Origin of the sequence: Sphingomonas sp. PP-CE-1A-559 (assembly GCF_004340965.1) — a bacterium.
Classification (GTDB): domain Bacteria; phylum Pseudomonadota; class Alphaproteobacteria; order Sphingomonadales; family Sphingomonadaceae; genus Sphingomonas.
Window position 1 is genome coordinate 454866 of record NZ_SLYA01000002.1, and the last position, 56576, is coordinate 511441.

Annotated in this window: 54 protein-coding genes and 2 tRNA genes (2 of these 56 cut by a window edge); 38 read left to right on the forward strand and 18 right to left on the reverse strand. The window is 65.3% G+C overall.

From position 1 onward, the window contains the following. On the reverse strand, window positions 1-1221 hold the 5' portion of the coding sequence (locus C8J42_RS07565; protein WP_056048458.1) for a threonine ammonia-lyase. It extends 39 nt beyond the left edge of the window; only the first 1221 of its 1260 coding nucleotides appear in the window; it begins with the start codon at window positions 1219-1221; its stop codon lies off the left edge, out of view. A 57-nt stretch (window positions 1222-1278) separates the two neighbouring features. Between C8J42_RS07565 and C8J42_RS07570 the strand changes: the two genes are divergently transcribed. Continuing rightward, window positions 1279-2133 (forward strand): NAD(P)-dependent oxidoreductase, encoded by an 855-nt coding sequence (locus tag C8J42_RS07570; RefSeq protein ID WP_133019513.1) that lies wholly within the window; start codon window positions 1279-1281, stop codon window positions 2131-2133. A 173-nt stretch (window positions 2134-2306) separates the two neighbouring features. Further along, complete coding sequence (locus C8J42_RS07575; RefSeq protein ID WP_133019514.1) at window positions 2307-3977, forward strand: amidohydrolase; 1671 nt, start codon at window positions 2307-2309, stop codon at window positions 3975-3977. Between the two features lie 9 nt (window positions 3978-3986). On the opposite strand, the gene C8J42_RS07580 is transcribed toward C8J42_RS07575, so the two are convergent. The 6 genes from C8J42_RS07580 to C8J42_RS07605 form a co-directional block, all read right to left on the reverse strand. Next, window positions 3987-4874, reverse strand: coding sequence for an acyl-CoA thioesterase II (locus C8J42_RS07580; protein ID WP_056058260.1), 888 nt, complete (start codon window positions 4872-4874; stop codon window positions 3987-3989). Window positions 4875-4947: 73 nt separating this feature from the next. Further along, window positions 4948-6075 carry an acyl-CoA dehydrogenase gene (locus tag C8J42_RS07585; RefSeq protein ID WP_133019515.1) on the reverse strand — a complete coding sequence of 376 codons (1128 nt, stop codon included), beginning with the start codon at window positions 6073-6075 and terminating at the stop codon, window positions 4948-4950. A 91-nt stretch (window positions 6076-6166) separates the two neighbouring features. After that, window positions 6167-7348 carry an acyl-CoA dehydrogenase family protein gene (locus C8J42_RS07590; protein WP_133019516.1) on the reverse strand — a complete coding sequence of 394 codons (1182 nt, stop codon included), beginning with the start codon at window positions 7346-7348 and terminating at the stop codon, window positions 6167-6169. A gap of 4 nt (window positions 7349-7352) precedes the next feature. Next, window positions 7353-8657 carry an amidase family protein gene (locus C8J42_RS07595; RefSeq protein WP_133019517.1) on the reverse strand — a complete coding sequence of 435 codons (1305 nt, stop codon included), beginning with the start codon at window positions 8655-8657 and terminating at the stop codon, window positions 7353-7355. Window positions 8658-8694: 37 nt separating this feature from the next. Continuing rightward, a complete protein-coding gene (locus C8J42_RS07600; RefSeq protein WP_133019518.1) occupies window positions 8695-10743 on the reverse strand; it encodes a 3-hydroxyacyl-CoA dehydrogenase NAD-binding domain-containing protein in 2049 nt (682 codons plus the stop codon). 93 nt (window positions 10744-10836) lie between these two features. Further along, window positions 10837-12057, reverse strand: a complete 1221-nt coding sequence (locus C8J42_RS07605; protein ID WP_133019519.1) for a serine hydrolase domain-containing protein — start codon at window positions 12055-12057, stop codon at window positions 10837-10839. Window positions 12058-12250: 193 nt separating this feature from the next. Here C8J42_RS07605 and C8J42_RS07610 point away from each other — a divergent pair, with 193 nt between their 5' ends. Beyond that, window positions 12251-13957 carry a class I adenylate-forming enzyme family protein gene (locus C8J42_RS07610; RefSeq protein ID WP_133019950.1) on the forward strand — a complete coding sequence of 569 codons (1707 nt, stop codon included), beginning with the start codon at window positions 12251-12253 and terminating at the stop codon, window positions 13955-13957. A 156-nt stretch (window positions 13958-14113) separates the two neighbouring features. Here C8J42_RS07610 and glpK read toward each other — a convergent pair whose 3' ends face one another. Further along, complete coding sequence (gene glpK / locus C8J42_RS07615; RefSeq protein WP_133019520.1) at window positions 14114-15598, reverse strand: glycerol kinase GlpK; 1485 nt, start codon at window positions 15596-15598, stop codon at window positions 14114-14116. 172 nt (window positions 15599-15770) lie between these two features. On the opposite strand from glpK, the gene C8J42_RS07620 reads away from it, so the two are divergent. The 3 genes from C8J42_RS07620 (at window position 15771) to C8J42_RS07630 (ending at window position 17212) form a co-directional block, all read left to right on the forward strand. Next, on the forward strand, window positions 15771-16919 hold the full coding sequence (locus tag C8J42_RS07620; RefSeq protein WP_133019951.1) for an AI-2E family transporter: 1149 nt from the start codon (window positions 15771-15773) through the stop codon (window positions 16917-16919). A gap of 54 nt (window positions 16920-16973) precedes the next feature. Continuing rightward, a tRNA-Asp gene (locus tag C8J42_RS07625) sits at window positions 16974-17050 on the forward strand. Between the two features lie 85 nt (window positions 17051-17135). Then, window positions 17136-17212 (forward strand) — tRNA-Asp (locus C8J42_RS07630). A gap of 148 nt (window positions 17213-17360) precedes the next feature. On the opposite strand, the gene C8J42_RS07635 is transcribed toward C8J42_RS07630, so the two are convergent. The 4 genes from C8J42_RS07635 to C8J42_RS07650 form a co-directional block, all read right to left on the reverse strand. Next, the gene (locus tag C8J42_RS07635) at window positions 17361-17561 is read right to left on the reverse strand and encodes a DUF2842 domain-containing protein (protein WP_133019521.1); all 201 of its coding nucleotides are present in this window, start codon (window positions 17559-17561) and stop codon (window positions 17361-17363) included. Further along, window positions 17558-18091 (reverse strand): 5-formyltetrahydrofolate cyclo-ligase, encoded by a 534-nt coding sequence (locus C8J42_RS07640; RefSeq protein WP_133019522.1) that lies wholly within the window; start codon window positions 18089-18091, stop codon window positions 17558-17560. The genes C8J42_RS07635 and C8J42_RS07640 overlap by 4 nt, the downstream gene beginning before the upstream one ends. A gap of 204 nt (window positions 18092-18295) precedes the next feature. Next, entirely contained in the window at window positions 18296-18619 is a 324-nt protein-coding gene (locus C8J42_RS07645; RefSeq protein WP_056058285.1) for a cell division protein ZapA, read from the reverse strand. Beyond that, window positions 18619-18840, reverse strand: a complete 222-nt coding sequence (locus tag C8J42_RS07650) for a hypothetical protein (RefSeq protein WP_133019523.1) — start codon at window positions 18838-18840, stop codon at window positions 18619-18621. The genes C8J42_RS07645 and C8J42_RS07650 overlap by 1 nt, the downstream gene beginning before the upstream one ends. Before the next feature lie 144 nt (window positions 18841-18984). On the opposite strand from C8J42_RS07650, the gene gap reads away from it, so the two are divergent. From gap to C8J42_RS07665, 3 genes are all read left to right on the forward strand, one after another. Further along, a complete protein-coding gene (gene gap, locus C8J42_RS07655) occupies window positions 18985-19995 on the forward strand; it encodes a type I glyceraldehyde-3-phosphate dehydrogenase (RefSeq protein ID WP_056048489.1) in 1011 nt (336 codons plus the stop codon). A gap of 133 nt (window positions 19996-20128) precedes the next feature. Next, a complete protein-coding gene (locus tag C8J42_RS07660; RefSeq protein WP_133019952.1) occupies window positions 20129-20590 on the forward strand; it encodes an MOSC domain-containing protein in 462 nt (153 codons plus the stop codon). Beyond that, the gene (locus tag C8J42_RS07665) at window positions 20587-21777 is read left to right on the forward strand and encodes a phosphoglycerate kinase (protein ID WP_133019524.1); all 1191 of its coding nucleotides are present in this window, start codon (window positions 20587-20589) and stop codon (window positions 21775-21777) included. The genes C8J42_RS07660 and C8J42_RS07665 overlap by 4 nt, the downstream gene beginning before the upstream one ends. Here the strand turns inward: C8J42_RS07665 and C8J42_RS07670 are convergent. Further along, the gene (locus tag C8J42_RS07670) at window positions 21774-22253 is read right to left on the reverse strand and encodes a TlpA disulfide reductase family protein (RefSeq protein ID WP_133019953.1); all 480 of its coding nucleotides are present in this window, start codon (window positions 22251-22253) and stop codon (window positions 21774-21776) included. The genes C8J42_RS07665 and C8J42_RS07670 overlap by 4 nt on opposite strands. Before the next feature lie 152 nt (window positions 22254-22405). Here C8J42_RS07670 and C8J42_RS07675 point away from each other — a divergent pair, with 152 nt between their 5' ends. The 26 genes from C8J42_RS07675 to C8J42_RS07800 all read left to right on the forward strand — a co-directional run bounded on the left by C8J42_RS07675 (window position 22406) and on the right by C8J42_RS07800 (window position 46689). After that, window positions 22406-22636, forward strand: coding sequence for a ribbon-helix-helix protein, CopG family (locus C8J42_RS07675; protein WP_056482291.1), 231 nt, complete (start codon window positions 22406-22408; stop codon window positions 22634-22636). Next, window positions 22633-22962 carry a type II toxin-antitoxin system PemK/MazF family toxin gene (locus C8J42_RS07680; protein ID WP_133019525.1) on the forward strand — a complete coding sequence of 110 codons (330 nt, stop codon included), beginning with the start codon at window positions 22633-22635 and terminating at the stop codon, window positions 22960-22962. The genes C8J42_RS07675 and C8J42_RS07680 overlap by 4 nt, the downstream gene beginning before the upstream one ends. Window positions 22963-22976: 14 nt before the next feature. Beyond that, a complete protein-coding gene (locus C8J42_RS07685; protein WP_121885202.1) occupies window positions 22977-23897 on the forward strand; it encodes a class I fructose-bisphosphate aldolase in 921 nt (306 codons plus the stop codon). A 155-nt stretch (window positions 23898-24052) separates the two neighbouring features. After that, entirely contained in the window at window positions 24053-24742 is a 690-nt protein-coding gene (thiE, locus tag C8J42_RS07690) for a thiamine phosphate synthase (RefSeq protein WP_133019526.1), read from the forward strand. Between the two features lie 65 nt (window positions 24743-24807). Then, window positions 24808-25821 (forward strand): L,D-transpeptidase family protein, encoded by a 1014-nt coding sequence (locus C8J42_RS07695; RefSeq protein ID WP_243644181.1) that lies wholly within the window; start codon window positions 24808-24810, stop codon window positions 25819-25821. 4 nt (window positions 25822-25825) lie between these two features. After that, complete coding sequence (locus tag C8J42_RS07700) at window positions 25826-26431, forward strand: M23 family metallopeptidase (protein ID WP_120300075.1); 606 nt, start codon at window positions 25826-25828, stop codon at window positions 26429-26431. An 86-nt stretch (window positions 26432-26517) separates the two neighbouring features. Next, entirely contained in the window at window positions 26518-27081 is a 564-nt protein-coding gene (gene efp, locus C8J42_RS07705) for an elongation factor P (protein WP_133019527.1), read from the forward strand. A gap of 163 nt (window positions 27082-27244) precedes the next feature. Then, on the forward strand, window positions 27245-28057 hold the full coding sequence (locus C8J42_RS07710) for an inositol monophosphatase family protein (protein ID WP_056048515.1): 813 nt from the start codon (window positions 27245-27247) through the stop codon (window positions 28055-28057). A 582-nt stretch (window positions 28058-28639) separates the two neighbouring features. After that, a complete protein-coding gene (locus C8J42_RS07715; protein ID WP_120300076.1) occupies window positions 28640-29014 on the forward strand; it encodes an NADH-quinone oxidoreductase subunit A in 375 nt (124 codons plus the stop codon). Then, window positions 29005-29553 carry an NADH-quinone oxidoreductase subunit B gene (locus C8J42_RS07720; RefSeq protein ID WP_056058310.1) on the forward strand — a complete coding sequence of 183 codons (549 nt, stop codon included), beginning with the start codon at window positions 29005-29007 and terminating at the stop codon, window positions 29551-29553. Before C8J42_RS07715 ends, C8J42_RS07720 begins: the two co-directional genes overlap by 10 nt. Continuing rightward, window positions 29550-30410 (forward strand): NADH-quinone oxidoreductase subunit C, encoded by an 861-nt coding sequence (locus C8J42_RS07725; RefSeq protein WP_120300077.1) that lies wholly within the window; start codon window positions 29550-29552, stop codon window positions 30408-30410. The genes C8J42_RS07720 and C8J42_RS07725 overlap by 4 nt, the downstream gene beginning before the upstream one ends. After that, window positions 30407-31642 (forward strand): NADH-quinone oxidoreductase subunit D, encoded by a 1236-nt coding sequence (locus tag C8J42_RS07730; RefSeq protein ID WP_107962012.1) that lies wholly within the window; start codon window positions 30407-30409, stop codon window positions 31640-31642. Before C8J42_RS07725 ends, C8J42_RS07730 begins: the two co-directional genes overlap by 4 nt. Continuing rightward, window positions 31642-32310 carry an NAD(P)H-dependent oxidoreductase subunit E gene (locus C8J42_RS07735; protein ID WP_056048529.1) on the forward strand — a complete coding sequence of 223 codons (669 nt, stop codon included), beginning with the start codon at window positions 31642-31644 and terminating at the stop codon, window positions 32308-32310. Before C8J42_RS07730 ends, C8J42_RS07735 begins: the two co-directional genes overlap by 1 nt. Further along, the gene (nuoF, locus tag C8J42_RS07740; RefSeq protein WP_056050371.1) at window positions 32310-33611 is read left to right on the forward strand and encodes an NADH-quinone oxidoreductase subunit NuoF; all 1302 of its coding nucleotides are present in this window, start codon (window positions 32310-32312) and stop codon (window positions 33609-33611) included. Before C8J42_RS07735 ends, nuoF begins: the two co-directional genes overlap by 1 nt. Beyond that, the gene (nuoG, locus tag C8J42_RS07745; protein ID WP_133019528.1) at window positions 33611-35605 is read left to right on the forward strand and encodes an NADH-quinone oxidoreductase subunit NuoG; all 1995 of its coding nucleotides are present in this window, start codon (window positions 33611-33613) and stop codon (window positions 35603-35605) included. The genes nuoF and nuoG overlap by 1 nt, the downstream gene beginning before the upstream one ends. Continuing rightward, window positions 35602-36648 carry an NADH-quinone oxidoreductase subunit NuoH gene (gene nuoH, locus C8J42_RS07750; RefSeq protein WP_056058320.1) on the forward strand — a complete coding sequence of 349 codons (1047 nt, stop codon included), beginning with the start codon at window positions 35602-35604 and terminating at the stop codon, window positions 36646-36648. The genes nuoG and nuoH overlap by 4 nt, the downstream gene beginning before the upstream one ends. After that, entirely contained in the window at window positions 36645-37130 is a 486-nt protein-coding gene (nuoI, locus tag C8J42_RS07755; RefSeq protein WP_055877898.1) for an NADH-quinone oxidoreductase subunit NuoI, read from the forward strand. The genes nuoH and nuoI overlap by 4 nt, the downstream gene beginning before the upstream one ends. A 43-nt stretch (window positions 37131-37173) precedes the next feature. Beyond that, window positions 37174-37785, forward strand: a complete 612-nt coding sequence (locus C8J42_RS07760; protein ID WP_056048540.1) for an NADH-quinone oxidoreductase subunit J — start codon at window positions 37174-37176, stop codon at window positions 37783-37785. A gap of 2 nt (window positions 37786-37787) precedes the next feature. Further along, on the forward strand, window positions 37788-38090 hold the full coding sequence (gene nuoK / locus C8J42_RS07765; RefSeq protein WP_175518104.1) for an NADH-quinone oxidoreductase subunit NuoK: 303 nt from the start codon (window positions 37788-37790) through the stop codon (window positions 38088-38090). Window positions 38091-38095: 5 nt separating this feature from the next. Beyond that, entirely contained in the window at window positions 38096-40201 is a 2106-nt protein-coding gene (gene nuoL / locus C8J42_RS07770) for an NADH-quinone oxidoreductase subunit L (protein WP_133019529.1), read from the forward strand. Continuing rightward, window positions 40201-41736, forward strand: coding sequence for an NADH-quinone oxidoreductase subunit M (locus C8J42_RS07775; protein ID WP_133019530.1), 1536 nt, complete (start codon window positions 40201-40203; stop codon window positions 41734-41736). The genes nuoL and C8J42_RS07775 overlap by 1 nt, the downstream gene beginning before the upstream one ends. Continuing rightward, window positions 41736-43181: an NADH-quinone oxidoreductase subunit NuoN gene (gene nuoN / locus C8J42_RS07780; protein WP_133019531.1), complete on the forward strand. Its 1446-nt coding sequence runs from the start codon at window positions 41736-41738 to the stop codon at window positions 43179-43181. Before C8J42_RS07775 ends, nuoN begins: the two co-directional genes overlap by 1 nt. Before the next feature lie 2 nt (window positions 43182-43183). Then, window positions 43184-43915, forward strand: coding sequence for a biotin--[acetyl-CoA-carboxylase] ligase (locus tag C8J42_RS07785; protein WP_133019955.1), 732 nt, complete (start codon window positions 43184-43186; stop codon window positions 43913-43915). A 10-nt stretch (window positions 43916-43925) separates the two neighbouring features. Further along, on the forward strand, window positions 43926-44702 hold the full coding sequence (locus C8J42_RS07790; protein ID WP_133019532.1) for a type III pantothenate kinase: 777 nt from the start codon (window positions 43926-43928) through the stop codon (window positions 44700-44702). A gap of 63 nt (window positions 44703-44765) precedes the next feature. Further along, window positions 44766-46403, forward strand: a complete 1638-nt coding sequence (locus tag C8J42_RS07795) for a ribonuclease J (RefSeq protein WP_056048555.1) — start codon at window positions 44766-44768, stop codon at window positions 46401-46403. A 4-nt stretch (window positions 46404-46407) separates the two neighbouring features. Further along, window positions 46408-46689, forward strand: a complete 282-nt coding sequence (locus C8J42_RS07800) for a DUF1467 family protein (RefSeq protein WP_133019533.1) — start codon at window positions 46408-46410, stop codon at window positions 46687-46689. A 149-nt stretch (window positions 46690-46838) separates the two neighbouring features. On the opposite strand, the gene C8J42_RS07805 is transcribed toward C8J42_RS07800, so the two are convergent. Further along, window positions 46839-47618, reverse strand: coding sequence for an SDR family oxidoreductase (locus tag C8J42_RS07805; RefSeq protein WP_120300086.1), 780 nt, complete (start codon window positions 47616-47618; stop codon window positions 46839-46841). A gap of 98 nt (window positions 47619-47716) precedes the next feature. Continuing rightward, the gene (locus C8J42_RS07810) at window positions 47717-49924 is read right to left on the reverse strand and encodes a hypothetical protein (protein WP_243644183.1); all 2208 of its coding nucleotides are present in this window, start codon (window positions 49922-49924) and stop codon (window positions 47717-47719) included. 389 nt (window positions 49925-50313) lie between these two features. Between C8J42_RS07810 and C8J42_RS07815 the strand changes: the two genes are divergently transcribed. Genes C8J42_RS07815 through C8J42_RS07825 form a run of 3 tightly spaced genes read left to right on the forward strand, consistent with a single transcriptional unit; the run spans window position 50314 to window position 53953 of the window. Then, window positions 50314-51429, forward strand: a complete 1116-nt coding sequence (locus C8J42_RS07815) for a hypothetical protein (protein WP_243644185.1) — start codon at window positions 50314-50316, stop codon at window positions 51427-51429. A 35-nt stretch (window positions 51430-51464) separates the two neighbouring features. After that, a complete protein-coding gene (locus tag C8J42_RS07820; protein WP_133019535.1) occupies window positions 51465-52562 on the forward strand; it encodes a DUF2336 domain-containing protein in 1098 nt (365 codons plus the stop codon). Then, the gene (locus C8J42_RS07825) at window positions 52559-53953 is read left to right on the forward strand and encodes a HAMP domain-containing sensor histidine kinase (protein ID WP_133019536.1); all 1395 of its coding nucleotides are present in this window, start codon (window positions 52559-52561) and stop codon (window positions 53951-53953) included. Before C8J42_RS07820 ends, C8J42_RS07825 begins: the two co-directional genes overlap by 4 nt. Here the strand turns inward: C8J42_RS07825 and C8J42_RS07830 are convergent. The 3 genes in view from C8J42_RS07830 to gltX are tightly spaced (at most 25 nt apart) and all read right to left on the reverse strand, a layout consistent with a single transcriptional unit that may run on beyond the window. Then, complete coding sequence (locus C8J42_RS07830) at window positions 53915-54118, reverse strand: hypothetical protein (RefSeq protein WP_056058354.1); 204 nt, start codon at window positions 54116-54118, stop codon at window positions 53915-53917. The genes C8J42_RS07825 and C8J42_RS07830 overlap by 39 nt on opposite strands. Then, complete coding sequence (locus C8J42_RS07835) at window positions 54118-55401, reverse strand: citrate synthase (protein WP_056048581.1); 1284 nt, start codon at window positions 55399-55401, stop codon at window positions 54118-54120. Before C8J42_RS07835 ends, C8J42_RS07830 begins: the two co-directional genes overlap by 1 nt. A 25-nt stretch (window positions 55402-55426) precedes the next feature. After that, window positions 55427-56576, reverse strand: the 3' portion of a protein-coding gene (gene gltX / locus C8J42_RS07840) for a glutamate--tRNA ligase (RefSeq protein ID WP_243644187.1). 236 nt of this gene lie beyond the right edge of the window; the window shows 1150 of its 1386 coding nt (coding positions 237-1386); the start codon falls outside the window, past its right edge; its stop codon occupies window positions 55427-55429.

Below are 56576 nucleotides of genomic sequence, written 5' to 3' on the forward strand. Positions count from 1 at the left end.
CCGCAATGCCCCCACCAGCCGATCGAGATGCGCGCGGTCGCGAAGCTCGCATTCGATGTCGGTGATGAGCCCCTTCGCCGGCAACGTCGTGAAGACGCGCTGGTGATAGATCTCGATGATGTTGACGCGTTCCTGGTCGAAGATCCGCGCGACATGGAACAGCGCACCCGGCTTGTCCTGCAACCGGATCCGCAACCGCGCCAGCCGACCCGACCGCGCCAGATCGCGCAACAGCACGTTGGCGAGCAACCGCGTATCGATATTGCCGCCGCACAGCACGATCCCGACGGTCTTCCCCGCGAACCGCTCGGGATGCGACAGCAGCGCGGCGAGCCCGGCGGCCCCCGCACCCTCGACGACCGTCTTCTCGATCTGGAGCAGCAGGCTGACGGACTCTTCGAGGCTGCGCTCGCTGACGAGAACGATGTCATCGACCAGCTCTGCGACGATCTTCGAGGTGATCGCGCCCGGCTCCTTGACCGCGATGCCCTCGGCCAGCGTGTCGCCGGCGCAGGCCATGTCGGTACCGTTGATCCGGTTATACATCGACGGGAACAGCTCAGCCTGTACGCCGACGACCTCGATCGGGTGTCCGCCCGGCGCTTCGCTCAACGCCCGCGCGACCGTCGACATGCCCGAGATCAGCCCGCCGCCGCCGATCGGAATGACCAGAGTATCGAGCTGCGGCACGTCCTCCAGCATCTCGATCGCGACGGTGCCTTGCCCTGCGATGACGCGCGGATCGTCGAACGGATGGACGAAGGTGAAGCCGCACTCCCCCTCCAGGATACGCGCGTGCGCATAGGCCGCGTCGAACGTCTCGCCGTGCAGCACGACGTTGGCGCCGTGGCCTTCGGTCTGCATGACCTTCACGGTCGGCGTGTTGGTCGGCATCACGATCGTCGTCGGAATGCCGAGCCGGTTGGCATGATAGGCAAGGCCCTGCGCATGATTGCCCGCCGACGCAGCGATGACGCCCTTCGCGCGCGCCTCCGCCGACAGCTGCAACAGCGTGTTGAGCGCCCCGCGCTCCTTGTACGCCGCGGTGAACTGGAGGTTCTCGAACTTCAGATACACCGTCGCGCCGGTCATCTTGCTCAGCGTCTTGCTGATCAGCGTCGGCGTGCGGACGATCGAGTCGCGGATCCGGTCGTGCGCGACGCGGACGTCGTCGATCGAGACGGGGAGGGTGGGTGCCGCTACGGCAGCGTGGGTAGCCATGCCCGACCCGCTAGACCATCTGGCGCGCGTGGGAAACACCGCTTATGCGCGGACGCTATGGCAAAACTGGCATTCATCGGAACCGGCGTCATGGGCGCGCCGATGGCGGGACACCTCGCCGCGGCAGGGCACGACGTCACCGTCTACAATCGGACTAAGGCCAAGGCATTGGCATGGGCCGATAAATACGGGGGTGGGATTGCAGACACGCCTGCCGCGGCGGCGAAGGATGCCGACGCAGTGTTCACGTGCGTCGGCAACGATGATGATCTCGCCTCGGTCACTCTGGGCGACGATGGCGCGTTCGCCGCGATGCGCGACGATGCGGTCTTCGTCGATCACACCACCGTCTCCGCCTCGATCGCGCGGCGATTGGCCGGCGAGCGTGCGTTGGTAGTCGACGCTCCCGTATCGGGCGGACAGGCCGGCGCGGAGAACGGCAAGCTCTCGATCATGTGCGGCGGCTCGGCCGAGGCGATGGCGAAGGCCGAGCCGTTCATGCAGGCCTATGCCGCACGCATCGTCCACGTCGGTGAGCCAGGCGCCGGCCAGACCACCAAGATGTGCAACCAGATCGCGATTGCCGGCGTGATCCAGGGCGTCGCCGAATCGCTGCGGTTCGCGCAAAACTCCGGGCTCGATCTCGACAAGGTGTTTGAGGCGATCTCGGGCGGCGCGGCGCAGAGCTGGCAGATGGTCAATCGCTGGCCGACGATGGCGAAGGACGAGTTCGACTTCGGCTTTGCGGTCGACTGGATGCGCAAGGACCTTGGCCTCGCGCTCGACGAAGCGCGACGTAACGGCGCGGTCCTGCCGGTCGCGGCGCTGGTCGATCAATTCTACGCCGATGTTCAGGCGATGGGTGGCGCGCGTCAGGATACGAGCGCGCTGGTACGGAGATTGCCGAAGTGATCAAGCGCAACACCACAGCACTGCTCCCCTTCATCGAGAATGCCTCCGTCACTGCAACACTGCTCCCCTCCCTGGAAGGGAGGGGCCGGGGGTGGGTTGGCCCGTCGTTCAGGCGGCACGTTGCCCCAACTAGCCGACCCACCCCCAACCCCTCCCTTTCAGGGAGGGGAGCAATGTTGGCGCTTTCGGCGCTACTCCTCCCGACCCCCGCGCTCGCCGACGGGATCGTCGACAACGTCAACGGTGTCACCATTACTGATGGCGGACGCGTGATCCACTTCAAGGCGATCCTGGTCGACAAGGATGGTCGCGTCACGCGTCTCGTCCCCCCCGGTGAGGAGGCCCCCAAGCTCAGCCGCAAGGAATTGAAGAAGAACGCTGGTAAGCCGCTATACGACTGGCGCGTCGACATGGGTGGCAAGACGGTGTTGCCGGGCTTCATCGACGCGCACGGCCATGTCCTCGAGATGGGCTTCGGCGCGCTGTCGCTCGACCTGTCGATGACCAAGTCGCTCGACGAGGCGAAGTCGCGGATCGCCGCCTACATCGCCGGTAATCCTGATCGCAAATGGGTCCTGGGCCGCGGCTGGAACCAGGAAGCGTGGGGGCTGGGTCGTTTCCCGACCGCCGCCGACCTGGAGTCCGTCTCCGGCGGCCACCCGATCTGGCTGTCGCGCGCGGACGGGCACGCCGGCTGGGCGAACCGCGAGGCGATGCGCGAGGCCGGGGTCACCAGCTCGACCGTATCTCCGGCGGGCGGACGGATCGAGAAGACCGGCGGCGCGCCCGCGGGCGTATTCGTAGACGGCGCGCAAGGATTGATCGAGAAGGTCGTGCCGCAACCGCTGCCCAAGGAGCGCGATGCCGCGTTCCTGACCGCGCAACGCATCCTGCTCGGCTACGGCGTCACCGCGGTCGCCGACATGGGCACGACGCTCGACGACTGGCTGACCTATCGCCGGATGGCGGACATCGGCGGGCTTCGCGTCCGCATCATGAGCTATGCGATGGGCGTCGAGACCGCCAGCCGGATCGGCGGCAAGGGGCCGACGCCGTGGCTGTACAACGACCACCTGCGGATGGGCGGCGTGAAGCTCTATGCCGACGGCGCGCTGGGGTCGCGCGGCGCATGGTTGCTGAAGCCCTATGCCGATGCGCCCGGCCAGTCGGGGCTCGGCTTCCTGACCGACGACCAGCTTCAGAACCAGATGAGCCGCGCGGCGATGGACGGGTTCCAGGTCGCGGTCCATGCGATCGGCGACAAGGCCAATCGGGAAGTGCTCGACGCGATCCAGGTCGAGAGCGAGACCTATACCGGCGATCGCCGCTGGCGGATCGAGCATGCGCAGATCGTCGATCCGACCGACCTGCCGCGCTTCGGCAAGTTCGGCACGATCGCCTCGATGCAGCCCACGCACGAAACCAGCGACCGGACGATGGCCGAGGCACGGTTAGGGCCGAACCGGTTGGCCGGCGCCTATGCGTGGAAATCGATGCTGACCAACGGCGCCAAGCTCGCCTTCGGGACCGACTTCCCGGTCGAGAAGCCCGATCCGTTCGCGACCTGGGCGGCAGCGTTCACGCGTCAGGATGCCGATGGGCAACCACAAGGTGGCTGGCAGCCGCAGGAACTCGTCACGCGCGAACAGGCGTGGTGGGCGATGACCGGCGCCGCGGCCTATGCCGGGTTCGCGGAGAAGCAGTTCGGTGCCCTCGCCCCGGGCCAGCGCGCGGACTTCATCGTCGTTGACAAGGATCCGACGCTGGCCTCGCCAACCGACCTGCGCGCGACGAAGGTCAGCGAGACGTGGATCGGCGGGGAGAAGGTCTGGGTGCGCAAGTAACCGCGCGGGTTACTGGCGCATCCGGATCAACCCCTCCTGCGCGACGCTGGCGACGAGCCGGCCGTCGCGCGAGAAGATGCGCCCGCGGTTGAACCCGCGGGCATGTCCGGACCACGGTGCGTCGCAGGCGTAGAGCAGCCAGTCGTCTGCGCGGAAATCCTCGTGCAGCCACAGCGAATGGTCGAGGCTCGCGGTCTGCAGCCCCGGCGTGATCCAGTTGACGCCGTGCGGCAGCAGCGCGGTGCCGAGCAACGCCATGTCCGACGCATAGGACAGGATCGCGCGGTGCATCGCCGGATCGTCGCCGATCGGCGCGACCAGCCGGAACCAGTTGGCATGGGCCGCGGGCTGCGGAACGGGCTCGATCCAGCTGCGCGGGTTGACCGGACGGATCTCGATCGGGCGCTGGCGCAGCATGTGCGCGCGGAACTTCTCGGGGATGCCGTCGATGCTCTCCAGCCGCAGCTCGCGATCGGAGCGCAGGTCTTCGGGCGGCGCGACATCGGGCATCGCGTCCTGATGGTGAAGTCCATCCTCGGGCGTCTGAAACGACGCCGCCATGTTGAGGATCGGCTGCCCCTTCTGCATCGCGATCACGCGCCGGGTTGCAAAACTCCGCCCCTCGAAGTCGCGGACCACGCGGTAGACGATCGGATAATCCTCGTTGCCCGGCCGCATGAAATACGCATGCAGCGAGTGCGCCGCCTTGGGGGCCTCCGTCGAGCGTTGCGCCGCCTGCAAAGCCTGCGCGATGACCTGCCCGCCGAACACGCGACCGACGCCGCCCGGCTGACGCTTCCCGACATAGAGATCGGTGTCCACCTCCTCGATCTCGAGCAGGTCGACGAGCCCCTGCGCGAGTGCTTCGGGCGACGTATCGGCAGTATCCAAGCTCATCTGACCTCCATGTTCACCCGCGAAGGCGGGTGCCCAGTCTGGGCCCCCGCCTTCGCGGGGGTACAGGTTCGGGTCAATACCCCGCCGCTACCGCCAGCCGATCCGCGTGGAAGTTCGCATCCCCGAACATCTCAGCCAGCACCCGCGCGCGCTTCATGTAGAAGCCGATGTCGTATTCGTCGGTCATGCCGATACCGCCATGCATCTGCACGCCCTCCTGCACGCTCAGCGTCGTCGCCAGCGCGGTCATCGCCTTGGCCACCGACACCGCCTCGTCCGCCCGGTCGCTGCCTTGGTCGAGCAGCTGCTGCGCCTTAAGCACGGCGGCCCGCGCCACCTCCATCTCCGAATACAGATGCGCGGCACGGTGTTGGAGCGCCTGGAAGCTGCCGATCAGCGTCCCGAACTGCTTGCGCTCCTTCATATAGCCGATGGTCATGTCCATCGCCCCACCACCGACGCCGAGCAGTTCCGCCGAAGCGCCGGTCCGGCCTGCGCGGAGCAGGCGGTCGAGAGGCGTGCGCCCCGCATCGACCTCACCGATCACCGCATCCGCATCGACCTCGACACCCTCGAACTCGAGCCGTGCGGCCAAGCTCGAATCCGCGAGGCGTTCGGCGTTCGCGGTCAGCCCGGCAGCGTCCTTCGGTACGGCGAACAGCGTGATGCCGTCCGTGTCATCGGCGCTGCCACCGGTGCGCGCGGCGACGATGATCAGGTCGGCGGTGTGGCCGTGCGTCACGAACCGTTTGGCGCCGGTCAGCTTGAAGCCGTTGCCCGAGCGTTCGGCGGTCATCGCCACGGTGTCGCGGTGCTTGGCGCCCTCGTCGATCGCGAGTGCCGCCACGGTCTCGCCGGCGATGATGCCAGGAAACCACCGCTCGGCCTGCGCCGTGCCCTTCAAGGCCTCGACCGCCGCGACCGCGGTGGACAGGAACGGGGAGGGGGACAAATTGCGCCCGATCTCCTCCAGTACCACGCCCGCCTCGACATGCCCGAGCCCGAGCCCGCCCTGGTCCTCGCCGATCAGGATGCCGGTAAAGCCCATCTCCGCAAACTGCTTCCACAGGTCGCGCGAGAAGCCGGTCTTGTCGTCGGCATCGCGCAACGCCCGCATGTGGCTCACGGGCGCATGCTCCGCGACGAAATCGCGAATGGTGTCCTGAAGGACGGTCTGGTCGTCGTCTAGATACAGTGGCATTCTGGTTCCCCCGCGGAGGCGGGGGCCCAGGAGCCCCTCGCGCAGCGTTTGTGATTTTGGGCTCCCGCTTTCGCGGGAGAACGGTCAAAGGTCAGGCCGGCAATTCCAGGATCCGCTTGGCGATGATGTTGAGCTGGATTTCGCTCGTCCCGCCCTCGATCGAATTCGCCTTCGTCCGCAGCCACGACCGCGGGATCGCACCGCCGCGCGAACGCTCGCTGTCCCATTCGAGCGCATCCGAGCCGCCCGCCGCCATCATCAATTCGTACCGACCCTTGTTCAGCTCGGTCCCGTAATATTTCATCATGCTCGGCTGGGCCGGGTGCGCCTTGCCCGCCTTCAGCTCGTCGATGAACCGCTCGGACATCGCCCCGAACGCCTTCGCCCGCACCTCGAACAACGCGATCGACGCACGCAGCAGCGGATCGGCCAGCCGCCCGTCATGCCCAAGCCCGACGGTCGCGATCGCCCCGTCGATCAGCGGATTGCCGCCGCTCGACGCGAGCCCCATTCCAGAAATCATCTCGCGCTCATGCCCGAGCAGATATTTCGCGACGTCCCAGCCCTTGTTCTCCTCGTAGACGCGGTTGACCTTGGGCACCTCGACATTGTCGAAGAACGTCTCGCAGAACGGCGAATTGCCGCTGATCAGCAGGATCGGCTTGGTCGACACGCCGGGCGAGGCCATGTCGAACAGCACGAAGCTGATCCCGCCCTGCTTCGACGTCTTGTCGGTGCGGACCAGGCAGAAAATCCAGTCCGCCTTGTCGGCGTAGGAGGTCCACACCTTCTGCCCGTTGACGAGATAATGGTCGCCCTTGTCCTCTGCCGATGTGGCGAGCCCGGCAAGGTCGGACCCCGCATTCGGCTCCGAATACCCCTGGCACCAGCGGATCTCGCCCCGCGCGATCTTGGTCAGGTGATCGAGCTTCTGCTCCTCGGTGCCGTACTTCAGCAATGCCGGCCCGAGCATCGAGATCCCGAACGAGTTGAGCGGGTTGCGAGCCTTTATTGCCGCCATCTCTTCGCGCAGGATCTTAGTCTCCGCGGGCGACAACCCGCCGCCGCCATACGCCTTGGGCCAATCCGGCACGGTCCAGCCCTTGGCGGCCATCTTGTCGAGCCAATCTTTCTGCGCCGGCGACGACGGCTTGAACTGGCGCCCGCCCCAGCAGACGTCGTCCTCCGAGCGCACCGGTTTGCGCATCTCGGGCGGGCAATTCTCCGCGAGCCACGCACGCGTTTCGGACCGGAAAGTGTCGAGGTCGGACATCGGATCAGCTCCTGCTTAGTCGATTGCACAGCGCGGCGACGGCGATCGCGTCGTGGTCGCGGTAACGGTTGGTGATGACCTGCACGCCGATCGGCAGGCCGCGCGGGTCGATCCCGACGGGCACGCTGGTCGCGGGCAGATTGGGGAAGGTGGCGAGGCCCGCCCAGGCGAACTGGACGCCGAACGGGGTATCCTCGCCGTCGATCGACAGCGTCCGCCGCGCGACGTTGCGCTCGGCGATGTGCGGGAAGGCGTTCACGCCGCTGGCCGGCGCGATCACCGCGTCGAACCGCTCGAACAGCGCACTCCAGGCGCGTTGCAACCGCGCCTGCGAATCGAGCAGGTCGAACCAGTGCGACAGCGTCGCGACCTTGCCGTCGCGCGCGGGTCCGCCACGGGTCATCGCGATGCCGAGCATCCGCATATAGTCGGCATGCTGAGCAGCGAGGTCGATCGGCGGGGGTGCGCTTGAAATGATGGCGCCGGCCGCGGCGAGGGCTTCACCAACGCGCCCGATCGCGCCGACGATCGACGAATCGACGCGTGCCGAGGGATGCGCGGTGAGCAGGAGGATGCGTGGTCGGGCTAAGTCGACGGTCGCGCGCGGCAAGGGGATGTCGGCGAGGATGTCGAGCGCAACGGCCAGATCCTCGGGATTACGCGCGAGCGGCCCGATCACGCCGAGAACCGCGCTCGCCCCATCGGTGCCGGGCACGCGATGTCCGATATCGGACAAGGCGCCATAGGTCGGCTTGTGCCCCCAGACGCCGCAGAACGCGGCCGGCACGCGGATCGAGCCGCCGATATCGGAGCCGAGTTCGAGCGGTACCATGCCCGATGCTAGCGCCGCCGCGGCACCACCCGACGATCCGCCGGGCGTCAACGTCGGGTCGAGCGGATGGTTCGTCCGGCCATGGATCGGGTTGTCCGCCTGCCAGTCGCTCAACCGCACCGGCACGTTGGTCTTGCCGAGGATCACCGCGCCCGCCGCCTTCAGCCGGGTTACGGCCACGGCATCGCGGTCGACGATGTTATCGCGGTGGATCCCGACGCCCCAACTGGTCGGCAGCCCGGCGACGTCGAAAGATTCCTTCACCGTAATCGGTACGCCGAACAGCGGCCGGTCGTCCGGACGCTCCGCATCGAGCGCCCGCGCCGCCTCCCGCGCCCGCACGAAATCGCGCACGACGACCGCATTGATCGCACCATCGCGCGCCTCGATCCGCGCAATCGCCGCGTCGCACTCGGCGACCGCGGTCGTTTCGCCCGCACGGATCGCCGCCGCCGTCTGGAGCGCGGACCGCTCCATCAGCGCGCGACTACCGGCAAGAAACGACCGCGACCGATCACTTCAGTCGACCACCCGATGCCGCGGCGTCCTTCAGCGACTTCGCCACCGGAAACCCGTATTTCTCGAGCCCCGCGACGACCTTCGCCAAGCCCTCGGACTGCGCCCAGAACATCGGCCCGCCGCGGTACACCGGCCAGCCATAGCCGTAGATCCAGACCACATCGACGTCCGACGCCCGCTGGGCCTTGCCCTCTTCGAGGATCAGCGCGCCTTCGTTGACCATCGTATAGAGCGTCCGCACGACGATCTCCTCGTCGCTGATATCGCGCGGCGTCACGCCCGACTTCTTGCGGAACTTGTCGATGATCTCGGTGACGCGCGGCGAGTTCGACGGCGTCCGCTTCTCGTCGTAATCGTAGAAGCCCGCCTTGGTCTTCTGGCCCCAGCGGTTCTCCGCCGCCAGCGCATCGCGGATGTTCTCGATCCGGCTCGGATCACGGTGCCAGCCGATGTCGACGCCCGCCAGGTCGCTCATCTGGAACGGCCCCATCGGCATCCCGAATGCGACATGGACCTTGTCGATCTGCTCCGGGCTCGCGCCTTCCAGCAGCAGCTTGGTCGCCTCGACCTGACGCGGCATCAGCATGCGGTTGCCGATGAACCCGTAGGTCACGCCGGCGACGACAGCGACCTTCTTGATCTTCTTCGCAAGCGCCATGACCGTCGCCAGCACATCGTCCGCCGTCTTGTCGCCGCGTACGACCTCCAGCAATTTCATCACGTTGGCCGGCGAGAAGAAGTGCATCCCGACCACGTCCTCGGGCCGCTTCGTGCACGACGCGATCGCATCGATGTCGAGATAAGACGTGTTCGACGCCAGGATCGCGCCCGGCTTGGCGATCGCGTCGAGCTTGGTGAAGATCTCCTTCTTCACCTCCATCGTCTCGTACACCGCCTCGATGATCAGGTCGCATTCCGCCAGATCGGCGAAGTCCAGAGTCCGCTTCAGCGCGCCCATCGCCTGCTCGACCTGCTCGGGCCTGATCCGGCCCTTCGCGGCGGTCGCCTCGTAGTTCTTGCGCACGACGCCGGTGCCGCGGTCGAGCGCATCCTGCTGCATCTCGACGATCGTGACCGGGATGCCTGCGGACAGGAAGTTCATCGAGATGCCGCCGCCCATCGTGCCCGCGCCGATCACGCCGACGCGCTTGATCTCGCGCAGCTTGGTGTCGGCGGGGACGTCGTCGATCTTGGCGGCCTGGCGTTCGGCGAAGAAGATGTGGCGCTGTGCGGCCGACTGCACGCCGGTCATCAGCTTCATGAATTCCTGGCGCTCGAAGGCGATGCCCTCTTCGAAGCTGGAGCCGTCGGTGGCCTTCTCGACGCAAGCGATGTTGGCGGCCGGCGCGTCGAAGTTCCGGAAACGGCGGGCGTTCTCCTTCTTGAACGCAGCCACGGCATCCGGATCGGCCTGCGCCGTCTTCTCGGACGCACGGGGCAGGGGGCGCTTGGTCGCGATCTCGCGCGCGAACGCGACGGCATCGGCTTCAAGTGAGTCCTCGCCGACGATCTTGTCGATCAGGCCCGCGTCGAGCGCCTTCTTCGCCGAGATTGGATCGCCCTTAGCGGTCATCTCCAGCGCGAGCTTCACGCCGGCGATCCGCGGGATACGCTGCGTGCCGCCTGCGCCGGGGAGCAGGCCAAGCTTCACCTCGGGCGTACCGATCTTCGCCGAGGGAACGGCGACGCGGTAATGACAGCCGAGCGTGACTTCGCAACCGCCGCCGAGCGCGGTGCCGTGGATCGCCGCGACGACCGGCTTCGACGACGCCTCGATCATGTCGACGACGGTGGGCAGGCCGGGCTCGACCATTTCCTTGCCGAACTCGGTGATGTCGGCGCCTGCAAAGAACGTGCGGCCGTCGCAGCGGATCACCATCGCGGTGATGCTGTCGTCGTTAACGCCGTCCTTGATCGCCGCTTCGAGACCCTGCCGGACCGCGGCGCCGAGCGCGTTGACGGGGGGATTGTTCGAGATGATGACGAGCACGTCGTCATGGCGTTCGGTGCGGATCGGGCCAGTGTTCGTCGACGGGGTCATCATATTCTCCTTGTTCTCCTGCGAAAGCAGGAGCCCAGGGCCACATCGGCAGCCCTGTGTGATACTGGACTCCTGCGTGCGCAGGAGAACGGAAACTCAGGTCATCGCCGCGTAGATCATCGTCTTCAGTTCGCGGCGGATGGGATAGAAACTGCTCGGCGAAAGCTGCGTCATGAACACCATCGACAGGCGCTCGACGGGATCGACGAAGAACGCGGTCGAGAACATCCCGCCCCAGTAGAACTCGCCCTTCGACCCCGGCACCATCGTCTTCGCGACGTCGTCGGTGATCGCGAACCCGAGCCCGAAGCCGGTGCCCGCGTTCGACGCCTCGCTGAACAGCGACTTCGACATCGCCGCGAGATCCGATTTTCCGGGCAGGTGATTCTGCGTCATCAGGTCGAGCGTCTTGCGCCCGAGAATGCGCGCGCCGTCGAGTTCGCCCCCGTTCAGCAGCATCGTATTGAACCGGTGATAATCGAGCGCGGTCGAGACGAGCCCGCCGCCGCCCGAGACGAGTTTAGGCTGCCGGCTCCACGCACTCTCAGCCCCGCGATCGTACATCACGCGGCCCTTGCCGGGCGCCAGCGTGTAGCAGTCGGTCAACCGGTCGAGCTTGTCGGCGGGGACCTGGAAGAAGGTGTCGTCCATCTTCAGCGGTGCGAAGATACGCGTCCTGAAGAACTGGTCGAGCGGCAGGCCCGACACGCGCTGCACGACCGCGCCGAGCACGTCGGTCGCGACCGAATAATTCCACGCGGTGCCTGGCGAGAATTCGAGCGGGATCTTCGCCAGCGCGCCGATGAAGCCGTCGAGGTCATAGCCGCCGTGCCAGCCCTCGATCTTGCCGTCGCGGTACGCGGCATCGACGTTCGAACGGTTCTGGAAACTATACGTCAGCCCCGAGGTATGCCGGAGCAGGTCGACCATCCGCATCGGCTCGGCCGTCGGCCTGGTCACGAACGGCACGCCGCCACCGCCGCCATCATAGACGCCGATATCCTTGAACTCGGGCAGCACGTGGTGGACCGGCGTATCGACCGCGACGAGGCCCTGCTCGACCAGCATCATGAACGCGACCGAGGTGATCGGCTTGGTCATCGATGCGATCCGGAACAGCGATCCTTCGTCAACGCTCTTGCCGCCCTCACGCGCTGCGCCCGCGTTCGAGAAATGGACGATCTCGCCGTCGCGCGCGATCAGCAGTTGCGCGTTCGGCAGCTTGCCCGAATCGATGTAGCGCGTCCGGAGCAGCGTATCGATCGCCGCCAACCGGCTCGCATCGAAGCCGTGCGCGGCAGGTTCAGCGATTTTCACGATTCGACCGTCCGTGCCATGACCCGCTCCATACCCCTAGTTCGAACTTGGTGCCTCTATTGCCTTGAGTGCGGCAGGAATCAACTATAACCTGTCTTCGAACAGGCGATAAGACAAACCCGAAATTCAACTCTGGAGTCAACCGGTCTTGGCAAGCGAACCGATCATCGCACTCGATCCCTCCTGGCCGGCGATGTCGCTCGCCGATGCCGAGCGAATGCTGACCGCGCCCGGCGCGAAGTTCGAGATGGAGATGCTGACGATCGACGGCATCGAGACGCGCATCTGGAAGAACGCGCCGCCGTCGCTGCGCTGGCTGGCCGAGGCGGCGCGCGCGCATGGCGAACGGGTGTTCACGGCGTATGAGGACGAGCGCGTCACCTACGAGGCGAACTTTCGGGCGATCGCGGTGCTGGCGCACCGGTTGCGCGAGATGGGGATAGGCCCCGGCGACCGCGCCGCGCTGGCGATGCGCAACCTCCCCGAATGGCCGGTCGCGTTCTTTGCGGGTGCGAGCATCGGTGCGATCATGGTGCCGCTCAACGCGTGGTGGACCGGCGCGGAGATGGAATACGGCCTAGCCGACTCGGGCGCGCGCGTGCTGATCACCGACGACGAGCGGCACCACCGGCTGGAGGCGGCCTACGCAACGTTGCCGGCGCTGGAGCACGTGTTCGTCGCGCGCGCCGCAGAACCGCTGACGGGGATCGTCACGCGGCTTGAGGACGTGATCGGCACCCCGCACGACTGGACTGCGCTGCCCGATGTAGGCCTCCCGGAAGCGACGATCGCGCCCGACGACGTCGCGACGATCTTCTACACCAGCGGCACCACCGGCGCGCCCAAGGGGGCACTCGGCACGCACCGCAACATGATGTCGAACATCATGTCCGGCGGTTATTCCTCCGCCCGCTCGTTTTTGCGGCGCGGCGAGGCACCGCCCGAGCCGACGCCGCGTGTGACGCTGACGGTGATCCCGCTGTTCCACGTCACCGCCTGCTCGGCGGGGATGATGGGGGTGATCGCGACCGGCAGCACGATGATCTTCATGCGCAAATGGGACACCGTGCGGGCGATGGAGATCATCGAGCGCGAGAAGGTCAACATCACCGGTGGCGTGCCGACCATCGCCTGGCAGCTTTTGGAACATCCCGATCGTGGGAAATACGACCTCTCGTCGCTCGAATCGATTGCTTACGGTGGAGCGCCCGCTGCCCCCGAACTGGTGAAGCGCATCTATGCCGAGTTCGGCGCGATGCCCGGCAATGGCTGGGGCATGACCGAGACGATGGCGACGGTCACGCATCATGGGGGAGAGGACTATCTCAACCGCCCGACCAGCGCGGGGCCTCCGGTTGCGGCTGCCGACTTGAAGATCATGGCGGACGACGGCGTGACGGAGATGCCGCAGGGCGAGGTCGGCGAACTCTGGGCGCGCGGGCCGATGATCGTGAAAGGCTATTGGAACAAGCCGGACGCGACCGCCTCGACGTTCGTCGATGGCTGGGTTCGGACCGGAGACTTGGCGCGCCTCGACTACGAAGGATTCTGCTACATCGTCGATCGCGCCAAGGACATGATCATCCGTGGCGGCGAGAACATATACTCCAGCGAGGTCGAGAACGTCCTCTACGCGCACCCCGCGGTGACCGACGCGGCGCTGATTGGTATTCCACATCGGATCCTCGGCGAGGAGCCGGCGGCGGTGGTCCATCTCGCACCGGGGGCGGTAACGACCGAGGCGGAGTTGCAGAGCTGGGTGCGGCAACATCTAGCGGCGTTCAAGACGCCGGTCGCCGTGCGCTTCGTGCATGAGACTTTGCCGCGGAATGCGAATGGGAAGATCTTGAAGAAGGACTTGCAGGTGTTGTTTGCGGATCGGGTGGGGGTGGTGGCTTAGCCGCAGCATGCCTGGCTAGGCGCGCCTCCCCGGCGGAGGCCGGGGTCCAGTCGGGAAGGCCGTGGTAACGACGCGTTGCCCTACGTTAGCGACGTTCCCCAACTGGGCCCCGGCCTCCGCCGGGGTGGTGGTTGGGGTTGCGGCGCGCGATCGGTTCTAGCGCTTCGCCCCTGCGACGACCGCATCGACTGCAGCCTTCCATCCCGCCAGTCGCGCCTGCCGCTCGTCCTCTCCCAGCGACGGCGTAAACGTCTCGACCTCGCCGCGCATTGAGGTGGCCTCTTCTAGCCCTCCGAAAAGTCCTGCACCCACGCCGGCCAGCATTGCCGCGCCCAACGCGGTCGTCTCTGCAAATCTCGGCCGCTCGACCTCGATCCCCAGCAGGTCCGCCATGTCCTGCGCCATCCAATCGTTGGCGACCATGCCGCCGTCGATCCGCAGACTGTGCCAGTCGATGCCGTCGGCGGCAAACGCGGTCTTCAGATCGTGCGCCTGATACGCCATGGCCTCTAGCGCCGCGCGTGCCACGTGTGCCTTGCCGGTGGCGAAGCTCAGTCCTGAGATGCTCGCGCGGGCGTCCGGTTCCCACCATGGCGCGCCGAGGCCGCTGAGGGCTGGCACCAAGTAAACGCCGCCGGTGTCGGGCACGCTGCGGGCCAGCGCTTCGGTTTCGGCAGCCGTGCCGATCATGCCTAGCGTGTCGCGGAGCCACTGGACGAGGCTGCCGGCAACGAACACCGATCCCTCGAGCGCATAGGCGCGCTGACCTCCGAGTTGCCACGCGACGGTCGAGAGCATCCGGTGCCCCGATGTTGGCGGCGTCGCGCCGGCATGGGTGAGGATGAACGCGCCAGTGCCGAACGTCGCCTTGGTCTGGCCGGGTGCGAGGCAGGCCTGGCCGATCGCGGCCGCCTGCTGGTCGCCTGCGATGCCGCAGATCGGAATCGCCGCGCCGAACGCTGTCGTTTCGCCGAATCGTCCGGCGCAGTCGACGATCTCAGGCAACGCCGCGGGGGGTACGCCGAACAGCGCGCAGAGCTCGTCGTCCCAGCCGCCGGTGTGCACGTCCATCAAGGCGGTGCGCGAGGCGTTGGTCGCGTCCGTCACGTGCAACCCGCCGGTCAGTTTCCATATCAGCCAGCTGTCGACCGTGCCGATCGCAAGGCGCGCTCCCGCGTCGGCGAGTTGGGGCCACTTCCGCATGGCCCAGCCGATCTTCGAGGCGGAGAAATACGGGTCGAGCAACAGGCCGGTCTTGGCCTGAACCTCAGCTTCGTGGCCCCGTTCGCGCAGGTCCCGGCAGGTCGCGGCGGTACGCCGGTCCTGCCAGACGATCGCGGGCGCGAGCGGTTCGCCGGTCTCACGATCCCAGAAGACGATCGTTTCGCGCTGGTTGGTGATGCCGATCCCGGCGATCCGGTGCGCGCCGCCTGCCTGCGCGACCATCGCCGCGGTCACGCGGAGTGTCTTGCGCCAGATCTCGGCAGCGTCATGCTCTACCCAACCGGCGCGCGGGTATTTCTGGTCGAGTGCGCGGGCTTCGCTGGCGATGCAGCGTCCGTCGGTCGCAAACAGCATGGCGCGGGTGGAGGTGGTGCCCTCGTCGATGACGAGAATTAGATCATTGGCGTCGTTCGGCATGCTTGAATGCTAGCCACGATTACGGGATGGGGGAACAAAGGAAAATGCCATGACGGACGAGGGCCTTCGCCACGAAAAGAACCAGCCGCAAGGCGGGGACAGCGCCGTTACCGAAGGTCCGCCGGCCGAGAGTGCGTTCGGGCTGCCGATCGCGGTCGGGGTCGAGGATGCGATGCGAATCGCGCAGCGTCGCGATCGGTTGCTGGCGGCGCTGACACTGACCGCGGGTGTCGGGCTCATACTCGCGACGCCGTTCGCGTTGAAATCCGGAGCGGAGTTCTTCCTTCCGCTCACGATCGCGCTGGTGATTTCCGTTGCCTTGGTGCCGGTGCTCGAATGGCTCGAGCGGCGGCATGTTCCTTCGCCGCTTGCCGCGATCCTGTGCATTCTCGTCTTCCTCATCGCGGCGAACATCGCGATCGCCGCAATCCTCGTACCGGCGACCGACTTCTTCCGGTTGTTGCCGACGCGGTTGGACCGAATTCAGAACAATCTCGCGCCGTTGCTCGATTTGTATTCGAGCCTCGAGAAGTACGTGAACAAGACGCTGCGGCAGGTTGCGTCGACCCCGATCAAGCAGCCGGCAACCGCTGGCGTCGCCGCGCCGGGCTCGATCCTCGAACTCGCCGCGACGTCGGCGCCGGCGGTTATCGTACAGTTCCTGTTCGGTGTCCTGATCGTGTTCTTCTTTCTGTCGGGGTGGACGCGGATGCGGCGGCAGACGATTACCGGGCGAACCAGCTTCGACGGGGCGATGGCGACCGCTCGGGTGATCCAGGATATCGTCGACGACGTGTCCGCGTATCTCGGGACGATCACGCTCATCAACATCGTTTTGGGGATCATCACCGGGGTAGCGCTGTGGTTCATCGGCATGCCGTATCCGGCGATGTGGGGCGGGATCGTCGCGCTGCTCAATTACATCCCGTATTTCGGGCCGGTGATCGGTGCGTTCCTGCTCGCGCTGGGCGGGCTGATGACGTTCTCGGACATCTGGATGGCGATGCTGCCGCCGGCGCTGATGTACGGGCTCCACCTGGTCGAGGCAAACGCGATCACGCCGTTCGTGGTCGGCCACCGGCTGACGATCAGCCCGTTGCTGATTCTGATCTCGCTGAGCTTCTGGGGATGGGTGTGGGGCACGTCGGGCGCATTGCTCGCGGTGCCGCTGCTGATCATCATCCAGACGATCGTGAAGGCCGCTGGTAAGCCCGATATCGCCGGTTTCCTGTTCGAGCACGGGACGCTGGTGCAGCCCAAGACCGGGCGAAACCGCCGTCGTGGCGACCCGCCCGAGGCACAACGTGAAACTGGCGGATAATTTGGGTTGACGGTATCCGAACCCTCGCCTAGTTGCCGCCTCCACGCTGTTTCAGCGGGTGTAGCTCAGTTGGTTAGAGCGCCGGCCTGTCACGCCGGAGGTCGCGGGTTCGAGTCCCGTCACTCGCGCCATCGTTTAGGTGGTTCGAGATTGTGTTGAGGTTTTGACGAGCCTTCCCGCGTGTCCCTTGGGACGCTAGGGTTCGTCATTGGGAATGCGGGTGTAGCTCAGTTGGTTAGAGCGCCGGCCTGTCACGCCGGAGGTCGCGGGTTCGAGTCCCGTCACTCGCGCCACCCTAGTGGGTGGCCGAAATCCTTTTTAGAAATCTTTCAGGTACTTGCCTTCTTGTTCTCTCGCGAACGCGGGGGCCAGGGGCCGCATGCGTTGCTCGGTATTTAGCTGGGCCCCCGCGTCCGCGGGGGAACCCCTTGGAAGCTGCTGCTACCGCCCGAGCTCCATCCAGCGCAGGACCGGCTTCAGTGGCGCAATCCAGATCAGGCCGGTGAACAGGTAGAACACCAGTTGCCCCAGCCAGTGCCAGCTGCCGACGATCTTCGACAGGCTGACGATTGCCACGCACCACACCAGGATCAGGAGCAAGATGCCGAGCATGCCGACGGGTTTGCGCCAGGTTGGCGTCATGGCGTGATCCAGTCTGATTCGGTGGCGATGGCGTGGAGCGGGACGTCCCACGGGTCTGGGGTCAGGCTATCGACCTGTTGCACCGATAGCGCAATGCCGACGCGCCAGGCGTTCGGGTGCGCAAGGAAGGCGCGGTCGTAATAGCCGGCGCCCTGGCCGATCCGGTTGCCGCTGCGATCGAAGCCGACGAGCGGGGTGAGGATGATGTCGGGTTCGAGTTCGGCCGCATCTTCGGCGGGCTGGTGCAAGCCGAACGGTCCGGCGATCAGCGCCGCTTCGGTCGCCCAGGACAGGAAGCGCATCGGCAGCGAGCGGCGGACGACATGGGGCAGGGCGATGACGCATCCGGCATCGACCGCGGCGCGCGCAAAGGGCGAGGGGTCTGCTTCGCCGCCGAACGGGACATAGGAGGCGACCGTCAATCCGGGTTTCAGCCGTGCCAGAAACGCCGACGGCACAGGAAGCTCGACCGGCGGGCGCGCTTCCCGCGCGGCGCGGAGCGAGGCTCTCAACGCGCTCTTGTCTGTCATGCGCTTGCGACCCTGAGATAGGGGGAAGATGGTGGTGTGGCGGGCCCACCATGGCCGTGTGCCGGGTTATCCACTGACGCACGGTACGTCAGGTGGGGACCATGTGCTTCGGACCAGGATCCTAACAGGGACAGCCCCCTATGGATGATGAATAGCCTCAGGGATAATAAAGGCTCGTACCGGGCAGAACCCGCCATAACCAATCTAGGCGTTGGGCGGGCTAAGCTCAAGGGGCGTGTGTTCGAGAACCTGGGCAAGCCCTTCGAGACGATCTGCGATCCGCGTCAGTGCGATCTCGCTGACCGCCGAGCCTTCGGGCGGCCGGTGCGCGGCTTCGTCGAGGTCGTCGGCGAGCATCAGCGCGACGAACAGCATCGCGCGCTCGGCGCTGAGACCGCCAGCCGCGCGGTCCGCAGTGGCCCAGCGTTCGGCGACCATCGCACCCAGCAGCCGCACGCGCGACTCTTCGCCGTCGCGACAGGCAACCGCGTGGGGACGACCGCCGATATCGAGCATGACCTGGGCCATCAGTTGGGGCTCCCGCGCGTGATGACGTCGTCGAGCGCGGCGACAGCTTCGGCCATCCGCGCCTTAAGCGCTGCGTGGCGCTTGGCGAGGGCGTCGCCGGCTTCGGCACGCGCAGTTATGGCGGATTCGATGCGCGTGATCGCCGCGTCGATCCGTTCGACGGCGGTAGGCGCGTCCGTCCCGTCGACGGGCGTCGGCGTATCGGTAATTGTGTCTGACATAGCATGCGAGATAGCATGGCCGGGGTGTGCGACAAGCCGGTTTCGCCGCCGTGATCCGCGATCCACGGTGTTGACAGGGCGCCCCACCGCCCCGCAAAGGCTGCGCGCCCGGAACGGACTCGCGGGCGTAGCGGAGAGACAGCAATGACGGTCAAGGTTGCGATCAACGGTTTCGGGCGCATCGGCCGTCTCGTCGCCCGTGCGGTACTCGAACAGTCGAACGGCGCACTCGAACTCGTCGCGATCAACGATCTCGGTGATGCGAAGTCGAACGCCTGGCTGTTCAAGCGCGACAGCGTCCACGGCAAGTATCCGGGCGAGGTTTCGGCCGAGGGCAACGAGCTGGTCGTCGACGGCAAGCGCATCCGCGTCACCGCCGAGCGCGATCCTGCCAACTTGCCGCATGCCGAGCTGGGCGTCGACATCGTCCTTGAGTGCACCGGCTTCTTCACCGACAAGGCGAGCTGCCAGAAGCATCTCGATGCGGGTGCGAAGAAGGTGCTGATCTCGGCACCGGGCAAGAACGTCGACCTGACCGTCGTCTACGGCGTCAACCACGACAAGTTGACCGCCGAGCACACGATCGTCTCGAACGCGTCGTGCACCACCAACTGCCTCGCGCCCGTCGCCAAGGTGCTGAACGATGCGATCGGTATCGAGCGTGGCCTGATGACGACGGTGCATGCATACACCAATGACCAGAAGATCCTCGACCAGATCCACCCCGACCTGCGTCGCGCGCGTGCTGCGGCGATGTCGATGATCCCGACCACGACCGGTGCCGCGCGTGCGGTTGCCGAAGTGCTGCCGGAGCTGAAGGGCAAGCTCGACGGTTCGGCGATCCGCGTGCCGGTCCCGGACGTTTCGTTGATCGACCTGACCTTCACCCCGTCGCGCGATACGACGCGTGAAGAGGTGAATGCGGTGCTGAAGGCGGCCTCCGAGAGCGGCCCGCTGGTCGGCGTGCTCGACTGGTCGGACGAGCCGCTCGTCTCGATCGATCTTCAGCATACCCCGGCGTCGTCGACGATCGACAGCCTGGAGACCGCGGTGATCGACGGCAAGCTGGTCCGCGTCGTCAGCTGGTACGACAACGAATGGGGCTTCTCGAACCGGATGGTCGATACGGCAACTGCGATGGCGAAGTTCATCTAAGCTCGCGATCTATGTACTTCCTCTCCCGTTCGCTTCGAGCGCAGTCGAGAAGTCGTCTCCCGTGACAGATGGTGTCTCGACTGCGCTCGACACGAACGGGGAGGGGGCGGTGGCCCAGGCCCCGGCCTCAACGATGGTTGGCTCGATCGCCGGCATCGCGCGCCACGCCCGCGCCAAGGGCCCGATGGAGGTCATCGACGATGTCGAGATCACCATCAAGGCTGGCCTGCACGGTGACTTCCGCGGTCGCGTGAAGCCCGGCGGCAAGGGGCGGCGGCAGGTCACGTTGCTCGAACGTGGCGACTGGGACGCCGCAATGGCCGAAGTCGGGCGCGATATTCCGTGGTACGAACGGCGTGCCAATCTGCTCGTTGATGGATTCGATCTTCCCCAGATACCCGGCACGCGGCTCCGCATCGGCGCGGACGTCGTGCTGGAGGTGACGCGCCACACCGATCCGTGCGACCGCATGGATGCATTGGCGCCAGGATTGTTCGCAGCGCTGACGCCCGACTGGCGGGGCGGGGCGTGTACCCGAGTTTTGATGGGCGGCAGAGTCGCCGTCGGTGATGAGATCAGGATCGAAGAACCATGACTAAGCCATTCAAGACGCTAGATGATATGGGCGATGTCCAGGGCAAGCGCGTGCTCGTGCGTGAAGACCTCAACGTGCCGATGGCCGAGGGGCATGTCACCGACGATACCCGTCTGCGTGCCACCGTCGCCACCGTTGGCGAACTCGCCGACAAGGGCGCGATCGTCCTCGTCCTCGCGCATTTCGGTCGTCCCAAGGGCGTGCCGAGCCCCGAATTCTCGCTGTCGCAGGTCGTGAAGCCGTACAGCGAAGTGCTCGGCCGCGAAGTCCGCTACATCGACTGGGAAGGGGCGGATGACGCCGTCGCTACGCTCGAACCCGGCGATATTGCGGTACTGGAGAACACGCGCTTCTTCGGCGGCGAGGAGACCAACGACGCGGCGATCGTCCAGCGGTTTGCAAGCCTTGGCGATCTCTACGTCAACGATGCCTTCTCGGCTGCGCACCGCGCGCATGCCTCGACCGAGGGTCTCGCGCACGTCCTACCCGCCTTCGCCGGTCGCGCGATGGAGGCCGAACTCGATGCGCTCCAGAAGGCACTTGGCGAGCCCGAGCATCCGGTCGCGGCGGTCGTCGGTGGCGCGAAGGTGTCGTCTAAGCTCGACGTGCTGCGGCATCTCGTTACCAAGGTCGATCATTTAATCATCGGCGGCGGCATGGCGAACACCTTCCTCGCGGCACGCGGCGTCGATGTCGGTAAAAGCCTTTGCGAGCATGAGCTTGCGAGCGTTTGCGAACAGATCATGGAAGCTGCGGACAAGGCGAACTGCACGGTTCACCTGCCGTACGACGTCGTGGTCGCGAAGGAGTTCAAGCCGAACCCCGCCACGCGTACGGTCAACGTGCACGAAGTCGCCGCCGACGAGATGATCCTCGACGTCGGTCCGGCGGCGGTCGAGTCACTTGGCGACGTGCTGAAGAACTGCCGCACGCTGGTCTGGAACGGCCCGCTCGGCGCGTTCGAAACGCCGCCGTTCGACAAGGCGACCGTCGCGCTCGCCAAGACCGCGGCGGCCCTCACTGAAGGTGGCTCGCTCGTCTCGGTCGCCGGCGGCGGCGATACGGTTGCGGCGCTCAACCACGCTGGCGTCGCGGACGCGTTCACGTTCGTCTCGACGGCGGGCGGCGCGTTTCTCGAGTGGATGGAAGGCAAGGACCTCCCCGGCGTCGCGGCGCTGACGCGTTAAGGCGCTGGTTCCCGCAGCAACGGGACTAGCAAGGTATTGAGTTCATTCAGGTCGAACGCGCCGGCTTTCGCATAGCGAACCACGCCGGCGCGATCGATGATGTAGTTGGTGGGGAGGGCGCCCATCACCGCGAACGGCCCCTTGATTCGCCGCGCCGACGGCATCGTCATCGCGGCGAACAGGGGTTTCAGCTTGAACGCGGGCAGCGAATCCTCCGTCGCCACCGCGAACACGCGCAGGCCGTTGTCCTTGCGAATGCGGTAATAGCTGTCGAGCAGCGGAAGCTCTGCCTTGCACGGCCCGCACCATGTCGCCCAAAAGTTCAAGACGACGACCTGCCCGTGCAGATCGGTACTGCGCACCTTGGTCCCGTCGATCAGCGTCAGTTCGAACGGCGGCGCTGGTTCGCCGATCTTGACTGCGGCCGTCGCTGCGGATGCGGTCATGATCATCGCGCATGCGACGATGCCTTGCATGATCTTCATTGGCCCGCCCCTGTGCCGTCCGCCCCATATTTCGAGAGTGTCGGCGTCGAAAGATCCAACGTCAATCACTAGGTTTGCAGTCCAGCCGGGGTTGATCCTCAACACCCACCCGCCTATGTTTAACATGTTAAACGGAGACTCGGATGCTCGGTGTCAGGCTCGATAGCGAACTCGAAGAACGGCTTGCAGCGGTTGCGCGCACCCAAGGGCGCAGCAAGAGCGATATCGCACGCGAAGCCGTGCGACGCTATGTCGAACGCCACGACGAGGCATTCCTTGCGGAGGCACGGCGTCAGTCGCTCGCTGCGGCTGATCACGATAGGCAGGCAGGTGAAGAGGATTGGGACGCACTAATCGGGGCGCCCCCTGCATGAAATTCGTCCGCGGTATGATCGTCGTCGGATCGGGCAAGGGCGATTTCTCTGGCAAGCCACGCCCCTTTCTTATCGTCCAATCAGACCTTTTTGCAGATCACGCGACGATTTCGCTGTGCCCGCTGACCAGCGTCATTAGCGGGACGAACCTGTTTCGCGTGTCGCTGGAGGCATCGGCGGAAACCGGCCTATTTCGCGATAGCGAGATCCAGATCGACAAGGTTGATACGCTCGACCGCAACAAGATCGTCAAGATTATCGGTACGATACCCATCACCACCATGACCCGAGTCGACGACGCGCTCCGCCGCTGGCTCGAACTCTAAGACAGGATTTCAGCATGACCTCGACGATCACTCCGCAAGTCAAAACCATTCTCGACAAGTATGAGGCCACCAGTTCGGCGGTGAAGGCGAACCTCGCGCGCATCCTGATGCAGGGCAAGCTTGGAGGTACCGGCAAGCTTGTGATTCTGCCGGTCGACCAGGGGTTCGAGCATGGCCCGGCACGCAGCTTCTCGGTCAACCCGGCGGCGTACGACCCGCATTACCATTATCAGCTCGCGATTGACGCTGGCCTCAGCGCCTATGCCGCGCCGCTCGGGATGCTCGAAGCGGGGGCGGATACGTTTGCCGGGCAGATCCCGACGATCCTGAAGTGCAACAGCTCGAACAGCTGGGCGACGACGATCGACCAGGCGGTGACGGCGACCGTGTCGGATGCGGTGCGGCTCGGGTCGGCGGCAATCGGCTTCACGATCTATCCCGGCGCGGACCAGTTCTTCGATCTCGTCGAGGAAATCCGTGAGTTGAGCGAAGAGGCCAAGTCGGTCGGCATCGCGACGGTGATCTGGTCGTACCCGCGCGGCGGCGAGCTGACCAAGGACGGCGAGCTCGCTTTGGACGTCGGTGCCTATGCCGCGCACATCGCGGCGCTGCTCGGCGCACACATCATCAAGACCAAGCTGCCGACCGCGCACATCGAGCAGAAGGAAGCCAAGCCGCTCTACGCGAACACTGACTGGTCGAAGCAGTCCGATCGCGTGAAGCACGTCGTCCAATCGAGCTTTGCCGGACGTCGCATCAACGTCTTCTCGGGCGGCGCGTCGAAGGGCGAGGACGCGATCTTCCAGGATGCGCGCGACATTCGCGACGGCGGCGGCAACGGCTCGATCATCGGCCGCAACACCTTCCAGCGCCCGCGTGACGAAGCGCTGGCGATGCTCGACCGGATCATCCGGATCTACAAGAACGAGGAGTAACGGACGGCATCCGTCATCCCGGCGCACGCTGGGATCGAGAGCTTCAGGCGGATCCGTTTGTGGCTCTGGATCCTGGGTCGAGCTCAGGATGACGGGAATGTCTATCTGCTCAGACGCGTGGTGACGTGGCGGGCACGAGCGGCTAGGGGGCGGGGATGACCGAATTCGAAGATCCGCTGGGCCCGCTCGATCCCAATTTCGCCGAGAATTTCCGCCGCGACATGCGCCGGCCAGCTTGCCAGTTGTATCTGGTGTCGCCGCTGGACGTTGGTGGCGACTTTCCGGAGCGCCTTGCGCGGGCGCTGGATGCAGGCCCGGTCGCGGCGTTCCAGTTCCGGGTGAAGGATATCGACCAGCACGCCGCCGCGGCGCTCGGCGAGCCGTTGCGGAAGATCTGCGCCGAGCGTGACGTCGCGTTCATCGTTAACGACGATATCGGGCTGGCGAAGCGGCTCGATGCGGACGGCGTGCATCTCGGCCAGGACGATGGCGATCCGCGTGAGGCGCGCGCGCAGCTCGGGCCCAATGCGCAGATCGGCGTGACGTGTCACGGCAGCCGGCATCTGGCGATGGAAGCGGGCGAAGCGGGGGCCGATTACGTCGCGTTCGGCGCATTCCATCCGACCACGACCAAGACGGTCGAGCATATGGCTGAGTCGGTGATCCTGTCCTGGTGGTCGACGCTGTTCGAGATGCCATGCGTCGCGATCGGCGGCATCACCCCGGAGAATGCCGCGCCGCTGATTGCTGCGGGTGCCGACTTCATTGCCGTGTCGAGCGCCGTTTGGGGTGGCGACGAGGTTGCTGCGATCAAGGCGTTCGGCGAGGTTCTCGCGAAGCGCTGAGCCGTTGGAAACAACCGTCGTCCCGACCGTTTGATGCAGCAGCGTAACGGTTTGGGATGATGGGCATGACGGCATTTGCGATGAAGGCTTCGGTTCTTGCGGCATGCCTGCTGGGTGCCGCGTCGCCCGCCTTAGCGCAGGCAGCGCCAGCCAAGCCCGTACCGATCGATCGCAACATCCTGCACGTGCAGGTGATCCTCGACCACCTCGGCTTCGGGCCGGGCGTGCTCGACGGGCGCGGCGGGCAGTCGCTGGTCGCCGCGCTGAAGGGGTTCCAGGAGGCGAAGGGGCTGCCGATTACCGGCAAGCCTGACGCGCGGACGTTGCAGGCGCTGTATCCGTACCGCGCCGCGCGGCCGACCGTGACGGTCGCGCTGACGCCGGAGATGCTGGCGGGTCCGTTCGTCAATCCGTTCCCGAAGGATCCCGCCAAGCAGGCCGAACTCCCGGCGCTTGGGTACAAGAACGTCATGGAGAAGCTCGGCGAGATGTTTCACACGACGCCGGCGGTGATCGTGGCGCTGAACTCGCCGACGACGAAGCTGGCGCCGGGCACCAAAATCGTGTTCCCGAACGCGTTGCCATCGTCACGAGCCTATGATCCGAAGCTGAAGCCGGACTGGATCGCGACGCTCACCATGCTGAACGTCGATGCGAAGCAGCCGCAGGCGGATCATGTCGTCGTCGACAAGTCGGATGGCGTGCTCCGCGTGCTCGACGCGAACGACAAGCTGATCGCGCAGTTCTCCGCGACGATGGGGTCGAGCCATGATCCGCTGCCGCTCGGCACATGGACGATCAAGGGCTCGGACTACAATCCGAAGTTCCACTTCAATCCCGCACTGTTCTGGGATGCGAAGAAGGGGCAGCAGAAGGAAATGCTCCCTCCGGGCCCGAACGGTCCGGTCGGGGTCATCTGGATGGATCTGTCGAAGGAGCATTACGGCATCCACGGCACGCCGAACCCCGAGACGATCGGACGTGCTGAGAGCCATGGCTGCATCCGCCTGACCAACTGGGATGCGGCGCGACTGTCGATGATGATCAAGCCGGGGACCAAGGCCGTGTTCCAGGCCTGAGACGATGACGCGGACGTTCTGGATCATTCTCGGGCTGATCGTGGTGGCGATCGGCGGATTTGCGTCGATGGTGTCGTTCGGGAGCAGCGGTAGCGGCATCGAGCGGCGGGTGCCTTGGCGTAAGTCGGTGCCTCCCGCCGAGGTCGCTGCCGTTACCGTGACGCCGGGGGCGCTGGCCGTTCCGGTGGCTGGCGTGTCGCGGAAAGCGATTGCCGACAGCTGGAACGATGCGCGGGGCGGCGGTCTGCGCAGTCATCACGGGACGGACATCATGGCACCGGGTGGCACGCGCGTCGTCGCGGCTGCACCGGGGCGGATCGAGAAGCTGTTCCAGAGCGGACTTGGCGGGATCACGCTGTACGTCCGCTCGCCCGACCGGCGCTGGACCTATTATTATGCGCACCTCGCGGGGTATGCGGCTGGCATCCGCGAGGGCATGGCGGTCAAGGCAGGTGATACGCTCGGCTATGTCGGCGACACCGGCGATGCGGGGGCAGGCAATTACCACCTCCATTTCGGGCTGACCAGGATGCAGCCGGGTGAGCGCTGGTGGCAGGGCGAGAACGTGAACCCCTACCCGCTGCTTGCCGGAACGGGGTCGTCCCGCTAAAGCCCGCCGCTTCGGGTTTCCGCAGAGTCATGCCCCAGGGCCAAGCTTCGCGGACGGCCCCTAGCTCTTTCCAGCAGGAATCGGTCATGAAGATCAACGCGGTCGAGATTCGTCCCGGCAACATTCTTGAATATGAGGGCGGCATCTGGCGCGCCGTCAAGATTCAGCACACCCAGCCTGGCAAGGGCGGTGCCTATATGCAGGTCGAGATGAAGAATCTCATCGACGGCCGCAAGAATAACACTCGCTTCCGCTCCGCCGAGAGCGTCGAGAAGGTGCGGCTCGAGACCGTCGACTTTCAGTTCCTGTTCCGCGAGGGCGACATGCTCACCTTCATGGACAAGGTCAATTACGAGCAGATCTCGCTCGACGCCGACATCCTGGGCGACGCCGCGGCGTTCCTGCAGGACGGTATGGACGTGGTGATGGAGCTCTGGGAAGAGCGGCCGATCTCGGTCCAGCTTCCCGACACGATCGAGGTGCTGATCGTCGAGGCGGATGCCGTCGTGAAGGGGCAGACTGCTTCGTCGAGCTACAAGCCTGCGGTGCTGGAGAACGGCGTGCGCGTGATGGTGCCGCCGCATATTGGTGCCGGCACGCGGATCGTGGTCGATGTCTACGAGCAGACCTACGTGCGTCGCGCGGACTGAAAACTGCTCCCCCTCCCGCAAGCGGGAGGGGGCCGGGGGGTGGGCACCCGCCCTCCATGGTACGCAACGACCTTGGCGCGAACAATTTCGATGCCGCGCGACGCTGATAGCGCGAGCCCACCCCCGGCCCCTCCCGCTTGCGGGGGGGGGGAGATAGAATACCATGCCCAGCCATTCAGGCATCATGACCGTCATCGAGCGCGCCGCCCGCAAGGCCGCGCCGCGCCTGCGCCGTGACTTCAACGAGGTCCAGCAGCTCCAGGTGAGCCGCAAGGGTCCAGCCGACTTCGTCAGCCAGGCCGACCAGCGCGCCGAGCAGACGATCTTCGAAGAACTCAGCCACGCCCGTCCCGATTGGGGCATGCTCATGGAGGAGCGCGGCGAGGTCGAGGGCGATCCGAACAAGCCGCGCTTTATCGTCGATCCCCTGGATGGGACGTCGAACTTCCTCCATGGCATCCCGCATTTCTGCATCTCGATCGCGGTCGAGGAGCCGATGCCGAACGGCAAGCGTGAGGTCACGACTGCGCTCGTGTATCAGCCGCTGACCGACGAGAGCTTCTGGGCCGAGAAGGGCCGGGGCGCTTGGCTCACCGACCAGCGCCTGCGCGTGTCGTCGCGCCGCGATCTGTCCGAATCGCTGATTGCGACGGGGATCCCGTTCCTGGGGCATGGCGACTTCGCGCAGTGGAGCCGGATTTTCGGCGCGGTTGCGCCTGAGGTTGCTGGGATCCGTCGTCTTGGTGCTGCTGCTTTAGATCTGGCTTGGCTTGCGGCCGGGCGTTTCGACGGGTTCTGGGAATCGAACCTGAAGCCTTGGGACGTCGCAGCGGGCATGCTGCTGGTAAAGGAAGCCGGTGGTTTCGTTACCGACTTCCGTGGCGGCGATCGCGCGATGGAGCGTAATGAGTTCCTTGCTGCGAACGATGCGCTTCACTCGCGGTTGCATAAGCTGGTGGCCGGCGCGCTGCGCTAAGGCGAATGCACGATCCTCCCCCGCAAGGGGGAGGTGGCTGGCGTTTGCCAGTCGGAGGGGGAGGTAAGGGCAACCTCTGTTCCGCGTCCTCCCCCTCCGCCACCTTCGGTGCCACCTCCGCCTGGCGGGGGAGGATCGTGAGGTCGGACGGCGTCAGCGCGCAGTCCGTCATGCCGGCTTGTTCCGGCATCCACTCGCGCAAAACATCTTTCGTCGTCTGTTTGCGGTGCCGGGGGACCTCGGAACTACTCGGTGTATCCCTAGAGTCCAAGTCAGCTTGTCTCCCCGCGAAGGCGGGGATCCAGACTGGGCTCCCGCCTTCGCGGGAGAACAAGGAGGAGGGGGTCGCTCTTCGAACGCGGCGTCGTCTTTGCTTCTTAGGGAGGCGCCGAACGCGTTCGAGGTGACGGATCGGTATCGGCGACGTCATGGAGCGCCAACGCTCGTGCGCGCCAAGTAACGCATGTTTCCCGCCACCCCCATCCCTCCACTTGCGAGTGATTCTCACACCCTCCACGCCTTGCCCATCACCCCCCATCGGCCTAAAGCGGCCCCGTTCCGTTCGCACTTGCGAGAAGCAATTTGGTCGACCTGTCGCACTACCTTCCGATCCTCCTGTTCCTCGGGATCGCCATCGCATTGTCGAGCACGTTCGTGTTCCTGCCGATAGCCGTCTCGCGCCTCACGGGGTCACACAAGCCTACGCCTGAGAAGCTCAGCGAATACGAGTGCGGCTTTCCCGCATTCGAGGATCCGCGGAGCCAGTTCGACGTGCGCTTCTACCTGATCGCCATCCTCTTCATCATCTTCGATCTCGAGGCCGCGTTCCTGTATCCCTGGGCCGTCTCGGTCTTCACGCTCGGCTGGACCGCGTGGATTTCGATGATGATCTTTATCGGCGAATTGGCCCTTGGCCTCGTCTACGCATGGAAGAAGGGAGCACTCGATTGGGAGTAGAGCTTCAGCCCGCACCCGGTTCGCCCAGTTCGCTGGTGCCACCCGACCAGGGCTTTTTCGACGGATTGAACGGTGAACTGACGGACAAGGGTTTCCTCGTCACGTCGACCGAGGAGCTGTTCCAGTGGGCCCGCACCGGCTCGCTGTGGTGGATGACGTTCGGGCTCGCATGCTGCGCGGTCGAGATGATCCACGTCAACATGCCGCGCTACGATCTCGAGCGCTTCGGCGCCGCACCGCGCGCGTCCCCGCGCCAGTCGGACGTGATGATTGTCGCCGGTACGCTGTGCAACAAGATGGCCCCGGCACTCCGCAAGGTCTACGACCAGATGTCCGAGCCGAAGTACGTGATCTCGATGGGATCGTGCGCGAACGGCGGCGGCTATTATCACTACAGCTACAGCGTCGTGCGTGGCTGCGATCGGATCGTGCCCGTGGACATCTACGTCCCCGGGTGCCCGCCGACGGCTGAGGCATTGCTGTACGGCATCATGCAGCTGCAGCGGAAGATCCGGCGGTCCGGGAGCATCGAGCGTTGAGGGCTCCCGCACCAGCGTACACGTCGAATGACGGCGTGATCGACAGCGCCCGCGCGGCGCTTGGCGGCATGCTGCTCGACGCGGTCGACCATGTCGGCGAAGTCGCGCTGCACGTTCGTCGCGAAGACCTGTACGACGCGATGATCGCGCTACGCGATACGCCGGGGCTTGCCTACCAGCAGCTCATGGAGATCGCCGGCGTCGACTATCCGGATCGCGCAGAGCGGTTCGAGGTCGTCTATTGCATGCTGTCGCTGACGCGGAATCACCGTCTGCGCGTGCATGTCGCGACCGACGAGGAAAAGCCGGTGCCGTCGGTGACGGATATCTGGCCGGTCGCCGGTTGGCTCGAGCGCGAAGTGTACGACATGTACGGCGTGTTGTTCAGCGGCAATCCGGACCTGCGCCGCATCCTGACCGATTACGGCTTCCGCGGTCATCCGCAGCGCAAGGACTTCCCGCTGACCGGGTATGTCGAGCTGCGCTATTCGGAAGAGTCGAAGCGCGTCGTGTACGAGCCCGTTCAGCTTGCGCAGGACTTCCGCACGTTCGATTTCATGAGCCCATGGGAGGGCGCGAATTACGTGCTCCCCGGCGACGAGAAGGGCGCATTGCCCGAGGCCAAGGGTGCGCCGACGCCGCTCAAGGCCGACACGATCGTTAAGGCGGACGCGGCGCAGTCGCCCACCCAGGCGCCTGCCGCGCCGAGCGAGCCTTATGGTAAGAAGGACGTCAAGCATTCCGGTCAAAGTGGTGCTGGCGAGCCTGATCCGGGCAACCAGAAGCAGGACAAGCCCGTGGAGTCGGATGTGATCCCGAGCAAGGGTGTCAACGGAACCGGGGGACAGAACCAGTGAGCCTCTATGTCGAAGAGCTTCTGGGTGAAGCCGACGCAGCCGATCCCACGACCGGCGACGTCACGATCCAGAACTACACGATCAACTTCGGTCCGCAGCATCCGGCCGCGCACGGTGTGCTCCGTCTGGTCATGGAGCTCGACGGCGAGATCGTCGAGCGTGTCGACCCGCATGTCGGCCTGCTTCATCGCGGCACCGAGAAGCTGATCGAATACAAGACCTACACGCAGGCGCTGCCGTATTTCGATCGTCTCGATTACTGCTCGCCTTTGTGCATGGAGCATAGCTGGGTGCTGGCGGTCGAGAAGCTGCTCGATCTCGAAGTGCCCGAGCGTGCGCAGTATCTGCGGGTATTCTTCGCTGAGCTGACGCGCATCTCGAACCATATGCTCAATCTGGGCTCTCACGTCATGGACGTCGGCGCGATGACGCCGAACCTGTGGCTGTTCGAGATCCGCGAAGACTGCATGAACTTCTTCGAGCGTGTCTCGGGCGCGCGCATGCACTCGAACTATTTCCGTCCCGGTGGCGTGCATCAGGATGCGCCGCTGAAGCTGCTCGCCGACATCGGCGACTGGCTCGACACGCGCCTGCCGCGGCTGTTCGAGGATGCGATCTCGCTCGTCGCGGACAACCGCATCTTCAAGCAGCGCAATGTCGACATCGCCGTGGTCAGCCGCGACGACGCGATCAAATGGGGCTTTTCGGGTCCGATGATTCGCGGATCGGGTATCGCCTGGGATCTGCGCAAGTCGCAGCCTTATGACGTGTACGCCAAGATGGACTTCGAGGTGCCGGTCGGCACGCGTGGCGATTGCTATGACCGGTTCATGGTGCGCGTCGAGGAAGTGCGTCAGTCTGCGCGGATCATGAAGCAGTGCCTGCGCGACATGCCGGAGGGGCCGATCGCGTCGCTCGACCGCAAGGTCGTGCCGCCCAAGCGTGGCGAGATGAAGCAGTCGATGGAAGCGCTGATCCATCACTTCAAGCTCTATACCGAGGGCTTCCACGTGCCCGCCGGCGACGTCTATGTCGCGACCGAGAGCCCCAAGGGCGAGTTCGGCGTGTATCTGGTCGCCGATGGCTCGAACAAGCCGTACCGCTGCAAGATCCGCCCGACCGCGTTCTCGCATCTGCAAGCCATGGACTTCATGGCGAAGGGCCACATGCTGGCGGATACGACCGCGATCCTCGGCGCGATGGATATCGTTTTTGGTGAATGTGACCGCTGATGGCTGAAGCTCCGAAAATTCCCGACGAGGCCGAGACCCGCGCCCGCTGGGGTTCGTTCGCGTGGACGGACGAGAACCAGGTGAAGGCGAACGAGATCCTCGGGCGCTATCCCAAGGGTCGCGAGCAGTCGGCGTCGATCCCGCTGCTTGATCTGGCGCAGCGCCAGGTCGGTGCGGAAACGCAGACGCAGGGCTGGTTGCCGGTGCCGGTAATCGAGTTCGTCGCGCGTCAGATCAGCGTGCCGTACATGCGCGTGTACGAGGTCGTGACCTTCTACACGATGTTCAATCTCGCGCCGGTCGGTCGCTTCCACGTCCAGGTCTGCGGCACGACGCCGTGCATGCTGCGTGGGTCGGACGACGTTCTGGCCGCCTGCAAGAACCGCGGGCTGGTCAAGGGCGGCACGACTCCGGACGGCATGTTCACGCTGACCGAGGTCGAGTGCCTGGGCACGTGCGCGAATGCGCCGATGGTGCAGATCAACGACGATAACTTCGAAGATCTCGATTACGACAAGACGACCGAGATCCTCGAGGCGCTGGCCAATGGCGGGCACCCGACGCCGGGGCCGCAATTCGGTCGTCGCGCAAGCTGCCCCGAGGGCGGCCCGACCTCGCTGAAGGCGATGGTCGACGCGAACCACGATTACCGGGGGGAGTGGGCCTGATGCTCGCCGACAAGGACCGCATCTTCACCAACGTCTACGGTTTCCAGCCGTGGAACATCGACGCGGCGATCATGCGCGGCGATTGGGACAACACCAAGGACCTGATGGCGCTCGGCCAGGACGCGATCATCGACGTGATGAAGGCGTCTGGTCTGCGTGGCCGTGGCGGTGCGGGCTTCCCGACCGGCACCAAATGGTCGTTCATGCCGAAGGAGCCGAAGCCCGACCGGCCGAACTTCCTCGTCATCAACGCCGATGAATCCGAGCCGGGCAGCTGCAAGGATCGCGAGATCATTCGCCACGATCCGCACAAGCTGATCGAGGGCGCACTGATCGCCGGGTTCGCGATGCGCGCGCGCGCCGCGTACATCTACATCCGCGGCGAATATATCCGCGAGGCCGAGACGCTGTTCGCAGCCGTTGCCGAGGCATACGATCGCGGCTTCATCGGCAAGAATGCATGTGGGTCGGGCTACGACTTCGACGTGTTCGTGCATCGTGGCGCGGGCGCGTACATCTGCGGCGAAGAGACCGCGATGTTGGAGAGCCTCGAGGGCAAGAAGGGCCAGCCGCGGCTGAAGCCACCTTTCCCGGCGGGGGCCGGTCTTTATGGCTGCCCGACGACGGTCAACAACGTCGAGTCGATCGCGGTCGCGCCGACGATCCTTCGACGTGGCGCGGCATGGTTCTCCAGCTTTGGCGCGGAGAACAACCGCGGGACGAAGCTGTTCCAGATCAGCGGCCATGTGAACAAGCCCTGCGTGGTCGAGGAGGAGATGAGCATCTCGTTCCGCGACCTGATCGAGACGCATTGCGGCGGGATCCGTGGCGGCTGGGACAATTTGCTCGCGGTGATCCCCGGTGGCTCTTCGGTGCCGCTTGTGCCCGCCGCGCAGATCATGGACTGCGCGATGGACTTCGACGGCCTGAAGGCTGTCGGCTCGGGCCTCGGCACCGCGGCGATCATCGTCATGGACAAGTCGACCGACATCGTCCGCGCGATCAGCCGCATCTCGTACTTCTACAAGCATGAGAGCTGCGGTCAGTGCACGCCGTGCCGCGAAGGCACCGGCTGGATGTGGCGCGTGATGGAGCGGATGCGCACCGGCGACGCCGAACTGTCCGAGATCGACATGCTCCAGCAGGTCACCAAGCAGGTCGAGGGTCACTCGATCTGCGCGCTCGGCGACGCCGCTGCTTGGCCGATCCAGGGCCTGATCAAGCATTTCCGCCCCGAGATGGAGCGCCGTATCCGTGAGCGCGGTGGCGACACCGCGCCGATGATGGAAGCCGCAGAGTAATGCCCTTAGTCAAAGTCGATGGCGTAGAGATCGAGGTGCCGCAGGGCGCCACCGTGCTGCAGGCGTGCGAGCTTGCCGGCAAGGAGATTCCGCGTTTCTGTTATCATGAGCGGCTGAGCATCGCCGGTAATTGCCGGATGTGCCTCGTTGAGGTGAAGCCTGGTCCGCCCAAGCCGCAGGCGTCGTGCGCGCTGCCGGCGGCGGACAAGCAGGAGATCTTCACCAACTCGCCGATGGTCAAGAATGCCCGCGAGGGCATCATGGAATTCCTGCTGATCAACCATCCGCTCGATTGCCCGATCTGCGATCAGGGCGGCGAGTGCGATCTTCAGGACCAGTCGGTCGCGTATGGTCGCGGTCATTCGCGCTACGACGAGAACAAGCGCGCGGTCACCGAGAAGTATATGGGCCCGATCGTCAAGACGGTCATGACCCGCTGCATCCAGTGCACGCGCTGCATCCGGTTTGCCGAGGAAGTGTCCGGCGTCGAGGAGATCGGTGCGATCTTCCGCGGCGAGGACATGCAGATCACCTCGTATCTCGAGAATGCGGTCAAGAGCGAACTGTCGGGCAACGTCGTCGATCTGTGCCCGGTCGGTGCGCTGACGTCGAAGCCGTATGCGTTCGAGGCGCGTCCTTGGGAATTGCGCAAGACGCTGACGATCGACGTGATGGACGCGGTCGGCACCAACATCCGGCTCGACAGCCGTGGTCGCCAGGTGTTGCGCTGCGTGCCGCGGATCAACGAGGACGTGAACGAGGAGTGGGCGACCGACAAGACGCGCCATGCGATCGACGGCCTTGTCCGTCGTCGTCTCGACAAGCCTTATGTGCGGGTGAACGGCAAGCTGGTTCCCGCGACGTGGGACGAAGCGTTTGCAGCGATCAAGGCGGTGAACGCCGGGTCCAGCGTTGCGGCTGTCGCTGGCGATCTGGTCGATTGCGAGACGATGTACGCCGCCAAGGCGCTGCTCGCGAAGATGGGGTCGAGCCTGCTCGAAGGCCGTCAGACCGGCATGGACTATGACGCGACCAGCATCGCCGCGGTCAATTTCAACACGACGATCGCGGGCACCGAGCGTGCCGACGCGATCCTGCTGGTGGGCACCAACCTGCGCTGGGAAGCGCCGCTGGTGAACACGCGGGTGCGCAAGGCCATCAAGAAGGGCGCGAAGGTCTTTGCGATCGGGCCGGAGACTGACCTGACGTACAAAGTGGAGTGGCTCGGCGACGATCTGGCGCTGCTCGGCGCTCTGCCTGAGGCGGTGATCGAGGCGTTCGGCACGGCCGAGCGTCCGATGGTGATCGTTGGTGGCGGCGCGATGAAGGGTGGCCATGCGGATGCGCTGAAGCTCGTCGATACGCTGGGTCTCGTGAAGGCGGACTGGAACGGCTTCAACGTCGTCCACATGGCGGCCTCACGGATGGGCGGGCTGATGCTCGGTTATGCGCAGAAGGGCGGCATCGCCGATGTGATGGGGGCGAAGCTCGGCTTCTTCCTCGGCGCTGACGAGGTCGATTATTCGAAGTTCGCAGGCTTCAAGGTGTTCGTGGGCCATCACGGCGACAAGGGTGCGGCCGCTGCCGACGTCATTCTGCCGGGCGTTACCTATGCCGAGAAGTCGGGCACGTGGGTCAATCTCGAAGGCCGCGTCCAGCGCGGCGAGCGTGCGGTGTTCGCACCGGGCGATGCGCGTGACGACTGGTCGATCTTCCGTGCGCTGTCCGACACGCTTGGCCACACGCTTCCGTTTGATAGCTTCGAGGGTCTCCGCGAGGAAATGTACACGGACGTGCCTGCGTTGCGTCACCAGGCGCTCGCGACGTTCGAGTGGAACCCGCCTTCGCTCAACGGTGCAGGTGAGGGTGTCCTCGCTGGCTATCCGATCAAGGACTTCTACCTGACCAACGCGATCTGCCGTGCGTCGCCGACGATGCAGCGCTGCTCGGCCGAACTTCTCCACGGGGAAGACTACGCGGAGGCAGCCGAATGATCTCCTGGTTCGAATCCTCGCTCGGTTATGACTGGGCGTTCTTCCTCGCGACGATCATCGACATCCTCGTGATCGCACTGCCGCTGATGCTGGCGGTGGCGATGATCATCTATGCCGACCGCAAGATCTGGGCGGCAATGGCACTGCGCCGCGGTCCTAACGTCGTCGGTCCGTTCGGTCTGCTGCAGAGCTTTGCTGACGGCCTCAAGGTGTTCCTGCAGGAGACGATCGTCCCCGCAGCCGCGAACCGCACGCTGTTCTTGCTGGCACCGATCATCACTTTCACGGTCGCGCTGATCGTCTGGGCGGTGGTGCCGTTCGGCGTCGGCGTCGTGCTCGCGGACATCAACGTCGGGCTGCTCTACGTGCTCGCGGCGTCGTCGCTCGGGGTGTACGGGATCATCCTGTCGGGTTGGGCGTCGAACTCGAAATACCCGTTCTACTCGGCGCTTCGTGCGGCCGCGCAGATGGTGTCGTACGAAGTCGCGATCGGCTTCATCCTGATTTCGGTCGTACTGTGGACCGGCAGCTTCAACCTGTCGGCGATCGTGATGGCGCAGAAGTCGCACGTCTGGTTCTTTAACGGGTACATCCTCAACCCGCTGATGTTCCCGATGGCGGTGATGTTCTTCATCTCGTCGCTGGCCGAGACGCAGCGTGCGCCGTTCGATCTGACCGAGGCGGAGAGCGAGCTTGTCGCCGGGTACCAGACCGAATATTCGTCGATGTCGTTCGCGCTGTTCTGGCTCGGCGAGTACGCCAACGTGCTGCTGATGTGCGCGCTCAACGCGACGCTGTTCTGGGGCGGCTGGCTGCCCCCGGTCGACTGGGCGCCGCTATACTACGTGCCGGGGATCATCTGGCTGTTCGCCAAGATCCTGTTCTTCTTCTTCCTGTTCAGCTGGGTGAAGGCGACCGTGCCGCGCTATCGCTACGATCAGCTGATGCGGCTCGGCTGGAAGGTCTTCCTCCCCGTCTCGCTGTTCTGGGTTTTCCTCGTGTCGGGCTATCTCATGCTGACGCGCGTTGGAGTGGGTTCATGAGCGTCGCTCAGATCATCAAGTCGTTTACCCTTTGGGAATTCGTGAAGGCGCACGCGTTGACGCTTCGCTATTTCTTCAAGGAAAAGGCGACGATCAACTATCCGTACGAGCGCAATCCCGTGTCGCCGCGCTTCCGGGGCGAGCATGCGCTGCGCCGCTATCCGAATGGCGAAGAGCGCTGCATCGCGTGCAAGCTGTGCGAGGCCGTATGCCCCGCACAGGCGATCACGATCGAAGCCGAGCCGCGTGACGACGGGTCGCGCCGCACCACGCGCTACGATATCGACATGACCAAGTGCATTTACTGCGGTCTGTGCGCCGAGGCGTGCCCGGTCGATGCCATCGTCGAGGGACCGAACTACGAGTTTGCCACCGAGACGCGCGAAGAGTTGATCTACGACAAGTCGAAGCTGCTCGACAATGGCGACCGTTGGGAAAGCGCGATCGCGGCGAACCTTGCCGCCGATGCGCCGTACCGTTAATGGCGCGCTCATTCTTCTCGTGGGCGTCTAAGGGGCTGCAATCGTGATTCAGGCCTTAGCCTTTTACCTCTTCGCATTCGTCGTCGTCCTGTCGGGCGCTTTGACGATCGCGTCGCGCAACCCGGTCCATTCGGTGATGTGGCTGATCCTCGCGTTCTTCAACGCGGCTGGCCTCATGATCCTTGTCGGTGCCGAGTTCATCGCGATGCTTCTCGTCATCGTCTATGTCGGTGCGGTCGCGGTGCTGTTCCTGTTTGTGGTCATGATGCTCGACATCGACTTCACCGAACTGCGCGCAGGCGTCGCCCGGTATTTCGGGATTGGCCTCGCACTCGCCGTCGCACTCGCCGCTGAAGTGATGATCGCGATCGGCGCGTGGAGCACCGGGCCGATCCAGCTCGCGCGTCGTGCCGCGCCGATCGACGACACCGTGCCCAACATCCAGGCGATCGGTAACCTGCTCTACACGCGCTATCTGTTCGTGTTCGAGGGGGCCGGCTTGGTGTTGCTGGTCGCGATGATCGGGGCGATCGTGCTGACCCACCGCCAGCGTGGCGGCGTCAAGGCGCAGAACATCAGCCGCCAGAACGCGCGTCGTCCGCAGGATGCCACGCGCAACACGAGCCCGGTCGTCGGGCAGGGAGTCGAACTGTGACGATCGGTCTCGTCCATTATCTGGTCGTCGCGGCGATCCTGTTCACGATGGGGGTGCTCGGCATCTTCCTGAACCGCAAGAACCTCATTGTCATCCTGATGGCGATCGAGCTGATCCTGCTGGCGGTGAACATCAATCTCGTCGCATTTTCGGCGTTCCTCCACGATCTCGTTGGACAGGTGTTCGCGATGTTCGTGCTGACGGTCGCCGCGGGTGAAGCCGCGATCGGCCTTGCCATTCTCGTGATCTATTTCCGCGGTCGCGGCACCATCGCGGTCGACGACGTCAACCGGATGAAGGGGTAATACGGTTGATCCAGCTTATCGTCTTCCTGCCGTTACTGGCCGCGATCGTTGCCGGGTTCGGCAATCGCGCGATCGGCAACGTGCCGGCGAAACTCGTCACTACGGCTGCGCTGTTCGCGTCGTGCCTGTTGTCCTGGCCGATCTTCATCGGTTTCCTGTCGGGCACCAGCACGGCCACCGTCGCGCCGCTGCTCGACTTCATCCACTCGGGCGACATGAACGTCGCGTGGTCGTTGCGCGTCGATGCGCTGACCGCGGTGATGCTCGTGGTCGTCACGTCGGTCTCGGCGCTCGTCCACCTGTATAGCTGGGGCTATATGGACGAGGATCCCGACCAGCCGCGCTTCTTCGCGTATCTGTCGCTGTTCACGTTCGCGATGCTGATGCTCGTGACCGCGAACAACCTCGTCCAGATGTTCTTCGGCTGGGAAGGCGTGGGTCTCGCATCCTACCTCCTGATCGGGTTCTGGTTCCGCAAGCCGTCGGCAAGTGCAGCCGCGATCAAGGCGTTCGTCGTCAACCGCGTCGGCGATCTTGGCTTCATGCTCGGCATCTTCGGCACGTTCCTGGTGTTCGGCACGGTCTCGATCCCCGAGATCCTCGCCGCGGCCCCTGGCATGGCGGGCTCGACGCTCGGCTTCCTCGGCTACCGCTTCGACACGATGACGGTGCTCTGCCTGCTGCTGTTCGTCGGTGCGATGGGCAAGTCGGCACAGCTCGGCCTGCACACCTGGTTGCCGGACGCGATGGAAGGCCCGACCCCGGTGTCGGCGCTGATTCACGCGGCGACGATGGTTACGGCCGGCGTGTTCATGGTCTGCCGCCTGTCGCCGATGTTTGAGATGAGCCCGGTCGCGCTGACCGTGGTCACCTCGGTCGGCGCCGCGACCTGTCTGTTCGCGGCGACCTGTGGCCTTGTCCAGACCGACATCAAGCGCGTGATCGCGTATTCGACCTGCTCGCAGCTCGGCTACATGTTCTTCGCGGCCGGTGTCGGCGCGTACGGCGCGGCGATGTTCCACCTCTTCACGCACGCGTTCTTCAAGGCGCTGTTGTTCCTCGGCGCCGGCTCGGTCATCCATGCGATGCACCACGAGCAGGATATGCGCTATTATGGCGGCCTGCGTAAGAAGATCCCGGTGACGTTCTGGGCGATGATGGCGGGTACGCTCGCCATCACCGGCGTCGGCATCCCCGGCATCTTCGGCAACACCGCGATCGGTTTTGCAGGCTTCCACTCGAAGGACGCGATCATCGAGGCGAGCTGGGCTGCGGGTCAACCGGGCGTGTGGTTCGTCGGCGTGCTCGTCGCGTTGCTGACCAGCTTCTATTCGTGGCGCGTGATGTTCCTGACCTTCTGGGGCAAGCCACGCTGGGCCGCATCGGAGCACATCCAGCATGCGCTCCACGACGCCCATGGCCATGACGACCACGCGCATGACGCGCATCATGCGGACGATCACCATGGCAACCCGGCGCAGGCCGAGGACGCCGGGCATGCGCCGCACGATCATCACGATGCGCAACATGCGCCGGCCGAAGGCGACGGTGGGTATCACCCGCACGAGAGCCCGCTGCCGATGCTGATCCCGCTGATCGTCCTGTCGATCGGTGCGGTTCTCGCCGGCTTCGTGTTCCACGGCTTCTTCATCGAGCCGACCGCGGGCGATGAGTTCTGGAAGGGCGCACTCGCGTTCCGCGAACATCTGATGCACGAGATGCACGGCGTGCCGTTGCTGATCAAGCTGTCGGCGACGATCGCGATGCTGCTCGGCCTGCTGACCGCCTGGTACGCCTATATCAAGGCACCGACGTTCCCGGCCAAGGTCGTCGAACAGTTCGGCGTGCTCTACGACTTCCTGCTGCACAAGTGGTATTTCGACGAGCTGTACGACCTGATCTTCGTTCGCCCGGCGTTCGCGATCGGCCGTTTCCTGTGGCACCGCGGCGACGAGAAGACGATCAACCGGTTCGGGCCAGACGGCGCGACCTGGGTCGTCCAGATCGGCAGCCGCGTGGCCAACCGCTTCCAGACGGGATACCTCTACACCTATGCCTTCGTCATGCTGATCGGGCTGACCGCAGCCGTAACCTGGGCGATCGGACTGTAATGACCGGCTTTCCTATCCTCTCCGTCCTGATCGCGGTCCCGATGATCGCGGCCGTCGTGTGCCTGTTCGTCTCGGCGAACACTGCGCGGATGCTGGCGCTGGCGGCGACGCTGATCGACTTCGTCCTCGGCATCATGCTGTGGATGAACTACGACATCGGCGGCGCGCAGTGGCAGTTCGTCGAGCATGCCCCGGGCATCTTCGGTCCGTTCGGCTGGTCGCTCGGCATCGACGGCTTCGCGCTGATGCTGATCATGCTCAGCGTGTTCCTGATGCCGATCTGCATTGGCGCCAGCTGGCGCTCGATCACGACGCGCGTGCCCGAATACATGGCGGCGTTCCTGTTCACCGAAGTGTTGATGATCGGCACCTTCGCGGCGCAGGACCTGTTCCTGTTCTACGTGTTCTTCGAGGCCGGCCTGATCCCGATGTACCTGATCATCGGCATCTGGGGCGGCGCGAACCGGATCTACGCGTCGTACAAGTTCTTCCTGTACACGCTGCTCGGCTCGGTCCTGATGTTCATCGCGATGTTGTACATGGCGAAGACCGCGGGCACGACCAGCATCCCGGCGCTGATGAACTACGATTTCCCGGCGCACGTGCAGACGTGGCTGTGGCTGGCGTTCTTCGCATCGTTCGCGGTCAAGATGCCGATGTGGCCGGTTCACACCTGGTTGCCCGACGCGCACGTCCAGGCGCCGACCGCAGGCTCGGTGATCCTGGCGGGCGTGCTGCTGAAGCTCGGCGGATACGGCTTCCTCCGCTTCCTGCTGCCGATGTTCCCCGAAGCCTCGGGCCAGTTGACCTGGCTGATCTTCGGCCTGTCGGCGGTCGCGGTGATCTACACGTCGCTCGTCGCGCTCGTGCAGTCGGACATGAAGAAGCTGATCGCCTATTCGTCGGTGGCGCACATGGCGATCGTCACGATCGGCCTGTTCGCATTCAACCGGCAGGGCATCGAGGGCGCGATGATCATGATGCTGAGCCACGGCCTGGTATCGGGTGCATTGTTCCTGTGCGTCGGCGTGATCTACGACCAGCTCCATACCCGCGAGATCTCGCGCTATGGCGGCCTTGCGATCAACATGCCGAAGTATGCGATCTTCTTCCTGTTCTTCACGATGGCCTCGATTGGCCTGCCGGGCACCAGCGGCTTCGTCGCCGAGTTCCTGTCGCTGATGGGCACGTATCAGGTCTCGACCTGGACCGCTTTGCTCTGCACGACGAGCATCATCCTGGGCGCCGCGTACATGCTGTTCCTGTACCGTCGCGTCGTGTTCGGCGAGATCAAGTCGGATGACGTTCGTGCGATGGTCGACCTGTCGGGCCGCGAGATGTGGCTGCTCGCACCGATTGCAGCCGTCGTGCTGTGGATGGGCGTGTATCCCGAGAGCTTCCTGGCACCGATGCGCAAGGACGTGGGCGTGCTTCTCGCCCGTGTCGACCGCGCCAAGCCTGCCAACGATTCCAACCCAACTGCGGGGAAGCCCGCCGCAACCGTCCATAGTGCCGCGCACGGGGAGGCACACTGATGGATTACGCTGCTAACATCGCAATGACGCTGCCCGAACTGGTGCTTGCGTTGGGTGCGATCGCCCTGATGCTCGTCTCGGCCTGGGGCGGGGACAAGTCCACGCGCGCCGTCTCCATCGCCGCCGTCTTCGTGCTGGTCGGGGCAGGGATCGCATTGGTCGGTCCGGCGTCGTCGGGTGGCTATGCGTTCGACGGCCTGTACCGCGCGGACGCGTTCGGCGCGTTCGCCAAGGTGCTGATCTACATCGCCTCGGCGGTCGCGATCGTCATGGCGCCGAGGTTCTTCGCGCGGACGCACGGCGACGATCTGCGTCCGGAATATCCGGTGCTGGTCCTGCTGTCGGCGTGCGGCATGGGGATCATGGTCTCGGCCACCGACATGCTGACGCTGTATGTCGGTCTCGAACTCCAGAGCCTTGCGGCATACGTCCTTGCGAGCTTCATGCGGCGCGACGGGCGTTCGGCGGAAGCCGGCTTGAAGTATTTCGTGCTCGGCGCGCTTGCCAGCGGCATCCTGCTGTACGGCATCTCGCTGGTCTACGGGTTCAGCGGCACGACGTTGTTCTCGGGCATCTCGGAAGCCTATGCAGGCACGAAGTCGCTCGGCCTGCTGTTCGGTCTGGTGTTCGTGTTCGCTGGCCTCGCCTTCAAGATCAGCGCCGTGCCGTTCCACATGTGGACGCCCGACGTGTACGAGGGCGCACCTACCCCGGTCACCGCGTTCTTCGCGTCCGCCCCGAAAGTCGCGGCGCTTGCGCTCAGCGTGCGCGTGGCGGTCGATGCGATGGGCCCGGCAACCGACCAGTGGCGCCAGATCGTGATCTTCGCGGCGCTCGCCTCGATCATCCTCGGTGCGGTCGCCGCGATCGGCCAGACCAACATCAAGCGCCTGCTGGCGTACTCGTCGATCAACAATGTCGGCTTCGCGCTGATCGGTCTGGCAGCCGGGACGCCGGAGGGCGTGTCGGGCGTGCTGATGTACCTGACGATCTACGTCGCGATGACGCTGGGCTCGTTCCTGGTGGTGTTGCAGATGCGTGGTGACGACGGGCAGCCGGTCGAGACGATCGACAGTCTCGCCGGCATGTCGCGGACCCGGCCTGCGTTGGCGGCGGCACTCGCGATCTTCATGTTCAGCCTCGCCGGCATCCCGCCGCTGTTCGGCTTCTACGCGAAGTTCGCGGTGTTCAGCGCAGCGGTCGACGCCGGGCTGTTCCCGCTGGCAGTGGTCGGCATCGCCGCCTCGGTGATCGGCGCGTATTATTACCTGCGTGTCGTCAAGACGATGTACTTTGACGACCCCGCTCCGGCGTTCGCGCCGATGGAGAGCAAGGTCGAGGGTGGCCTGATCGCCATCGCCGCGGTGTTCGTGTCGCCAGCCGGCTACCTCCTCATCCCCGTGCTCGGCGCGTGGACGATGGCGGCCGCACGGGCGTTGTTCTGAGCATCATCCGCACCGTCGCGGAGACAGGATCGACCAACGCCGACCTGCTGGAGCTTGCACGCGGCGGTGCCGAGGACGGTCTCTGGCTGCGTGCGATCCGACAGACGGCGGGGCGGGGGCGGCTCGGGCGGGAGTGGTCGTCACCCGAGGGTAACCTCTACGCGAGCACGCTCGTCCGGTTGCGACCTAACGATCCGCCAGCCGCCAGCCTAGCGCTGGTCGCCGCGGTCGCCTTGCAGGAAACGGTGTCAACGTTTCTCGTCGCGGGGATCTGCCAGGGCACGACCGATGCGAGCGAGACGCTTGTCCTGAAATGGCCGAACGACCTGTTGCTGGCGGATGCCAAGCTGTCGGGTATCCTGCTCGAACGCGCGGACAATGCGGTGATCGTCGGCTACGGCGTCAACATCGCGCATCATCCCGATTTGCCCGACCGTGCGACGACGGATCTCGCCGCGCACGGCGTGGTCGTCGAACCGGCGATGTTCCTCGACATCCTCGCCGACAGCTTCGCGCGCTGGATCGGCCGTTGGCGCACCGAGGGCATCGCCCCCGTCCGCGAGCGCTGGGTCGATTGCGCGCACCCGGCGGGCACAGCGTTGACCGCGCGGCTCCCCGATGGCACCGGGATCGACGGCCTGTTCGTCGGGCTCGACACCGACGGCGCGCTGATCCTCCGCTTGGCGTCTGGCGAACGGCGTGTCATTCACGCTGCCGACGTCTTCCTGCTTTGAGGCCCCGCTGATGCTGCTCGCGATCGATGCCGGCAATACCAATGTCGTGTTCGCGCTCGTCGAAAGCGGCGAAATCGTCGCACGCTGGCGGATCGCGACCGATCCCCGGCGGACGGCGGACGAGTATGCGGTGTGGTTGAGCCAGTTGATGCAGCTTGGGGGGCATGATCGTAACGCGGTCGAGGGCGTAATAGTCGCCACCGTCGTCCCGCGCGCGCTGCACAACCTTCAGGTGCTCGCGTCGAAATACTTCAACACCGAAGCGCTGATCGCGGGCCACGCTCCGGTCGAATGGGGCATCTCTATCGACGTCGACGAGCCTGCGTCGCTCGGTGCCGACCGTGCAGTCAACACGATCGCCGCGCACGCGCTGCATCCCGGCGATCTGATCGTGATCGATTTCGGCACCGCAACCACGTTCGACGTCGTCGACTATAGCGGCGCGTACAAGGGCGGGATCATTGCGCCGGGGATCAACCTGTCGCTTGACGCACTGGTCACCGCCGCGGCGAAACTCCCGCGGATCGCGATCGAGGCGCCGAGCGATACAAGCGTGATCGGGCTCAACACCGTCTCGCAGATGCACATCGGCATCTATTGGGGCTATGTCGCGATGATCGAGGGGCTGGTCGCGCGGATGAAGCGCGAGATCGGCCGTCCCGTGAAGGTCGTCGCCACTGGCGGGCTTGCTACATTATTCGAGAAACAGACCGACGTGTTCGACGTCATCGAAGCCGACCTGACGATCCAGGGGCTGGCGATGATGTGGGATCGTCACCATATCTAGGGCCATTGGGCTCGCGCCGACCGGCCTGCGGGCCATATTCCTGTATAATCCTGAAAGTAATCAATGACTCCGAAGAACGAACTCCTTTTCTGTGGCCTTGGCGGCTCCGGCGAAATCGGCATGAACGTCAACCTGTACGGCTGCCAGGGCAAGTGGGTGATGGTCGATCTCGGCATCACCTTCGCCGATCCGCAATATCCCGGCGTCGACGTGATCTTGCCCGACCTGTCCTTCATCGAAGACCGGATCGACGACCTGCTCGGCATCGTCATCACCCACGGCCATGAGGATCATATCGGCTCGCTGCCGTATCTCGCCGAAGACCTCGGCGTGCCGATCTACGCGACACCGTTCACGATGGGCCTGATCCGCGGCAAGCTCGAGGAAGAGGGCATCGCCAACCGCGTGAAGCTCAAGATGATCCCGATGGGCGGCAATTTCCAGCTCGGGCCGTTCGGCTTCACCTTCGTCGAGATGTCGCATTCGATCCCCGAGGCGAACGCGCTGCTGATCGACACGCCTTATGGTCGCGTGTTCCACACCGGCGACTGGAAGCTCGACAAGAACCCGGTGATCGGCAACCCGACCACGCCCGAAGGCTTCATGGCGATCGGCGACAAGGGCGTCGACGTGCTGGTCTGCGATTCGACCAACATCTTCAACACCACCGCTTCCGGCAGCGAGAGCACCGTGCGGAAGGGTCTGTTCGAGGAGGTCAGCAAGGCCAAGGGCCGCGTGATGATCACCAGCTTCGCGTCGAACGCTGCGCGTCTGCACACGTTCGGCGAAGTCGCGAAGGAAACCGGGCGCAAGCTGTGCGTCACCGGGCGTTCGCTCGACCGGATCATCAAGGTCGCGCGCGCGACGGGCTATCTGAAGGATTTCCCCGACACGATCAGCCCCGACGAAGCGATGCGCCTGCCCAAGAACAAGGTGCTGATCATCGCCACCGGCGGCCAGGGCGAGGAGCGCGCGGCGCTCGCACGTGTCGCCAATGGCCAGCACACGATCACGCTCGACGCCGACGACACGGTGATCTTCTCGTCGAAGCAGATCCCGGGCAACGAGGTCCAGATCGGTCGCATCCAGAACACGCTGGCGGCCAAGGGCATCCGGATGATCACCGAGCGCCAGGCACACGTCCATGTCTCGGGTCACCCGGGTCAGCCGGAACTCGCGCAGATGTACGACTGGCTGCGGCCCGAGGTGCTGGTGCCGACACACGGCGAGATGCGCCACATGATGGAGCATGCGCGCTTCGGCCTCGAGCAGGGCATTCCGCGCGCAATCGTGCAGAGCAACGGCGACATCATCCGCCTCGCGCCCAAGGGCCCGGCGAAAATCGGCAATGCGACGGTCGGGCGTCTGGTGCTCGACGGCGACGTGATCCTGCCGGCGGACGGCGCGACGCTGAGCGAGCGGCGCAAGCTGGCGATTAACGGCCAGATTTCGGTTGGTGTCGCGCTCGGCAAGGACGGCCGGATGGTCGGCCAGCCGCAAGTCCGCGTGCAGGGTGTGCCGGTCGAGGAAGACCGTGCGGCGTTTATCGCCGATGCGGTCCAGGCGGCCGCGGACACGGTACGCGGCGGCAAGCGCGAGAGTGAGAAGATGCGCGAGCAGATCCGTCTCGCGGTGCGCAAGGTCGCCAAGCGCTGGACCGGCAAGCAGCCGATCGTTGACGTGCTGCTGATCGAGGGCTGAGTCGATGCGCTGGACCTCGGCACTCGCGATCTATGTCCTGTTCTGGTCGTTCTCGGTGTTCCTGGTCCTGCCATTCGGCGTGAAGACGACGCGTGAGGTCGGGGGCGAACACGTCCCCGGCCAGACCGAAAGCGCGCCGCATGAGTTTCGGTCGGGGCGGACGGCGTGGCGGGTGACCGTGGTGGCGACGGTGTTGTTCGTGCTGTTCCAGCTGAATTATTCTTACGGGTGGATTACGCCGCAGAGCGTCGACCTGTTCGATCGTGGCAACATGGTCACGCGCTGAGGGGCGACCCCACGATCCTCCCCCGCAAGGGGGAGGTGGCTGGTTCTTGCCAGACGGAGGGGGAGGAAGGGGTAACCTCTGTTCCGTGTCCCCCCTCCGTCACCTTCGGTGCCACCTCCCCCTAGCGGGGGAGGATTACGATGTTGCCGTTACCCCGGCGACGCGGCTGAGCCAGCCAACAACCCGCCATCGATATTGATCTCGGTCCCCGTAATATACGTCGCCTCGCCCGACGCGAGCATCACCGCCACCGCGGCGACCTCCTCCGGCATCCCGAACCGCTTCAACGGCGTATCGGCCACCAGCGCCGCCATCCGCGCCTCGCGGTCCGGTCCGTCCCCGAGCATAGGCTCCCAGATTGGTGTCAGGATCGCTGCCGGGTGCACCGAGTTACAGCGGATCTTCCACCCCTGCTGCGCGCAATACAGCGCCACCGTCTTGCTATGATTGCGGATCGCCGCCTTCGACGAGGCATAGGCCGCGGCGAGGGGAATGCCGACCAGCCCCGACCGCGACGAGATGTTGATGATCGACCCCGTGCCCGCTGCTTTCATCGCACCGATTGCATAGCGGCAGCCGAGGAACGTGCCATCGAGATTGACCGCATGGACCGCGCGCCAGTCCGACAAGGTCGCGTGCTCGGGATCATGCGCGACCATGCCGTGCTCGAAACCCGTTACGCCAGCATTGTTGACGACCACATCGGCCGCCGGAACGACCGCCGCCAGGCGCTGCCAATCCGCCTCTTCGCGGACGTCGAGCTTTTCGAACCGGCAACCGATGGCCATCGCAGTCTCGGCGCCGGTGGTTTCGTCGACGTCGGTGAGGATGACGATGGCGCCTTCGATATGGAAGCGCTCGGCGATCGCGCGGCCGATGCCACGTGCTGCGCCGGTGACGACGCAAATCTTGGTGTTCAGTCTGGGCATGTAAGCCTGGAATATGAGTCCGGTCGGCGGATTGCTCCGCTGGCGAAGGCCGCTTTAGCGGTGACGCTGGATCATTTCGAATTCCTATGCAGCTCGTCTCAGCGCAGGCGTTCGATTGCCTGCGCCAGTGCCACGTACAGCTTGCCCATGTCGGATGAGAGCAACGTCACCCCGAGTGGCGAGCCGTCGCGTTGCGTCAGGATCGTGCGGAGCATCGCTTCGAAGTCGTGGATGTAGCGGTTGACCATCTCGCGGAAGGTCTCATCCTCGTCGTACAGACCCGCGATCTCACGGACTTCGCTGGCGTCCAGGATACGGACGGCGCGACGCGTGAAGACGCCGCGGTCGCCTTTCAGGTATGCGCCCCAGGCACTGTCGGAGATTTCGGGTGCGATCGCCTTGGTGATGTCGATCGACGCGGAGTTGAGCGATTCGATCAGCAGAGAGACGCGGCGCGCGAAGGTGTCCTGGTCGGCGTCCTCGCGCTCGGTGCGGGCTTCCTGGAGCCGCGTTTCGACGATCGCGGTCTGGTCGACGATCGCCTGGACTTCGCGCGCGAGGCGTTCGGTCGCGCCGGTGGCGGCGTCGACCGCGGCACCGGTCGCGTCGGTGAGCGCCTTAACCTGGCGTTCGACGGTGTCGTTGGTCGCGCGGCGCATCGCGTCGGCGCTGGCGGCTTCGAGTGCGGCTGCGGCTTCGGGTATGACCTTCGACAGCGTCTCGCGCGCCTTGTCGGCGGCGACCGCGGCGGTCTCGCGGACGCGGTGGAGGGCCTCGATCAACTGCGGCGCGGCGTCTTCGGCGAAATGCTGCGTCCGGCCGATCGCCTCATCGACCATGTGACCGAGCGCATCGGCCTTCGCGCGGCCGGTGTTGAGCGTATTGAGTAGGTCGGTCGACAGCGTGTCGAGCACATGGCGCTGTTCGCCGATGACCCCGGCGATCGCTTCGATCGCGTCGTGCGTGCTCTCCGCGGCAGTGACGAGCGCGAGCAGTTCGGGGCGCGCCGAAACGACGATGCTCTTGCTGGCGAGCACCTGCGTATCGAGGCGGCCGAGTGCGGCTGGCATCGTTTCGTCGATTTCGCGCGCGGCAGAGTCGAGGGCAACGAGCAGTGTTTCGGTCGTCGCGATCGTCCGGTGCGCCATGTCGTCGCCGGCCCGCAGCGCTTCGGTCATCGCGTCGGCGGAGCCGCCGAGCGCGCCGATCGATGCGGCGAGGTCCTGGGTGCGCTCGGTGCCGTGGCGATGAAGCAGTTCGATCCGTGCCTCGACTTCGCCGAGTCCGGTGTGAAGATCGTCGACGATCCGGTCGCCGGCGCTGCGTTGCAGGTCGAGGCGGATCGCGACGCGTTCGATCGCGTCCTCCACGCTGGCGATCCGCTTGGCGAGCGCTTCGGCGCTGTCGCGGGCGGCGCTGTCGAGTGCGGCCTGGTTCGCGCCGACCATCGCCAGCATCGCGTCACCCTGCGCGGCAATGCCGCGGCGTGACAAGTCCACCGCGTCGGCGGTGCGGTTGAGCAGTGCGTCGACCGCGGCGGACATGCCGTCGGTGACCGATTCGAGATGTGCGCCGGCGGTCTGGCTGGTCGCCTCCATGCGGACGATGTGTGCGGCTAGGCGCTGCGCGGCGCCGCTGGCCATCGCGTCGGCATCGCGGCCACGTTCGGCCAGCGCGACGATCTGCGCGTCGAGGGCGGCGGCATGTTCGCTCGCAGACAGCCCGGTGCGTTCGAGACGCTTGGCGACGTCGTCGATATCTGCCTGCGCGCGGGGCAGAGTGGCGATCAGGACGCCGAGGCTGGTCTGCGCGCCGGCCGTCGAGGTCGCGAGGTTGCGCGCGTGCGCCGCGGCCTGGTCGATCTCGGAGACCATACCGCGACCGATCGCCGCGAGCTGTTCGGTCGCGCCGCCGCCCATCGCCATCAACGCGTTCAATTGTTCGGCGAGGTGCTGGCGGTTGGCGTCGATCGTGTTCGACAAGGCGGCGACGGTGCGTTCGAGGCTGGCGGCCTCGTCGCGCATCGCCTGCGCGGTGATGCCGAACCGGTGCGCCTCGCTACGGCTGGTCCGCATCGCGAGCAGCCAGACGATACCGATCAGCGCCGGGATAACGCAGAGCGCGGCGATGAACTGGACTAAAGCAACCGGCTCGATCGTCGCGAGCGAACCGCGCGCGAGCCACAGCATCGCCGCCAGCCAGATAACCACGACGGCAACCGCGATACCTACGTAAAGGTGTGCGCGGTCGGGCGCAGGGTCTTGATAAACCTCATCGAAGCCCGTTTCTGTGACGGTGTCGGACATGTTTTCTATCACTGGATCCATCACGATATCCGCGCGAATGGGATGGGCATTGCCTGCCGACGCGCGAAACCCGATCATTGACGAACCCCCGTTCATGAACTGCGGAAGTATCATGAATTGCAGCGGGACAAAACGGATGATGCGATCCTTGCGCGTTCATCCGTCCGGTAAGCAGGGCGGCACGGCTTACGATCCGGCGACCATAAGGTTAGGTACCGTACGACGCGCGGTTTCGTGCCTGCACGCCGAGCCGAGCCTTGGCGCAGGGCGGTTCGGCCGAACGCGGGCTTTGCAGGACGGCGCGTACCGCCTAACAGCCTGCGATGCTTGCCGGCCTATTATTTGCAATTCATGATGCCGACGATCGCCCCGATCGTCTTGCTGCGACCTTGCCCTTCAGCGGTGTGACGCTGATCGAGTATCAGGCGCGGTTGCTGATCGCCGCCGGCGTTTCGCAGATCATCATCGTCGTCGCGCGCATGACACCCGAATTGCTCGGGGCGATCAACCGCATCGGACGACGCGGCGTGAGCGTCGATACGGTACGATCCGCGATGGAAGCTGGCGAGAAACTTCACCCGCTGGCACCGGTGCTCATGCTCGGCGACGGGCTCGTCACCACCGACGCGATCGTCAAGGCGATGGCGGTCGAAGATGGCGACTGCCTGCTCGTCGTCCCCGAGAGCGACGCAGGGCCGGGGTTCGAGCGTGTCGGCGGGCAAATGGCGTGGGCCGGCGTCGCTCGGCTGAGTTCGAGCCGGATCGCCGAAGTCGCGGGCCTGCCGCAGGATTACGATCTCCAGTCATCGCTGTTGCGGTTCGCAGTGCAGTCGCGCGCGACGCACGTGCTGCTGCCGACCGACGCGGTGCGCGGTGGGCATGGGATCGAGCGTCAGGCGCGGACGCTGGAAGAGCGCGGGCGCGCGGTGCTGATGACGATCGTGTCGGGGCGGCGCGGCTGGTTCGACCGCTTCGTTCTCGCACCGATCGCGCGGCTCGCATTGCCGCTGCTGGTCGATCGTGGTGCGGCGGGCACGACGGTCGGGGCGGCAGGCGCTGCGCTGGGCGTGGCCGGATTGGTGACGATCGGCTTCGGGCTGCCGTCGATCGGCCTGGTCCTGTCGCTCGTAGGATGCATAGCCTTGGCGCTCGGCTCGGTGCTCAGCGGACTTCGCGACGATGCGCCGATGGCCCGTGGGCAGACCTTCGCGATCGGCGGCGTGGCTGCGGCATCGATCCTGGTCTTCGCGTTTTTCGTCAGTGGCTATGCAGGGAACAACACCGCATTGGCGATCGGTACCGCGCTCGTCGCGATCGGCGCGCTAGCGGAACGCGCCATACTCGAGCGCGAACGGCAGATGTGGTGGGGAAGTCCGGCGGCCTATCTGTTGATCGTCGCGCTGTTCGCGATCCTGGGGTTCCCGGTGTTCGGGCTCGGCTTGACCGCGGTGTATGCGACCGCGACGCTGGCGGTCGTCATCGAACGACTTCGCCGAACGCCTTAGGCGGACCTTAACGTCCGGAGGCTAAGCACGGGATCATGTCGGTCGATCCAGACCCAGTGCGTGACGTCGTGTCGCCCTATGATCCCGTTGCGCGAGCGGAGGATGCACGCCTGCGCGCGGACGCGCGGCTGACCGGAACGATCGCGGATTTCTTTCTCGACGCCGACGCACGGCTCGACGACCGAACGCGGCTGATGCTCGCGCAAGTGCTCGGCGCGATCGTCGGGGCGATCGAATGGGACATCCGCCGACATGCCGCGCGACTGCTGGCGGGTGGCGGCGCGACGCAGGCCGGCGAGGCGATGTTGAAGGCCGGGGCGGGCGGCGTTCTCGATCGTCTTACGCGGGCGGGATTGCTTCGCGACGAAGAATTGATGGACGAACTGATCGCGCGCGTACGCCATGACCTGATCGCCGCGTCGTTGCCGGTGGAGGTCGCGGAACCCGACGAAGCGAGCTTGCTGGTACGGCTGGCCGGGGTGCCGGACAGCGTGGTGGCATCGGCGGCGTCTGCATTGCTGGCAGCGGAAAGCCGGCGGCGGGTGGCGAACGAGCAGGGATCGGTCGGCGGCAGCGAGTTGCCCGCCGAACTGCATCATCGGCTCGTCTGGTGGGTGGCGGCGGCCGTGCGCGATGGCTTGAAGTCCGTCACGCGCGAGAGCGACCGGGCGATCACCGATGCGGCACAGCGCAGTCTCGCGGCACATGACGAAGGCGAGCGGCCCGATGCGGTGGCGACGCGGCTCGCCGGTGCGCTCGATGCGCGACCGAATGAATTGCCCGCGGTACTGGTCGAATCGATTGGCGACCGGCGGCTGTCCTTGTTCGTCGCGGTGCTGGCGCATGCAATCGGCATCGCGTTCGATCAGGCGCGGGCGATCACGCTCGATCCGGAGGGCGATCGGTTGTGGCTCGCATTGCGCGCGATCGATCTCGACCGGCCGACAATCGCACGGATCGGGCTGGCGCTGTCGGAGGCGGATCCGCGACGGGATATCGAGGCGTTTGCGGATGCGCTCGACGCGATCGTGTCGGTCAGGGTCGAGGATGCGCGTGCGTCGCTTGCACCGTTGGCACTGAACCGCGATTTTCGGATGGCGTTGCGCGCGCTGGCGCGTACGGATCGGCTATGAGCGTGTTCGACCCTTCGATCGAAAGTCCGATTGCGCACGCGATCGTCGCGCCCGACGGCTCGCTGTCGTTTGCGGACCCGGCGCTGGTTGCGCTCAACCAGCGGGCGGGCGGGATGCGCGGTGCGCCACTCGCGGTGCCGCAGCTTGCGACGATCGCACGGCTCGCGCGTCGGCTGGGGATCGTCGTGTCGCGCGGCGTGGTCGTCGCGGACGACGAAACGGATGTAGACCTTTGGGTACGGGCTCAGCCGGATGGTGAGAACGTGCGGCTGACGGTGAGCGGCTGGCGCGAGATCGCGGCGTGGCGGCCGGCGCGACCGTCGCCGGATACGCAGGACGATTTCCACGGCAGCGACACGGATTGGCGGTGGGAGACGGATTCCGCGCTGCGGCTGACGTTCGTCACGCTCGATGCAGGGCCTAAGCACGGGTTCGACGCCTTCGCGCTGCTCGGCCAACCGCTGACGGCGATGTTCTCGCTGGATACCGGTGTGGATGGGGCTTTGCCGATCCTCGATTCTCTTGCCCGGCGACGCCCGATGACGGCGCAACCGGCACGGCTGCGGAGTTCCGGACGCGCGGTGACGTTGACGGCCAATGTTCGACACGATGCGGCGGGCGACTTTGCGGGGTTCGTTGGCGCTGCACGCATGGTAGTCGAAGACGCGCCACCCCCTGCTGCCTCGCCCGAGACACTGTCGCCGACCTTTACGAGCGGACTCGACAAGGCATTGCGGGTTCCGCTCGCGCGTATCGTCGCCAATGCCGACAGCATCAATGCGCAGGCGGATGGTCCGGTGCAGGGCGATTATGCGGATTACGCCGCGGATATCGCCAGTGCCGGACGGCATCTGCTCGAACTGGTCGATGACCTCGTCGATCTCCAGGCCGTCGAGCGGCCCGATTTTTCACTCGTGCCCGAGCCGATCGACCTTGCCGATGTAGCGCGACGGGCGGCCGGGCTGTTGTCGGTGCGCGCGGCGAACGCAGGCGTCACGATCACGCGCCCGGCGTTGGACGTGCGCGTTCCGGCGCTCGGCGATTTCCGTCGCGTGTTGCAGGTTCTGGTCAATCTCGTCGGCAACGCGGTGCGCTATTCGCCGCGCGGGGCGCAGGTGATCGTCACGGTAACGCGGACGCAGACCCACGCGGTCGTCGTGGTGGCGGACAAGGGCAAGGGCGTCGCGCCCGAGGACCAGGTGCGGATTTTCGAGAAGTTCGAGCGGGTCGATCCGTCGGAGGCCGGCGGTAACGGGCTCGGCCTGTACATCGCACGGCGTCTCGCGCGGGCGATGCAGGGGGATCTTGGAATCGAGAGCGCGCCCGGCGAAGGCGCGCGGTTCGTGCTGACGTTACCGGCGGATCCGACGCGCCACCAGGATCAGCGCTAGGCCGAACGCGGCGAGGAATGCGCCGCGATCCGCCCATGGCCGCTGGTCGAGCATGAAGCTCGACTGCGGCCAGTGGACGTATCCGAGCCCCTGACCGATCCAGAGCAGACCCATCAGCGCGCAGAGCACGCCGACGACCATCAGGATCGGCCGGAGCGTCTTCATCAGCGTGACGCCATCGGGACGTAGTCACGCGCAGTCGGGCCGCTGTACAGCTGACGCGGACGGCCGATCTTCTGGTCGGGATCGGTGATCATCTCGTTCCACTGCGCGACCCAGCCGACAGTGCGGGCGAGCGCGAAGAGGACGGTGAACATCGACGTCGGGAAGCCGATCGCCGACAGGATCACGCCCGAATAGAAATCGACGTTCGGGAACAGCTTCTTCTCGATGAAGTACGGATCGCTGAGCGCCAGACGCTCGAGCTCGATCGCGACGTCGAACACGGGGTCGGTGACGCCCAGCTCGCCGAGCACTTCCTTGACGGTCGTCTGCATGACGGCGGCACGCGGATCGTAGTTCTTGTAGACGCGGTGACCGAAGCCCATCAGGCGGAACGGATCGTTCTTGTCCTTGGCGCGGGCGATGTACTCGGGGATCCGGTCGACGGTGCCGATCTCATGCAGCATGTTGAGCGCGGCTTCGTTGGCGCCGCCATGCGCGGGGCCCCACAGGCAGGCGATGCCGGCCGCGATGCACGCGAACGGGTTGGCGCCCGACGAACCGGCGAGACGGACGGTCGAGGTCGACGCGTTCTGCTCGTGATCGGCGTGGAGGATGAAGATGCGATCCATCGCCTTTTCGACGATCGGGTTCACGACGTACTTCTCGGCCGGCACGCCGAACGTCATCTTCAGGAAATTGCCGGTGTAGCTCAGCGTGTTGTCCGGATACACAAACGGCTGGCCGACGCTGTACTTGTACGCCATCGCGGCGATCGTCGGCATCTTGGCGATCAGGCGGTGCGACGCGATCACGCGCTGGGCCGGATCGTGGATGTCGGTCGAATCGTGATAGAAGGCCGACAGCGCGCCGACGACACCGCACAGGATCGCCATCGGATGCGCGTCGCGGCGGAAGCCACGGAAGAACTGCGCGAGCTGCTCGTGCACCATCGTGTGGCGCGTGATCGTGTTGGAGAAGTTCGCCAGCTCGTCTTCGCTCGGCAGTTCGCCGTTGAGCAGCAGGTACGCGACTTCCATAAAGTTCGACTGCTCGGCCAGCTCGCCGATCGTGTAGCCGCGGTGCAGCAGCGTGCCCGCGTCACCATCGATATAGGTCAGCTTCGACTGGCACGACGCCGTCGAGGTGAAGCCCGGATCATAGGTAAAATTGTCCGTCTGCGCGTACAGCTTGCGGATATCGATGACATCGGGTCCGACCGTACCGGACATCACCGGATACTCGAAATCCTTGCCGTCGACCTTGAGGGTTGCGGTCTCGCTCATGCTTGTATCCTTCCTCGAAATCTTATCAGCTAGCCATCCGGTCGGCGATCCGTCCCAGGCTCTCGTCGCGCCCGAGCAGGTCGAGCACATCGAAGATCCCCGGCGACGTCTTGCGTCCCGTCAGCGCGGCGCGAAGCGGCTGTGCGACCTGGCCGAGCTTGACGCCCCGCGCTTCGGCCACGCGCCGTACCGCGCCTTCGAGCGCCTCCGTATCCCACGTGGCGAGCGCGTCAAGTTCGGCATGGGCATTGACCAAAATCGCACTCGCTTCACCTTGTAAAAGGCTCGCTGCGGCGTCGTCCATCGCCAAGGGACGCTGGCTGAACAGGAAATTCGAGCCTTCGGCCAACTCGTTCAGGTTTGCGGCACGTGGCTTCAGAACGGGCATCGCGCGAGTCAGAAGATCCAGTCCGCCGGTCGGGAGGTCGTGGCCGAGGCGATCAGCGGCGAGCTGCGCGAGGCGCGCGTCGTCGGCTTCTCGGATGTAGTGGCCGTTCAGGTTCTCTAGTTTCTTCAGGTCGAAGCGCGACGGCGACTTGCCGACGCCCGACAGATCGAACCATTCGACCGCCTGCTCGCGGCTGATGATCTCGTCGTCGCCGTGACCCCAGCCGAGCCGGAGCAGGTAGTTGTCGAACGCCTCGGGCAGGATACCCATCTCGTCGCGGTATGCCTCGATGCCGACCGCGCCGTGACGCTTCGACAGCTTGGCACCGTCGGGGCCGTGGATCAGCGGGATGTGCGCGTAGATAGGCTCGGGCCAGTTCATGGCTCGGTAGATCGGCAACTGGCGGAACGCGTTGTTGAGGTGATCGTCGCCGCGGATGACGTGCGTGACGCCCATGTCGTGATCGTCGACGACGACCGCGAGCATGTAGGTCGGCGTGCCGTCCGAACGGAGGAGGACGAGGTCGTCGATCTCTTCGTTCTTGACCGTGACCGCGCCCTGGACACGGTCCTCGATGGTGACGGCACCTTCCTGCGGCGCGCGCAAGCGGACGACGTGGGGAAGGTTCGGCGCTTCGCTCTCGGGGCGATCGCGCCACGGGCTGCGGATGCGCAACGGCTTCTTCGCGGCCTGTGCCTCGGCGCGCATCGCGGCGATCTCGTCGTTGGTCATATAGCAGCGATAGGCGTGGCCGTTCGCGACCATCTCGTGCGCGACCTGTGCGTGA

Coding starts and splice junctions, on each gene's coding strand:
- C8J42_RS07610 (WP_133019950.1), top strand. CDS start 12,251: ATGTCGCTCGCCGATGCCGAGCGAATGCTGACCGCGCCCGGCGCGAAG.
- C8J42_RS07665 (WP_133019524.1), top strand. CDS start 20,587: ATGACTAAGCCATTCAAGACGCTAGATGATATGGGCGATGTCCAGGGC.
- C8J42_RS07650 (WP_133019523.1), bottom strand. CDS start 18,840: ATGTCAGACACAATTACCGATACGCCGACGCCCGTCGACGGGACGGAC.
- C8J42_RS07640 (WP_133019522.1), bottom strand. CDS start 18,091: ATGACAGACAAGAGCGCGTTGAGAGCCTCGCTCCGCGCCGCGCGGGAA.
- C8J42_RS07790 (WP_133019532.1), top strand. CDS start 43,926: ATGCTGCTCGCGATCGATGCCGGCAATACCAATGTCGTGTTCGCGCTC.
- gap (WP_056048489.1), top strand. CDS start 18,985: ATGACGGTCAAGGTTGCGATCAACGGTTTCGGGCGCATCGGCCGTCTC.
- nuoG (WP_133019528.1), top strand. CDS start 33,611: ATGCCCTTAGTCAAAGTCGATGGCGTAGAGATCGAGGTGCCGCAGGGC.
- C8J42_RS07800 (WP_133019533.1), top strand. CDS start 46,408: ATGCGCTGGACCTCGGCACTCGCGATCTATGTCCTGTTCTGGTCGTTC.
- C8J42_RS07585 (WP_133019515.1), bottom strand. CDS start 6,075: ATGCCACTGTATCTAGACGACGACCAGACCGTCCTTCAGGACACCATT.
- C8J42_RS07660 (WP_133019952.1), top strand. CDS start 20,129: ATGGTTGGCTCGATCGCCGGCATCGCGCGCCACGCCCGCGCCAAGGGC.
- C8J42_RS07685 (WP_121885202.1), top strand. CDS start 22,977: ATGACCTCGACGATCACTCCGCAAGTCAAAACCATTCTCGACAAGTAT.
- C8J42_RS07680 (WP_133019525.1), top strand. CDS start 22,633: ATGAAATTCGTCCGCGGTATGATCGTCGTCGGATCGGGCAAGGGCGAT.
- C8J42_RS07710 (WP_056048515.1), top strand. CDS start 27,245: ATGCCCAGCCATTCAGGCATCATGACCGTCATCGAGCGCGCCGCCCGC.
- C8J42_RS07570 (WP_133019513.1), top strand. CDS start 1,279: ATGGCAAAACTGGCATTCATCGGAACCGGCGTCATGGGCGCGCCGATG.
- nuoI (WP_055877898.1), top strand. CDS start 36,645: ATGAGCGTCGCTCAGATCATCAAGTCGTTTACCCTTTGGGAATTCGTG.
- C8J42_RS07805 (WP_120300086.1), bottom strand. CDS start 47,618: ATGCCCAGACTGAACACCAAGATTTGCGTCGTCACCGGCGCAGCACGT.
- C8J42_RS07595 (WP_133019517.1), bottom strand. CDS start 8,657: ATGGAGCGGTCCGCGCTCCAGACGGCGGCGGCGATCCGTGCGGGCGAA.
- C8J42_RS07675 (WP_056482291.1), top strand. CDS start 22,406: ATGCTCGGTGTCAGGCTCGATAGCGAACTCGAAGAACGGCTTGCAGCG.
- C8J42_RS07645 (WP_056058285.1), bottom strand. CDS start 18,619: ATGGCCCAGGTCATGCTCGATATCGGCGGTCGTCCCCACGCGGTTGCC.
- nuoN (WP_133019531.1), top strand. CDS start 41,736: ATGGATTACGCTGCTAACATCGCAATGACGCTGCCCGAACTGGTGCTT.
- glpK (WP_133019520.1), bottom strand. CDS start 15,598: ATGCCGAACGACGCCAATGATCTAATTCTCGTCATCGACGAGGGCACC.
- C8J42_RS07670 (WP_133019953.1), bottom strand. CDS start 22,253: ATGCAAGGCATCGTCGCATGCGCGATGATCATGACCGCATCCGCAGCG.
- C8J42_RS07835 (WP_056048581.1), bottom strand. CDS start 55,401: ATGAGCGAGACCGCAACCCTCAAGGTCGACGGCAAGGATTTCGAGTAT.
- nuoF (WP_056050371.1), top strand. CDS start 32,310: ATGCTCGCCGACAAGGACCGCATCTTCACCAACGTCTACGGTTTCCAG.
- C8J42_RS07620 (WP_133019951.1), top strand. CDS start 15,771: ATGCGAATCGCGCAGCGTCGCGATCGGTTGCTGGCGGCGCTGACACTG.
- C8J42_RS07795 (WP_056048555.1), top strand. CDS start 44,766: ATGACTCCGAAGAACGAACTCCTTTTCTGTGGCCTTGGCGGCTCCGGC.
- C8J42_RS07830 (WP_056058354.1), bottom strand. CDS start 54,118: ATGAAGACGCTCCGGCCGATCCTGATGGTCGTCGGCGTGCTCTGCGCG.
- C8J42_RS07695 (WP_243644181.1), top strand. CDS start 24,808: ATGACGGCATTTGCGATGAAGGCTTCGGTTCTTGCGGCATGCCTGCTG.
- C8J42_RS07820 (WP_133019535.1), top strand. CDS start 51,465: ATGTCGGTCGATCCAGACCCAGTGCGTGACGTCGTGTCGCCCTATGAT.
- C8J42_RS07635 (WP_133019521.1), bottom strand. CDS start 17,561: ATGACGCCAACCTGGCGCAAACCCGTCGGCATGCTCGGCATCTTGCTC.
- C8J42_RS07810 (WP_243644183.1), bottom strand. CDS start 49,924: ATGTCCGACACCGTCACAGAAACGGGCTTCGATGAGGTTTATCAAGAC.
- C8J42_RS07735 (WP_056048529.1), top strand. CDS start 31,642: ATGGCTGAAGCTCCGAAAATTCCCGACGAGGCCGAGACCCGCGCCCGC.
- C8J42_RS07775 (WP_133019530.1), top strand. CDS start 40,201: ATGACCGGCTTTCCTATCCTCTCCGTCCTGATCGCGGTCCCGATGATC.
- C8J42_RS07580 (WP_056058260.1), bottom strand. CDS start 4,874: ATGAGCTTGGATACTGCCGATACGTCGCCCGAAGCACTCGCGCAGGGG.
- C8J42_RS07590 (WP_133019516.1), bottom strand. CDS start 7,348: ATGTCCGACCTCGACACTTTCCGGTCCGAAACGCGTGCGTGGCTCGCG.
- C8J42_RS07575 (WP_133019514.1), top strand. CDS start 2,307: ATGTTGGCGCTTTCGGCGCTACTCCTCCCGACCCCCGCGCTCGCCGAC.
- C8J42_RS07825 (WP_133019536.1), top strand. CDS start 52,559: ATGAGCGTGTTCGACCCTTCGATCGAAAGTCCGATTGCGCACGCGATC.
- efp (WP_133019527.1), top strand. CDS start 26,518: ATGAAGATCAACGCGGTCGAGATTCGTCCCGGCAACATTCTTGAATAT.
- C8J42_RS07600 (WP_133019518.1), bottom strand. CDS start 10,743: ATGATGACCCCGTCGACGAACACTGGCCCGATCCGCACCGAACGCCAT.
- nuoH (WP_056058320.1), top strand. CDS start 35,602: ATGATCTCCTGGTTCGAATCCTCGCTCGGTTATGACTGGGCGTTCTTC.
- C8J42_RS07700 (WP_120300075.1), top strand. CDS start 25,826: ATGACGCGGACGTTCTGGATCATTCTCGGGCTGATCGTGGTGGCGATC.
- thiE (WP_133019526.1), top strand. CDS start 24,053: ATGACCGAATTCGAAGATCCGCTGGGCCCGCTCGATCCCAATTTCGCC.